Origin of the sequence: Pseudomonas sp. (assembly GCF_030683065.1) — a bacterium.
Classification (GTDB): domain Bacteria; phylum Pseudomonadota; class Gammaproteobacteria; order Pseudomonadales; family Pseudomonadaceae; genus Aquipseudomonas.
The window spans coordinates 1-56825 of sequence record NZ_JAUXMX010000027.1; the positions used below are offsets into that span (position 1 = coordinate 1).

The 56825-nt window shown below is 58.7% G+C and carries 58 protein-coding genes and 1 pseudogene (1 of these 59 running past the window's edge); 12 read left to right on the plus strand and 47 right to left on the minus strand.

Annotated elements, in window-relative coordinates; genetic code table 11:
- Positions 1–102: pseudogene (locus Q8K09_RS06370) on the minus strand (electron transfer flavoprotein subunit beta/FixA family protein); the annotation flags it as partial.
- Between the two features lie 318 nt (positions 103–420).
- Between Q8K09_RS06370 and Q8K09_RS06375 the strand changes: the two are divergent.
- Complete coding sequence (locus Q8K09_RS06375) at positions 421–2085, plus strand: electron transfer flavoprotein-ubiquinone oxidoreductase (protein WP_305254130.1); 1665 nt, start codon at positions 421–423, stop codon at positions 2083–2085.
- A gap of 102 nt (positions 2086–2187) precedes the next feature.
- On the opposite strand, the gene Q8K09_RS06380 is transcribed toward Q8K09_RS06375, so the two are convergent.
- From Q8K09_RS06380 to Q8K09_RS06400, 5 genes are all read right to left on the minus strand, one after another.
- Entirely contained in the window at positions 2188–2751 is a 564-nt protein-coding gene (locus tag Q8K09_RS06380) for a DUF1285 domain-containing protein (protein WP_305254131.1), read from the minus strand.
- Between the two features lie 10 nt (positions 2752–2761).
- Positions 2762–3364 (minus strand): DUF4823 domain-containing protein, encoded by a 603-nt coding sequence (locus Q8K09_RS06385; protein WP_305254132.1) that lies wholly within the window; start codon positions 3362–3364, stop codon positions 2762–2764.
- A 65-nt stretch (positions 3365–3429) separates the two neighbouring features.
- The gene (locus tag Q8K09_RS06390; RefSeq protein ID WP_305254133.1) at positions 3430–4320 is read right to left on the minus strand and encodes a radical SAM protein; all 891 of its coding nucleotides are present in this window, start codon (positions 4318–4320) and stop codon (positions 3430–3432) included.
- 78 nt (positions 4321–4398) lie between these two features.
- A complete protein-coding gene (locus Q8K09_RS06395) occupies positions 4399–5367 on the minus strand; it encodes a GTP 3',8-cyclase MoaA (RefSeq protein ID WP_305254134.1) in 969 nt (322 codons plus the stop codon).
- An 89-nt stretch (positions 5368–5456) separates the two neighbouring features.
- The gene (locus tag Q8K09_RS06400; protein ID WP_305254135.1) at positions 5457–6095 is read right to left on the minus strand and encodes a TetR/AcrR family transcriptional regulator; all 639 of its coding nucleotides are present in this window, start codon (positions 6093–6095) and stop codon (positions 5457–5459) included.
- Between the two features lie 76 nt (positions 6096–6171).
- Between Q8K09_RS06400 and Q8K09_RS06405 the strand changes: the two genes are divergently transcribed.
- A complete protein-coding gene (locus tag Q8K09_RS06405; protein ID WP_305254136.1) occupies positions 6172–7305 on the plus strand; it encodes an aminotransferase class V-fold PLP-dependent enzyme in 1134 nt (377 codons plus the stop codon).
- Between the two features lie 314 nt (positions 7306–7619).
- Here the strand turns inward: Q8K09_RS06405 and Q8K09_RS06410 are convergent, their stop codons facing one another.
- The 13 genes from Q8K09_RS06410 to Q8K09_RS06470 all read right to left on the minus strand — a co-directional run bounded on the left by Q8K09_RS06410 (position 7620) and on the right by Q8K09_RS06470 (position 17940).
- On the minus strand, positions 7620–8402 hold the full coding sequence (locus Q8K09_RS06410; RefSeq protein WP_305254137.1) for a TatD family hydrolase: 783 nt from the start codon (positions 8400–8402) through the stop codon (positions 7620–7622).
- 93 nt (positions 8403–8495) lie between these two features.
- A complete protein-coding gene (locus Q8K09_RS06415) occupies positions 8496–8852 on the minus strand; it encodes a PilZ domain-containing protein (RefSeq protein ID WP_289635133.1) in 357 nt (118 codons plus the stop codon).
- Between the two features lie 35 nt (positions 8853–8887).
- Complete coding sequence (locus tag Q8K09_RS06420; protein WP_305254138.1) at positions 8888–9874, minus strand: DNA polymerase III subunit delta'; 987 nt, start codon at positions 9872–9874, stop codon at positions 8888–8890.
- Positions 9867–10499 carry a dTMP kinase gene (gene tmk / locus Q8K09_RS06425; RefSeq protein ID WP_305254139.1) on the minus strand — a complete coding sequence of 211 codons (633 nt, stop codon included), beginning with the start codon at positions 10497–10499 and terminating at the stop codon, positions 9867–9869. Before tmk ends, Q8K09_RS06420 begins: the two co-directional genes overlap by 8 nt.
- Before the next feature lie 10 nt (positions 10500–10509).
- Positions 10510–11562 carry an endolytic transglycosylase MltG gene (mltG, locus tag Q8K09_RS06430; protein WP_305254140.1) on the minus strand — a complete coding sequence of 351 codons (1053 nt, stop codon included), beginning with the start codon at positions 11560–11562 and terminating at the stop codon, positions 10510–10512.
- 3 nt (positions 11563–11565) lie between these two features.
- Positions 11566–12381, minus strand: a complete 816-nt coding sequence (gene pabC / locus Q8K09_RS06435; protein ID WP_305254141.1) for an aminodeoxychorismate lyase — start codon at positions 12379–12381, stop codon at positions 11566–11568.
- On the minus strand, positions 12381–13625 hold the full coding sequence (gene fabF, locus Q8K09_RS06440) for a beta-ketoacyl-ACP synthase II (RefSeq protein ID WP_305254142.1): 1245 nt from the start codon (positions 13623–13625) through the stop codon (positions 12381–12383). Before fabF ends, pabC begins: the two co-directional genes overlap by 1 nt.
- 291 nt (positions 13626–13916) lie before the next feature.
- Positions 13917–14153 (minus strand): acyl carrier protein, encoded by a 237-nt coding sequence (gene acpP / locus Q8K09_RS06445; RefSeq protein WP_090497298.1) that lies wholly within the window; start codon positions 14151–14153, stop codon positions 13917–13919.
- A gap of 192 nt (positions 14154–14345) precedes the next feature.
- A complete protein-coding gene (gene fabG / locus Q8K09_RS06450) occupies positions 14346–15089 on the minus strand; it encodes a 3-oxoacyl-ACP reductase FabG (protein WP_305254143.1) in 744 nt (247 codons plus the stop codon).
- A gap of 17 nt (positions 15090–15106) precedes the next feature.
- Positions 15107–16042, minus strand: a complete 936-nt coding sequence (gene fabD / locus Q8K09_RS06455; RefSeq protein ID WP_305254144.1) for an ACP S-malonyltransferase — start codon at positions 16040–16042, stop codon at positions 15107–15109.
- Between the two features lie 160 nt (positions 16043–16202).
- Complete coding sequence (gene plsX, locus Q8K09_RS06460) at positions 16203–17213, minus strand: phosphate acyltransferase PlsX (RefSeq protein WP_305254145.1); 1011 nt, start codon at positions 17211–17213, stop codon at positions 16203–16205.
- A gap of 3 nt (positions 17214–17216) precedes the next feature.
- On the minus strand, positions 17217–17399 hold the full coding sequence (rpmF, locus tag Q8K09_RS06465) for a 50S ribosomal protein L32 (RefSeq protein WP_079201670.1): 183 nt from the start codon (positions 17397–17399) through the stop codon (positions 17217–17219).
- A 13-nt stretch (positions 17400–17412) separates the two neighbouring features.
- Complete coding sequence (locus tag Q8K09_RS06470; RefSeq protein ID WP_305254147.1) at positions 17413–17940, minus strand: YceD family protein; 528 nt, start codon at positions 17938–17940, stop codon at positions 17413–17415.
- Positions 17941–18068: 128 nt separating this feature from the next.
- On the opposite strand from Q8K09_RS06470, the gene Q8K09_RS06475 reads away from it, so the two are divergent.
- Positions 18069–18647: a nucleoside triphosphate pyrophosphatase gene (locus tag Q8K09_RS06475; protein ID WP_305254148.1), complete on the plus strand. Its 579-nt coding sequence runs from the start codon at positions 18069–18071 to the stop codon at positions 18645–18647.
- A 54-nt stretch (positions 18648–18701) separates the two neighbouring features.
- On the opposite strand, the gene Q8K09_RS06480 is transcribed toward Q8K09_RS06475, so the two are convergent.
- From Q8K09_RS06480 to rluC, 3 genes are read right to left on the minus strand one after another with little or no spacing between them, the layout of a single operon-like run.
- Complete coding sequence (locus tag Q8K09_RS06480; RefSeq protein ID WP_305254149.1) at positions 18702–19682, minus strand: S49 family peptidase; 981 nt, start codon at positions 19680–19682, stop codon at positions 18702–18704.
- The gene (locus Q8K09_RS06485; RefSeq protein ID WP_305254150.1) at positions 19672–20367 is read right to left on the minus strand and encodes an HAD-IA family hydrolase; all 696 of its coding nucleotides are present in this window, start codon (positions 20365–20367) and stop codon (positions 19672–19674) included. The genes Q8K09_RS06480 and Q8K09_RS06485 overlap by 11 nt, the downstream gene beginning before the upstream one ends.
- Positions 20360–21313 carry a 23S rRNA pseudouridine(955/2504/2580) synthase RluC gene (rluC, locus tag Q8K09_RS06490; RefSeq protein ID WP_305254151.1) on the minus strand — a complete coding sequence of 318 codons (954 nt, stop codon included), beginning with the start codon at positions 21311–21313 and terminating at the stop codon, positions 20360–20362. The genes Q8K09_RS06485 and rluC overlap by 8 nt, the downstream gene beginning before the upstream one ends.
- 580 nt (positions 21314–21893) lie before the next feature.
- On the opposite strand from rluC, the gene rne reads away from it, so the two are divergent.
- Entirely contained in the window at positions 21894–24980 is a 3087-nt protein-coding gene (gene rne / locus Q8K09_RS06495; protein WP_305254152.1) for a ribonuclease E, read from the plus strand.
- A gap of 129 nt (positions 24981–25109) precedes the next feature.
- Here the strand turns inward: rne and murB are convergent, their stop codons facing one another.
- The 8 genes from murB to Q8K09_RS06535 all read right to left on the minus strand — a co-directional run bounded on the left by murB (position 25110) and on the right by Q8K09_RS06535 (position 31977).
- Positions 25110–26129: a UDP-N-acetylmuramate dehydrogenase gene (murB, locus tag Q8K09_RS06500; protein WP_305254153.1), complete on the minus strand. Its 1020-nt coding sequence runs from the start codon at positions 26127–26129 to the stop codon at positions 25110–25112.
- The gene (locus Q8K09_RS06505; RefSeq protein WP_305254154.1) at positions 26126–26590 is read right to left on the minus strand and encodes a low molecular weight protein-tyrosine-phosphatase; all 465 of its coding nucleotides are present in this window, start codon (positions 26588–26590) and stop codon (positions 26126–26128) included. The genes murB and Q8K09_RS06505 overlap by 4 nt, the downstream gene beginning before the upstream one ends.
- A complete protein-coding gene (gene kdsB, locus Q8K09_RS06510; protein WP_305254155.1) occupies positions 26590–27354 on the minus strand; it encodes a 3-deoxy-manno-octulosonate cytidylyltransferase in 765 nt (254 codons plus the stop codon). The genes Q8K09_RS06505 and kdsB overlap by 1 nt, the downstream gene beginning before the upstream one ends.
- Positions 27355–27540: a Trm112 family protein gene (locus tag Q8K09_RS06515; protein WP_079201660.1), complete on the minus strand. Its 186-nt coding sequence runs from the start codon at positions 27538–27540 to the stop codon at positions 27355–27357. It lies immediately after the preceding gene.
- 63 nt (positions 27541–27603) lie between these two features.
- Positions 27604–28608, minus strand: coding sequence for a tetraacyldisaccharide 4'-kinase (lpxK, locus tag Q8K09_RS06520; RefSeq protein WP_305254156.1), 1005 nt, complete (start codon positions 28606–28608; stop codon positions 27604–27606).
- Between the two features lie 13 nt (positions 28609–28621).
- Complete coding sequence (locus tag Q8K09_RS06525) at positions 28622–29050, minus strand: biopolymer transporter ExbD (RefSeq protein ID WP_305254157.1); 429 nt, start codon at positions 29048–29050, stop codon at positions 28622–28624.
- The gene (locus Q8K09_RS06530; RefSeq protein ID WP_305254158.1) at positions 29047–29679 is read right to left on the minus strand and encodes a MotA/TolQ/ExbB proton channel family protein; all 633 of its coding nucleotides are present in this window, start codon (positions 29677–29679) and stop codon (positions 29047–29049) included. The genes Q8K09_RS06525 and Q8K09_RS06530 overlap by 4 nt, the downstream gene beginning before the upstream one ends.
- Before the next feature lie 72 nt (positions 29680–29751).
- Positions 29752–31977, minus strand: coding sequence for a DNA internalization-related competence protein ComEC/Rec2 (locus Q8K09_RS06535; protein ID WP_370869494.1), 2226 nt, complete (start codon positions 31975–31977; stop codon positions 29752–29754).
- 139 nt (positions 31978–32116) lie between these two features.
- On the opposite strand from Q8K09_RS06535, the gene Q8K09_RS06540 reads away from it, so the two are divergent.
- Complete coding sequence (locus Q8K09_RS06540; RefSeq protein ID WP_305254159.1) at positions 32117–32650, plus strand: DUF2062 domain-containing protein; 534 nt, start codon at positions 32117–32119, stop codon at positions 32648–32650.
- A gap of 52 nt (positions 32651–32702) precedes the next feature.
- Here the strand turns inward: Q8K09_RS06540 and Q8K09_RS06545 are convergent, their stop codons facing one another.
- Genes Q8K09_RS06545 through Q8K09_RS06555 form a run of 3 tightly spaced genes read right to left on the minus strand, consistent with a single transcriptional unit; the run spans position 32703 to position 35888 of the window.
- Entirely contained in the window at positions 32703–33947 is a 1245-nt protein-coding gene (locus Q8K09_RS06545; RefSeq protein ID WP_305254160.1) for a lipoprotein-releasing ABC transporter permease subunit, read from the minus strand.
- Complete coding sequence (gene lolD / locus Q8K09_RS06550; protein ID WP_305254217.1) at positions 33947–34630, minus strand: lipoprotein-releasing ABC transporter ATP-binding protein LolD; 684 nt, start codon at positions 34628–34630, stop codon at positions 33947–33949. The genes Q8K09_RS06545 and lolD overlap by 1 nt, the downstream gene beginning before the upstream one ends.
- Positions 34631–34637: 7 nt before the next feature.
- Entirely contained in the window at positions 34638–35888 is a 1251-nt protein-coding gene (locus Q8K09_RS06555) for a lipoprotein-releasing ABC transporter permease subunit (protein WP_305254161.1), read from the minus strand.
- A 95-nt stretch (positions 35889–35983) separates the two neighbouring features.
- On the opposite strand from Q8K09_RS06555, the gene Q8K09_RS06560 reads away from it, so the two are divergent.
- The 3 genes from Q8K09_RS06560 to Q8K09_RS06570 are packed head-to-tail and all read left to right on the plus strand — an operon-like array spanning position 35984 to position 37594.
- Positions 35984–36562, plus strand: coding sequence for a PilZ domain-containing protein (locus tag Q8K09_RS06560; protein ID WP_305254162.1), 579 nt, complete (start codon positions 35984–35986; stop codon positions 36560–36562).
- A 13-nt stretch (positions 36563–36575) separates the two neighbouring features.
- A complete protein-coding gene (locus tag Q8K09_RS06565; protein ID WP_305254163.1) occupies positions 36576–36872 on the plus strand; it encodes a phosphodiesterase in 297 nt (98 codons plus the stop codon).
- Between the two features lie 2 nt (positions 36873–36874).
- Positions 36875–37594: a glycerophosphodiester phosphodiesterase family protein gene (locus Q8K09_RS06570; protein ID WP_305254164.1), complete on the plus strand. Its 720-nt coding sequence runs from the start codon at positions 36875–36877 to the stop codon at positions 37592–37594.
- Between the two features lie 251 nt (positions 37595–37845).
- On the opposite strand, the gene sthA is transcribed toward Q8K09_RS06570, so the two are convergent.
- The 9 genes from sthA to Q8K09_RS06615 all read right to left on the minus strand — a co-directional run bounded on the left by sthA (position 37846) and on the right by Q8K09_RS06615 (position 46475).
- The gene (gene sthA, locus Q8K09_RS06575; protein ID WP_305254165.1) at positions 37846–39240 is read right to left on the minus strand and encodes a Si-specific NAD(P)(+) transhydrogenase; all 1395 of its coding nucleotides are present in this window, start codon (positions 39238–39240) and stop codon (positions 37846–37848) included.
- Positions 39241–39365: 125 nt separating this feature from the next.
- Positions 39366–39596 (minus strand): (Na+)-NQR maturation NqrM, encoded by a 231-nt coding sequence (gene nqrM / locus Q8K09_RS06580; RefSeq protein WP_305254166.1) that lies wholly within the window; start codon positions 39594–39596, stop codon positions 39366–39368.
- Positions 39593–40516: an FAD:protein FMN transferase gene (locus Q8K09_RS06585; RefSeq protein WP_305254218.1), complete on the minus strand. Its 924-nt coding sequence runs from the start codon at positions 40514–40516 to the stop codon at positions 39593–39595. Before Q8K09_RS06585 ends, nqrM begins: the two co-directional genes overlap by 4 nt.
- 104 nt (positions 40517–40620) lie before the next feature.
- Positions 40621–41847: an NADH:ubiquinone reductase (Na(+)-transporting) subunit F gene (nqrF, locus tag Q8K09_RS06590; RefSeq protein ID WP_305254167.1), complete on the minus strand. Its 1227-nt coding sequence runs from the start codon at positions 41845–41847 to the stop codon at positions 40621–40623.
- A 15-nt stretch (positions 41848–41862) separates the two neighbouring features.
- Positions 41863–42471, minus strand: a complete 609-nt coding sequence (nqrE, locus tag Q8K09_RS06595) for an NADH:ubiquinone reductase (Na(+)-transporting) subunit E (RefSeq protein WP_305254168.1) — start codon at positions 42469–42471, stop codon at positions 41863–41865.
- Positions 42471–43145, minus strand: a complete 675-nt coding sequence (locus tag Q8K09_RS06600; RefSeq protein WP_305254169.1) for an NADH:ubiquinone reductase (Na(+)-transporting) subunit D — start codon at positions 43143–43145, stop codon at positions 42471–42473. The genes nqrE and Q8K09_RS06600 overlap by 1 nt, the downstream gene beginning before the upstream one ends.
- Positions 43142–43930 carry a Na(+)-translocating NADH-quinone reductase subunit C gene (locus tag Q8K09_RS06605; RefSeq protein ID WP_305254170.1) on the minus strand — a complete coding sequence of 263 codons (789 nt, stop codon included), beginning with the start codon at positions 43928–43930 and terminating at the stop codon, positions 43142–43144. The genes Q8K09_RS06600 and Q8K09_RS06605 overlap by 4 nt, the downstream gene beginning before the upstream one ends.
- Positions 43923–45134 carry an NADH:ubiquinone reductase (Na(+)-transporting) subunit B gene (locus Q8K09_RS06610; protein WP_305254171.1) on the minus strand — a complete coding sequence of 404 codons (1212 nt, stop codon included), beginning with the start codon at positions 45132–45134 and terminating at the stop codon, positions 43923–43925. The genes Q8K09_RS06605 and Q8K09_RS06610 overlap by 8 nt, the downstream gene beginning before the upstream one ends.
- Positions 45135–45137: 3 nt before the next feature.
- Positions 45138–46475 carry a Na(+)-translocating NADH-quinone reductase subunit A gene (locus Q8K09_RS06615; protein WP_305254172.1) on the minus strand — a complete coding sequence of 446 codons (1338 nt, stop codon included), beginning with the start codon at positions 46473–46475 and terminating at the stop codon, positions 45138–45140.
- Positions 46476–46748: 273 nt separating this feature from the next.
- Here Q8K09_RS06615 and Q8K09_RS06620 point away from each other — a divergent pair, with 273 nt between their 5' ends.
- Positions 46749–47309, plus strand: coding sequence for a chalcone isomerase family protein (locus Q8K09_RS06620; RefSeq protein WP_305254173.1), 561 nt, complete (start codon positions 46749–46751; stop codon positions 47307–47309).
- Between the two features lie 117 nt (positions 47310–47426).
- On the opposite strand, the gene Q8K09_RS06625 is transcribed toward Q8K09_RS06620, so the two are convergent.
- The gene (locus Q8K09_RS06625) at positions 47427–48893 is read right to left on the minus strand and encodes a glyceraldehyde-3-phosphate dehydrogenase (RefSeq protein ID WP_305254219.1); all 1467 of its coding nucleotides are present in this window, start codon (positions 48891–48893) and stop codon (positions 47427–47429) included.
- Between the two features lie 149 nt (positions 48894–49042).
- On the opposite strand from Q8K09_RS06625, the gene mfd reads away from it, so the two are divergent.
- Both mfd and Q8K09_RS06635 read left to right on the plus strand, forming a co-directional pair.
- Positions 49043–52480: a transcription-repair coupling factor gene (mfd, locus tag Q8K09_RS06630; RefSeq protein ID WP_305254220.1), complete on the plus strand. Its 3438-nt coding sequence runs from the start codon at positions 49043–49045 to the stop codon at positions 52478–52480.
- Positions 52481–52492: 12 nt separating this feature from the next.
- Positions 52493–53023, plus strand: a complete 531-nt coding sequence (locus tag Q8K09_RS06635) for a CsiV family protein (RefSeq protein WP_305254174.1) — start codon at positions 52493–52495, stop codon at positions 53021–53023.
- A 152-nt stretch (positions 53024–53175) separates the two neighbouring features.
- Here the strand turns inward: Q8K09_RS06635 and Q8K09_RS06640 are convergent, their stop codons facing one another.
- From Q8K09_RS06640 to Q8K09_RS06655, 4 genes are all read right to left on the minus strand, one after another.
- Positions 53176–53913 carry an S-methyl-5'-thioinosine phosphorylase gene (locus Q8K09_RS06640; RefSeq protein ID WP_305254175.1) on the minus strand — a complete coding sequence of 246 codons (738 nt, stop codon included), beginning with the start codon at positions 53911–53913 and terminating at the stop codon, positions 53176–53178.
- A gap of 10 nt (positions 53914–53923) precedes the next feature.
- Entirely contained in the window at positions 53924–54922 is a 999-nt protein-coding gene (gene nagZ, locus Q8K09_RS06645) for a beta-N-acetylhexosaminidase (RefSeq protein ID WP_305254221.1), read from the minus strand.
- Positions 54923–54947: 25 nt separating this feature from the next.
- Complete coding sequence (locus tag Q8K09_RS06650; RefSeq protein WP_305254176.1) at positions 54948–55469, minus strand: L,D-transpeptidase; 522 nt, start codon at positions 55467–55469, stop codon at positions 54948–54950.
- 100 nt (positions 55470–55569) lie between these two features.
- Positions 55570–56277, minus strand: a complete 708-nt coding sequence (locus Q8K09_RS06655; protein WP_305254177.1) for a TetR/AcrR family transcriptional regulator — start codon at positions 56275–56277, stop codon at positions 55570–55572.
- Between the two features lie 259 nt (positions 56278–56536).
- On the opposite strand from Q8K09_RS06655, the gene lexA reads away from it, so the two are divergent.
- A protein-coding gene (lexA, locus tag Q8K09_RS06660) for a transcriptional repressor LexA (RefSeq protein WP_305254178.1) crosses the window boundary here: on the plus strand, positions 56537–56825 show its 5' portion. The gene runs 320 nt beyond the window's last position; 289 of the gene's 609 nt are visible here — the first part of the coding sequence; its start codon is at positions 56537–56539; its stop codon lies beyond the right edge, outside the window.

Consider the following 56825-nt stretch of genomic DNA (forward strand, 5'->3'; position numbering starts at 1 on the left):
CGACATCTTGACGTTGGCAAGATCAACGCCGCTGTTGTCCGCTTTGACGCGCACTTTAACGTTGTAGTCGACCACTCGTTTGATAGCTACAAGAACCTTCATGGATTCCTCGTTACTCTCCGGTGAATAGGAATGTCGCCAGAAGCGAACATGGCGGGTGATGCAGATTGGCCGGAACCAACCTTCGACCCAGACGGCGAACGCAAAACCGCCCGTATCTTGACCGTACGACCTGACCGGGTCAATACAATGAGTCGGCCAGTCAGCTGCGATGTAGTAGGATTCTAGCAGGACTACAGAATATTCAAACAAACGTTTGTATTGGCCCGCTAGGAGGGTGCAGATATAATGCGCCAGCATCGCCCAGGGAACGAGCCTGATCGCCAAATAAAATTAGAGAGCCTGAGTAGGAGATAGCCTGTGGAACGCGAGTTTATGGAATTCGACGTCGTCATCGTCGGCGCCGGCCCTGCCGGCTTGTCCGCCGCTTGCCGTCTAAAGCAAAAAGCCGTCGAAGCCGGTAAAGAAATCAGCGTCTGCGTGGTCGAAAAAGGCTCCGAAGTAGGCGCGCACATCTTGTCTGGTGCAGTATTCGAACCCCGCGCATTGAATGAACTGTTCCCCGACTGGAAGGAGCTCGGCGCCCCGCTAAACACCCCGGTCAAACGCGACGACATCTACATACTCAAGAATGCCGAGAAAGCCAGCAAGATCCCGGACTTCTTCGTACCCAAGACCATGCACAACCATGGCAACTACATCATATCGCTGGGCAACCTGTGCCGCTGGCTGGCCCAGCAGGCCGAGAACCTGGGCGTGGAAATCTACCCGGGCTTCGCCGCGCAAGAAGCATTGATCGACGACAAGGGCGCGGTCTACGGGATTCTCACCGGCGACCTGGGCGTGGATCGTGAAGGCAACCCCAAAGAGGGGTACTACACACCTGGCATGGAACTGCGCGCCAAGTACACCCTGTTCGCCGAAGGCTGCCGCGGCCATATTGGCAAGCAACTGATCAAGACCTACAACCTCGACAGCGAAGCCGACGCTCAGCATTACGGCATCGGCATCAAGGAAATCTGGGACATTGACCCGGCCAAGCACGAACAAGGTTTGGTCGTGCACACCGCAGGCTGGCCATTGTCACTGAGCGATAGCGAAAATACCGGCGGCTCCTTCCTCTACCACCTGGAGAATAACCAGGTGGTACTCGGCTTGATCGTTGATTTGTCCTACAGCAATCCGCACCTGTCGCCGTTCGATGAATTCCAGCGTTACAAACATCACCCGGTAATTGCTCAGTACCTGGAAGGCGGAAAACGCGTGGCGTATGGTGCACGTGCTATTAGTAAGGGCGGGCTAAATTCGCTGCCGAAAATGGTGTTCAACGGCGGCGCGCTGATCGGCTGTGATCTCGGCACCCTGAATTTCGCAAAAATCAAGGGCAGCCACACCGCGATGAAGTCCGGCATGCTGGCCGCCGATGCAGCAGCCGACGCGCTGTTCGCAGGCAGCGAAGGCGGCGACCAACTGACCGGCTATGTCGACGGATTCAAGGCAAGCTGGCTCTACGAAGAACTATTCTGCAGCCGCAACTTCGGCCCGGCGATCCACAAATTCGGCGTACTCGGTGGCGGCGCCTTCAACTTCCTCGACCAGAATCTGTTTGGCGGCAAGATCCCCTTTACCCTGCACGACACCAAGCCGGATTACGCCTGCCTCAAACCGGCCGCGGAAGCTGCGAAAATCAGCTACCCGAAACCGGACGGCAAACTCAGCTTCGATAAACTGAGCTCGGTATTCCTCTCCAACACCAACCATGAAGAGGAACAACCTTGCCACCTGAAGCTCACCGACCCGAGCATTCCGCTGAGCAAAAACCTGCCGCTGTACGACGAACCGGCGCAACGCTACTGCCCGGCCGGCGTATATGAAATCGTCACCCAGGAAGACGGCGAGAAGAAATTTCAGATCAACGCGCAGAACTGCGTGCACTGTAAGACCTGCGACATCAAGGACCCGGCACAGAACATTACCTGGGTAGCACCAGAAGGTGCCGGCGGACCGAACTACCCCAACATGTAAGACGCGTAAAAAAGGCTCCCTCGGGAGCCTTTTTTTGGCCCATATACTCGGCCGCGCACACCTCGCGGACATGGTCAGCACGTGCGCCCTTGCCAGCGAGCCTTAAGGCTGCGGCCCAATCGGGAAGAACTGCCCACTACTCCACACGCCGAGCCAAGTCTGCCCATCTATCTCGCGCGGCACGGCCAGTTCGATCAGTTGATAGAACACATTGCGGTGAATCAATGCTTCCAGGTTGCTGCGCACATGCACGTAGGGTGCAGGTTCCTGAGTCTGCGCATCCAACTCGACCCGAAGCGGGTGCTCGGCACCGGCAACGGCTTCCTCGTCGACGTTCGTAGTGAACCGCAGTACCTGCGCTTCACCCTCACCATCCACCAGCAGAGTGACCGCAACGAAGGGGGCATCGTCGACCTTGATCCCGACCTTCTCCACCGGGGTGACCAGGAAGTAATCGTCGCCATCGCGGCGAATGATGGTTGAGAACAACTTGACCATCGGCTTGCGGCCAATCGGTGTGCCCATGTAATACCAGCTGCCGTCACGGGCGATGCGCATGTCGATGTCACCGCAAAAGTCCGGATTCCACAGGTGTACGGGCGGCAAGCCCTTCTCACTCTTGGGAATCTGTGCCAGCAGGTCGCCGGCTTTACCTGGGTCGGTCATGCAAATTTCCTTAGCGGCCCAGTCCAATCAGGCTGCGGGCATAATCGCGCAGCGGCGGACCGAGCAAGTCTTCTGGTTTGGCATCATAGAATGTCAGGAAGCCGCCGCGACTGCGAATCCGCGTGCTATCGACCAGATAGCGGGTATTGGTCTCAATCAGCATCAGCTGAATGACGCTGCGGTCGGTACCAAGCCGGTCCAGCACCTGCTGATCTGCCCACTCATCCCCGGTACCGATACGGTCATCGGCATAGGCAAAGCGGCTGTAGAGCAGATAATGCGCACCGGCCCCACGCGCCTGAGCCATGGCATCCTCCAGACCAGCTGGACTGCGTGCTCGGCGGACCATGGGGAAATACTCGACGAAGCCCTTGAACGCCTCCTCAGCCACCACATTGGGTCGAGGATAAGCCACACCTGGGGGAACAAAGTGTCCTTGAGCGATGTAGATGAACGAGTCCTGCTGCAGACGCCGCGAGGCCATGCGCTCGGTTCGCCCATGATCGAGAAAACCGGCATCGCGCAATTGATAGGTAGCGCCATCAGCCAGGTCGCTGACCTTCATGCAGCCACCCAAGACCATCAGCGCCAGGATTGATATCAGACTGCGCATTACTCTCCTCCCGTTGCCGGTGACGGAATACCGGCGGACAGACCAATAATGCAGGTTCCACGCCATCACAGGCCGCGTTGCCACTCCTGACGTAACCCGGCGCCTTGCGGCTGCTCGATGGCTGCGCGCACCTGCGCCAGCAGACGTGCCTTGTCCGCACCCAAGTTGCCCTTCAGCACCAGATAGTTTGAAGCATGGTCGCTGCGAAACACCGTGTCACGCAGCTCTAGCCCCCGCAACAGGCGCTCAACCTCGATGAACAGCTGCTGTTGAGTCAACGGCTGATAATCGGCAAACGCCTGGCGAAAGCGTGCCTCACCCTGAGGAAAGCTCACCACCAGGGTCGACAGGAACTCCGGCTGCGCGGCGTTCATCAGTCGCGCCGAGTTATCGGCATGCTGCTCACTGAGCGTGACGCCACCAAGGCCATTGAGGATCATCACCGAGCGAGTAATCCCCGCCTGCCCCAGCTTATCCAGGGCGCTCAGGCTCGACTCGAAGGTTTCACCCTTGTTGATCCGTGCCAGCACCTCGTCGTCGCCCGACTCGCAGCCCACATAGGCCATGCGCAATCCGGCATCAGCCAGTTCCTTCAGCTCGTCGACCGATTTTTTACGCAGATTGCGTGGCAGGCAGTAGCCCGAAACCCGCTGCACGCTGGGCATGTACTCACGAATGGCCGACAAGATGACCAACAAGCGCCGCGTCGGCAGCACCAGGGCATCGCCATCGGCAAGAAACACCCGCTGCACGATCAGCTGCTCGCCAGCGCGGCGAATTTCGTCCAGCACCTGCGACTCATCGCGGGCGCGAAATTTCTTCTGTTCCTGGGTATACATTTCGCAGAAGGTACAGTTGTTCCAGGAACAACCATTAGTCACTGGCAGAATAAGCGAGTGAGCCTCGCTTGGCGGGCGGAATACCGGTTCGATATAGGCAATCGGGAAATCAGACATGGCTTTTAGCGTCAGGCCTCAAGCCAGGCGGCCTCGGACAATCGATAGGAGTCGCCTTACTTTTACGGCTTGCGGCTTTCATCCTCCAATAATTTTCATGACGGTCACACCCCCGGAAAAGGCAACCTCCTGCTTGTCGCCCAATGCCTTGACCAACAAGCCCTGCAAGGCAGGCAACGCCTGATGACGAGGCTTATCGAGCAGATCGCCGACATAGTGACGATTACTCGACGACAGACAGCCATGCAGCCAACCGGTCGAAGACAGACGCAAACGCGAGCAAGCACGACAGAACGGTACACTTTCATTGGCAATCACACCAAAAAAGCCTTGTCCCGGAATCTCGTAACGCAGCGCGGTGGCATCCACCGGCGCATCAGCCTGGGTGAAACCGTAATGCTCGCCAATCATGGCCAGCAGTTCGGGCATCCCCACGAACTGGCGGAGGAAACTGTTGGCATCGCGCGCCAAATGACCCATGCGCATCAATTCGATAAAGCGCAATTCGAAACCGCGCTCAAGACAATACTCCAACAACGGCAAAATCTGGTCGAGGTTCTGCCCACGCAAGGGCACCATATTGAGTTTGATTTGCATGCCGGCGGCATGCGCCTCGTCCAGGCCGGCCAAGACAGTGGGCAGATCGCCGCCGCGGGCAATGGTTCGAAATGCTACGGGATCAAGGGTATCCAGGGATATGTTGAGGCGGCGGATGCCGCTTTCCAGCAGCAGTGGCAGTTTGCGCGTGAGCAACTGACCATTGCTGGTCAAGCTGATATCAGCCAGCCCCAACGGGCTAACGCCGCGTAAAAACGCATCCAGTTTCGGACTTACCAACGGCTCGCCGCCGGTAATACGCAAACGTTCGATACCTGCGGCTTCAATCAGGTAGCCGACACCGCGCACCATGGAATCAGCGGACAGCTCGTCTTGCGCCGCAACCAGGCGCTTGCCGTCGGGTACGCAGTAGGTACAGGCGTAGTTGCAAGCAGCGGTCAGACTTATTCGCAGATTGCGAAAACGTCGACCTTGGCGATCAACAATCATGGGGGACTCCGGCTAACATTACCCGGAGTATATCGTCGCAATCGACTACGACACATGCACTGTATGCGCTATCAACAGGCCGAATACCGTCAGCTAGCCGGCGCGTCGGTATCACGCTTGCGCTTATTGCCCATGCGCACACCGATATCCATGAGGAACTGGAAGAATCCTTCTTGATCTTCCAGCACATTGCTCCAGAAAGGCGAGTGATACAGCGCCACAGCACCATGCACCAGCGCCCAGGCCGCGCAATAATGGAAGTATGGCGGGACGTCTTCAAGCTTGCCTTCGGCGATGCGACCCTTGATCAGCTGAGTCAGACGCTCGAAATTGGAGGCGCGAATCTTGTGTAACTCCTCAACCATTTCCGGCACCTGATTGCCCTTGACTACCTTTTCTTCCAGGCGATCAAACAAGCGGTAGCGTTGCGGATCACGCATGCGGAACTCGAAATAGGCGCGCGAAAGCGCTTCCTTGTCGCGGTCGATGTCGGCCGAATGCAGCAACTCATTCAAATCGCGCTCGTAGTCGAGCATCAAGCGCAGGTAAATCTCTGCCTTGGACTTGAAGTGCTTGTAGATCGTGCCTTTGCCAATACCGACGGCGTCAGCGATCATTTCGACAGTAACGCTGTCCTCGCCCTGCTCAAGGAACAGTTTCAGCGCGGTGTCGAGAATTTCCTGTTCGCGGCGGCGAAACTCACGGACCTTACGGGGTTCATTCTGCATAAGAAAGACTAAGAGGCCGAAAATCGAAGCCAGGTATTATGCCTAACTAGCGCAAAATTGCACGGATCATCCGATCATGTACCGCATTCATGACGAGTTTCGACAACTTCCCGGCCTCTGCTACCTGAACCACGCCGCAGTCTCGCCCTGGCCACATCGCGTGCTACTGGCAGTGCGACGCTTTGCCGAACAGAACACCCGGGTGGGGGCACGTGACTATGCAGACTGGCTGCTGGTCGAGCACAGCCTTCGCGAACGCCTTACGCGCCTGCTCAACGCACCCAACAGTGACGATATAGCACTGGTCAAAAGTACCTCGCAGGCGCTGTCTATCGTGGCATTCGGCCTGGACTGGCATGCCGGCGACCAGGTGGTGATCAGCGACGAGGAGTTCCCCTCCAACCGCGTGGTTTGGGAGGCGCTCGAACCGCAGGGCGTCGAGGTGATCACGGTTAATTTGCACAGCGGTAACCCCGAGACCGACCTGCTCAACGCCTGCGGCCCACGAACCCGCCTGCTGTCGATCAGCGCCGTGCAATACGCCAGCGGCCTGCGCCTGGACCTACAGCGGCTCGGCCACGGCTGCCAGCAACTCGGCGTATTGTTTTGTGTCGATGCGATCCAGCAACTTGGCGCCCTGCCCTTCGATACCCAGGCCTGCCAGTGCGCTTTTGCCATGGCCGACGGGCATAAATGGCTACTCGGTCCAGAAGGGCTTGGCGTCTTCTATTGCCGCAGTGATCTGCGCGCGCAGCTTGAGCTGCACGAATATGGCTGGCATATGCTCGAACACCATGGTGATTATCTGCGCCAGGACTGGCAGCCTGCGCACTCGGCCAGGCGCTTCGAGTGCGGCAGCCCGAACATGCTCGGCACCATGGCACTCGAGGCCAGCCTGTCACTCCTGGAGGAAGTCGGCATGGTAGAGGTCGGTAAAGCCGTGCAGGAGCGCGTGCAATGGCTGCTCGACGGCTTGGCCAGCATGTCCGGCATCACACTGCACAGCCCAATTGATCCAGATCGTCGCGCCGGCATCGTCACGTTCAGCCTCGCCGGTTGGGATAATCAGTCACTGTTCCAGCGCCTTAGATCCGAACAGGTGATCTGCGCGCAACGCGGCGCCGGCATTCGCCTGTCCCCACATTTTTACAGCGAGGCACAGGTAATAGAGAAAACCCTAGGCCTGCTGCACCAGCTGGCAACAGGGTGAGGACTCAGCAGCCGGCCAGGTATTCCAAATTTGTTTAAAAAACGAGACCAATGAGCCTGGACGTTCAGTAAACTTCGCCAATACTCATCAGTACTGGCGTGCGGCATATCCCCCAAGTGTCCCGCCGGGCAAGGTGTCGTGGACCGCGTGCCTTGATTTACTCCTAATGGTCTTAACCCGGACTCCCCCCCAGAGCCCGGGTTTTTTTTGCCTCAACGATTATCCACCACGAACGGGTTGCGGCGGTTAGCGCCCTGCTGGTCGGTGAGCGCAGTAGACTGGCCGCGCTCGCTCGCGATCAGTCAGCACAGACCTCAGACAACCCGTGCAAGCGGGAACAAGCGCTTGAAATTGGCACTGGTCTGATCGGCCAACTGCTCGAAGCTCACACCCCGCAACAGCGCCAGATACTCAGCTACGTCGCGCACATATTCCGGCAGATTAGGCTTGCCGCGGTGCGGCACTGGCGCCAAATAAGGTGAGTCGGTTTCGACTAACAAGCGATCAACCGGCACCTGGCGGGCGACCTCACGAAGCGCATCGGCATTGCGGAAGGTGACGATGCCCGACAGGGATATATAGAAGCCTAGATCCAGTGCCGCCTTGGCCATCGCCCAGTCTTCAGTAAAGCAGTGCAGCACCCCGGCCTGCGGCAAAGCAGCCTCGCGCAGCAAGGCAAGAGTATCGGCACGCGCCTCCCGGGTATGCACGATCACGGGCTTCCCAGTGATCGTGGCTGCCTGCAGGTGCAGACGGAAAGCCTGCTGCTGCAGCTCTGCGGCTTGCGGCTCATAGTGATAATCCAGCCCGGTCTCCCCTATGGCCACCACCCGAGGGTGATTCAGCTCCGCCAGCAACCAGTCAAGAGCTGGCGCCGCGCCCGGCTGCAGATCAAGCGGATGAACCCCGACCGAGCAATCGACATCGGCGTAACGCTCAGCCAAGCCTTTGACCGCCGCTGCATTATCGGCACTGACCCCGATACAAAGAAAATGACCGACACCACGTGCCCGCGCCGCATCCAGCGCAGCATCGAGGGAGCCGCCATGAGCAGAAAGATCGAGACGATCAAGGTGACAGTGAGAATCGATAAGCATGAGACGCCTCAAGCGAAAGGCCGCGCGCCACAAGCAAAAGTCCGAAGCGCAGCAGCTTACTTGTGGCTTGGAGCTTGAGACCTGCGGTCGCGGTTACATGGTGTGGGTTGGCCGATCCGACTTCAGTGCACCCGCAAGGTAAGTCTCGATCTTGTTACGCGCAGTGTTGTCGCCGTCATTGAATTGCACGCCGACACCGGCGGCGCGATTGCCCTGTGCCCCCTTAGGCGTGATCCACGCAACCTTGCCGGCAACCGGGATCTTTTCCGGCTCATCCATCAGGTTGAGCAGCATGAACACTTCATCACCAAGCTTGTAGCTCTTGTTGGTCGGGATAAACAGCCCGCCATTTTTGATAAAGGGCATGTAAGCGGCATAGAGCACGGACTTGTCTTTGATAGTCAGAGACAGGATTCCGTTACGCGGGCCCAAATTAGGTGGCAAGCTCATGCGGCGTTCCTGGTTTTATTACTCGATAGCCGATTCTAGCCCGGTCCGGGCAAGCTTGCCCACTGCACCAACAAGGCTTCGAGCAGCAAAACACGGTTAAGGTTGGCTTTACCCATAACTTTCTGTCGCTGTGCCAGCAACCAATCCTGCATCCTCAGAACTTTCGGCTGCGGTGTTTTTTCGGCCAGGTATTGCACGACCTTGCGCATATCGGCTTGCCCCAGACCGACCTCGTCACGGGTCAGTTGATAACGCAGGATCAACTGCGCCCAGTCGCAGAACCAGTCGAACAGCAACTGCAAGGATACGGCATTCCAGCTTTCTGCCAGCTGGCTCGGTGCAATCTGCTGCTTAAGTAGCTTCTTGACCCCTTCGGCTATCAGGGCCCGCTGCTGCCGCACCCCCTGGACATGCATGCGCGCGGCGACCAAAGGCGAACCCGCTGCCAAACAGAGCAATTCCTCGCGTTCATCATCCGTACACTCCGGCAGCGCCTGTGCCAACCAGGCCTGGCTCATCGCCTGACTCGGCAGTGGGCAGACCTGCTGCACACAGCGGCTCCTCACCGTCGGCAGCAAGCGACTGGGCTGGTGACTGATCAACAACAAAACCGTATCGCCGGAAGGCTCTTCCAGGCTTTTCAGCAAGGCGTTGGCCGCGTTCAGATTCATCGCTTCGGCCGGCTCGACCAACACCACTTTACGCCCGGCCAGTTGAGCGGTTTGCACCACGAAACCGACCAAATCACGCACCTGGTCGACCTTGATCGCCTTGTCGACTTCTTCCGGCTGCAGAATGTAGTTGTCCGGATGGGTGCCAGCAGACAGCAAATGGCAAGACTTGCATTGGCCACAGGCGTCCAGGCCTAGCGGCCGCTGGCAGAGCAAACGCGCCATCAGGCGCTCGGCGAGTGCGCGTTTGCCAATACCGGCCGGCCCATGCAACAGGTAGGCATGAGCATGCTGCGTGCGCCCCGCCAACTGCTGCCAGAGAGGTGCCTGCCAGGGATAGGCATCAGCCACGGCATAGCTCCACAATCTGCAGCAGCATGTCATCCAGATCGTGCTGCACCTGACTGAGGGACTGCGCAGCATTCAATATCCGATACCGCTGAGGCTCTTCACTGGCACGACGCAGATAGGTCTGGCGCACCGCATCAAAAAAACTCCGCCCCTCTTGTTCAAATCGGTCCAGGCGACCACGTGCCGCAGCACGGGCCAGACCGACCTCAACCGGCAAATCAAACACCAGGGTCAAATCCGGACGCAGATCGCCCTGCACGAAGCTTTCCAGCACAGCAATGCGGGCCTCCGACAAACCGCGGCCACCACCCTGGTAGGCATAGGTCGCATCGGTAAAACGGTCGCAGAGCACGACACAGCCGCGGGCTAACGCGGGACGAATTACTTGAGCCAGGTGCTGGGCACGGGCAGCGAACACCAGCAATAACTCGGTATCAGCCGCCATCAGCTCATCACTCGGCGCCAACAACAGCTCGCGGATACGCTCAGCCAGCGGAGTACCACCTGGCTCCCGAGTCAGCAGCACCTCTATACCTTGTGCCCGCAGGCGCTCGGCGAGGAACTCACGGTTAGTACTTTTGCCAGCGCCTTCGGGGCCTTCCAGCGTGATAAACAAACCGCTCACAGGCTGTCCTTTATTGATTGTTCGACTGCACGGGTGCAGGGCTTGAACGGTAATCCTCACGGCGCGTGAGCTGGTACTGGCGCACCGCGCGATTGTGCGCCTCGAGGTTATTGGAGAACACATGACTGCCATCGCCGCGAGCGACGAAATACAAGCTCTTGCCCGCCACCGGATGCAGGGCAGCATTGATCGCTTCCCGACCGACCATGGCGATCGGCGTCGGCGGCATGCCATCAATTACATAGGTGTTGTAGGCCGTCGGCTCACGCAGGTTGGCGCGCGTCAACTTGCCGTTATAGCGCTCACCCATGCCATAGATCACTGTTGGGTCGGTTTGCAGGCGCATGCCGATGCGCAGACGACGAATGAATACACCGGCAATCTCACCGCGCTCCTCGGGTACACCGGTTTCTTTTTCGATAATTGAGGCCATGATCAAGGCGTCGTAAGGCTCCTTATAAGGCAGCCCCTCATCACGACCTTGCCACTCCTCTGCCAATACCTGTTCTAGGCGAACATAGGCTTGCTTGAGTAGATCGAGGTCGCTCATGCCACGCACGAAACGGTAGGTGTCAGGGAAGAAGCGCCCTTCAGGATTGATTCCTGAGTAGCCAAGGCGCGCCATTAACTGGGCATCGCTCAGCTCGGTCAAGGTCAGCTCAAGCTTGCTTTGACGCTCCAGCGCCGCACGAACCTGGCGAAAACTCCAGCCCTCGACCAAGGTCAGGCTGTACTGCACCACCTCACCACGCTGCCACAACCCCAGCATATCGCGCACGCTGAGTTCTGGAGTGAGGCGATACTCGCCACTGTGCAGAGGCTGCCCTTTGATATTGAAGCGCCAGTAAAGCCGCAGCCACAGGGCATCTTGCAAAACACCGTCAGCCTGCAAGCGATTGAGCACGCCACCGGGGGTTGCACCAGCAGGCACCTCAAGCAGAAGCTCCTCGCGCAGTTGCAACGGCTGCTCAAGCGCCGAGTGTTGCTGCCAGGCGACAAAGGCCACCAGCAAACCAGCAATTAATACACTGCTCTCAAGCAGTAACAACAATTTACGTATCACGAATCAGCTGTCCAGTAGATCGCAGGCTATGGCTTGCAGTTTACGGGTCAACGGGCCGACCGACCACTGATGCCGCTGCAGAGCGCGTACAGGCCAGATGCCGTAAAGACTATTGCAGAGAAAAACCTCATCGGCCTGCAGCAGTCCATCAAGACCAATATCACGCACCTCACAACGCACACCATAACTCTCAGCCTGCGCCAACAGTTCGGCACGCATCACTCCGGCTACACCACAACGAAAAAGATCGGGTGTAAACAGCACCCCATCCCTGCATAGAAACAGATTGCTGTAGACACCCTCGACCACCCGACCAGAGGTATCAAGCATCAAACCCTCGGCATGCTCTGCGTCCTGCCATTCGGCGCGCGCAAGCACCTGCTCGAGTCGATTCAGATGTTTCATTCCAGCCAAAAGTGGTTGCTCGGCCAGTCGTGTAGCACAGGGAAATAAACGTACGCCCAGTTCTGCGTTGCAGACTGGATAAGCTGGTTTGGTACCGCCTTGTAGAATTCGTCGCGGCGCCACAGCCTTCGGCGGCGCGTAACCGCGCACGCCGTCACCGCGAGTCACAATCAACTTGGCGACGCCATCACCCAGCTCACGACTAAACGCCAGCAGCTCTGCGCGCACCACCGTCAGGTCAAGATCGATAAGCAAGCGCGCGCAACCCGCCCCAAGCCGAGCCATGTGCCGCTCCAGCAATACAGGAATGCCCGCATTGACGGCGATGGTCTCAAACAGCCCATCGCCGTAAGCCAGACCGCGATCCTTGACAGAGAGCAACTCCATCGGCCGACCGTCGATCCAACTCAACATCAGTCGGCGTACCGGCGGAACACCAGAGAACCGTTGGTGCCGCCAAAGCCAAAGGAGTTGGACAGTACAACATCAATAGGCATCGCTTTGGCTTGGTGAGCCACAAAGTCGAGATCACAACCCTCACCAGGCTCGTCCAGATTGATGGTTGGTGGCGCCACTTGCTCACGAATGGCCAAGATACTGAAGATAGCCTCAACCGCACCAGCCGCACCCAGCAGGTGCCCGGTCATCGACTTGGTCGAGCTGACGGCAAGTTTGTTGGCATGGTCGCCGAACACCGACTTGATAGCTGCAACCTCAGCCTTGTCCCCCGCCAACGTCGAGGTACCGTGGGCATTTATGTACTGCACCTGATCGGTATTCAATCCAGCGTCGCGCATGGCATTGGCAATACAACGTGCGGCACCGGCACCGTCTTCGGGCGGTGACGTCATGTGATAAGCGTCGCCACTCATGCCAAAACCAATCAACTCGGCATAGATAGTCGCGCCGCGCGCCTTGGCATGCTCCAACTCCTCAAGGACCAGTGCACCAGCACCATCCGACAGCACGAAGCCATCACGACCCTTGTCCCACGGACGACTGGCACTGGTCGGATCATCATTGCGTGTCGACAGTGCCCGCGCCGCTGCAAAACCACCGATGCCCAGACCACATGCTGCCATCTCGGCACCGCCGGCGACCATTACATCGGCTTCACCGTAGGCAATATTACGCGCAGCCATACCGATGCAGTGTGTGCCGGTGGTGCAGGCAGTGGCGATCGCATAATTCGGTCCCTGCAGCCCCAAATGGATCGACAGGAAGCCAGAAATCATATTGATGATCGAACCAGGCACGAAGAACGGCGAAATGCGCCGCGGCCCCAACTCATGCAGTAACTTGCAGTTGTTTTCGATATTGGTCAAACCACCAATACCCGAGCCCAGGGCTACGCCGATGCGCTCGCGGTTAGCATCGGTCACTTCCAGCCCGGAATCGCGCACAGCCTGAAAGCTCGCGGCCAGGCCGTATTGAATAAATAGATCGAGCTTGCGCGCCTCTTTGGCGGACAAATACTCCTCGACATTGAACCCTTTGACCGAACCACCAAAGCGGGTGGTGTAGGCGCCAAGATCCATGTGCTCGATGGGTGCGATGCCACTGCGTCCGGCTAAAATGCCCTGCCAGCTGCTCGGCACATCGTTACCCAGCGGCGACAGCATGCCCATACCGGTAACCACGACGCGTCTACGCGACACAGCAATCTCCTCTTATTCGGTTATTCAACACCTATCGTCCCCCGCATCCTGACAGCAGATAACGAGCGAAGAACAGGCAAGAGACTACACCGTGTGGTGTAGCAACAGCCAAACGCTGGCCCGCAGAGCGAGCGCAGCAAGTGAGTCGGCCCGCAATACAGCGAACGAGCCCTACCTCACGTCAATGCTTGTCATACAAACCGCACAACAGCTTTCAACACCCCTTCAAAGAAAAACCGCACGCCCGATAAGGGCTGTGCGGCTTTTCCAGGTCAGGAACCGACGATCAGCTTATTGCGCGTGCGCAGTAACGTAATCGATCGCTTCTTGAACAGTGGTGATCTTCTCAGCTTGCTCATCCGGGATTTCAGTCTCGAATTCTTCTTCGAGAGCCATCACCAGCTCAACAGTGTCAAGGGAGTCGGCACCCAAGTCTTCAACGAAGGAAGCGCTATTGGTTACTTCGTCTTCTTTGACGCCAAGTTGCTCGGCAACGATTTTCTTGACGCGTTCTTCGATGGTGCTCATACCGTGTTTTCACTCCTATTGGACAAATCCGGGCAGCTGTCTGCGGCCAAGTGTATATAAAGGGTTTTCAGCATTTCAAGCAAAATGCCAGGTTGCCCCAGAACACTTCAACGATCCACCTAAACCCTACTGCAGCTTTATAACGGATTTTAGACAGCGTTTATGACAGTTTTCTGAAGGCCTGAGTCACATTCAGCTCATATACATTCCGCCGTTCACAGGGATAGTAGCCCCTGTGACGTAGGCTGCGCCATCGGAAGCGAGGAAAGCGACCACTTTCGCGATCTCTTCAGCTTGCCCCAAACGACCCAGCGGAATCTGTGTCAGCAATGCATCACGCTGTGCTTCCGGCAGCTCGCGGGTCATATCAGTATCGATAAACCCAGGCGCGACCGCATTGACCGTAATCGACCGCGAACCGACTTCACGCGCCAACGCACGACCGAAACCTTCCAGCCCAGCCTTGGACGCAGCATAGTTCACTTGCCCGGCATTGCCCATGGCACCAACAACCGAACCAATGTTGATGATGCGCCCGAAGCGCGCCTTGGTCATGCCGCGCAGCACTGCCTTGGACAACCGATACAGGCTGTTCAGGTTAGTGTTGATGACATCAAACCACTCATCATCTTTCATCCGCAACATCAGATTATCGCGTGTGATGCCTGCGTTATTGACCAGGATCAAAGGCTGACCAAGGTGTTGCTGAATGTGCTGAATAGTCGTGGCAACCGATTCATTGCTGCTGACATCCAGCACCAGACCAGCACCTTCGACGCCATGTTCTTTCAGGTATTCGGCGATGTGCTCGGCACCAGACGGCGAAGTCGCTGTTCCGATCACAATGGCGCCTTGACGCCCCAACTCCAGGGCAATGGCTTGACCAATGCCGCGGCTCGCGCCGGTTACCAGAGCAACCTTACCTTGCAGGCTCATAACAACCTCTCCTAAATTCAGGCCAAGGCCGCGCGTGCGGCGGCAAAGGCGTCTGGGGTGTCCAGATTATACGTATTGATACCTTTAACGCAGCGCTTGTTCAGCCCCGACAGTACCCTGCCCGGACCGCACTCGACCAGATCGGTCACGCCTCGCTCAGACATGCAAACGATCGACTCAACCCAGCGTACCGGACTGTAAAGCTGCGCCAACAGATCGGCCTTGAGTGTCTCGAGATCCGCAACCACGCTGGCACTGACATTCTGCACCAGCGGAATCTGTGGCGTTTGCCAGGCAACGGCCGCAACCGCCTCTGCGAAACGTTCGGCAGCCGGGCGCATCAGCGCGCAGTGCGACGGCACGCTGACCGGCAGTGACATCGCACGCTTGGCACCACGGGCCTTGCATGCCTCGACAGCGCGCGCCACGGCAGCAGCCGAACCTGCGATCACCACTTGCCCTGGCGCATTGAAATTCACCGCACTCACTACGTCACCTTGTGCCGCATCGGCACAGGCAGCCAGCACGTCCGCGTCGTCCAGCCCTAGGATAGCCGCCATGCCACCCTGGCCTGCCGGAACAGCCTGCTGCATCAACTGACCACGCAACTCCACCAACTTAACTGCCTCAGCGAATGCCAGGCCGCCCGCAGCAACCAGCGCCGAGTATTCACCCAGGCTGTGCCCAGCAACGAACGCAGGCTGCAGGCCACCCTCAGCGCGCCACAGGCGCCACAAGGCGGTGGATGCCGCAAGGATCGCCGGCTGTGTCTTGTCGGTTTGATTGAGTTGTTCTTCAGGCCCCTGCTGGCTCAAGGCCCAGAGGTCGTAGCCAAGCGCTTCGGAAGCCTCGGCAAATGTATCGATAACAACTGGCTGAGCGCCGTGTCCAGCCAACATTGTCAGCGACTGCGAGCCTTGCCCTGGAAAGACGAATGCGAGGGATGCAGACATGTAAACGAGCCTCTATGGTCTTATCGTCAAAAAATTTGCACCCGGCAGAGCCCGGCACAACAAACTGACAGTTGGATGGCGGGCCGCACGACGCGGTCACATTAGCAGACCACGTAATCGTCGGCACCCCGACAAGCCCACTAAACGCATCAACATCAACTCAGAGCAACATATCCTCAAGACGACCGTGCAGGCGCTGCGGCAAATCATCTTCAATTTCCCGAAGCGCGCGACGAATGGCGCTCTTGAAACCGTCCACCCCCGCCGAACCGTGACTCTTGACCACAATACCCTGCAGACCGAGCAAGCTCGCACCATTGTGCTGCGCGGGCGCCAACTCGCTACGCAAGCGGCGCAATACCGGCATCGCCACTAAACCCGCAAGCCGCGAAAGAACATTACGCCTGAACAACAGCTCGACGCGCCGGGCGATCATAGTCGCCAGACCTTCACTGGACTTGAGCAGGATATTGCCGACAAAACCGTCACACACCACTACATCGGCGTCACCACGGTAAAGCCCGTCACCCTCGACAAAACCGATGTAATTCAAACCATGAGCCTGTTGCAACAGGCTCGCAGCAAGCTTGACCTGCTGATTACCCTTGACCACTTCAGTACCGACATTGAGCAGCGCGACCCGCGGCCGCACAACCCCCAACGCCTCAGCCGCCACCGCACCCATCACTGCAAACTGGTAGAGCTGCTCGGCACTGCAGTCGACATTGGCCCCCAAATCGAGCACGTGGCAGCAGCCGGCCTGAGTCGGCACAGCCGCTACCATGGCCGGGCGATCGATCCCCGGCAACGTTTTCAGCACATGACGCGACAACGCCATCAAGGCCCCGGTATTACCCGCACTGACACATGCCTGAACACGCCCATCACGCAGTAACTCTAGCGCCACACGCATCGACGAATCCGACTTGCCACGCAGCGCTTGCGCAGGGCGCTCATCCATGGCGACCACTTCGCCGGCGTGCTCGACACACAGACGTGAACGGTCCACGCCAGGACTGAGGGCGATCAATTCTTCAATGAGAGGGGCTTGGCCGACTAGGACCAGGTGCAACGAGGGGTATTCAGCCAAGCACGCAATGCTGGCCTGAACAATGCTGTGGGGACCGAAGTCCCCACCCATTGCATCTATCGCGATGATCGGAGCAGACAAGGATTACTCGTCAGCGCCCTTATCGATCACTTTGCGACCACGATAAACACCTTCCGGCGATACGTGGTGGCGCAGATGGATTTCACCGGTGCTTTTTTCAACGGACAGCGTGCTAGCATCGAGAGCATCGTGCGAACGGCGCATGTCACGGGCGGAACGGGATTTTTTGTTCTGCTGAACAGCCATAATTAATTAACTCCTAAACGTTTGGGTCACGCTTTAACTGCGCCAATACACTGAACGGGTTGGACCGCGTTACCTCGTCCTTGCTCGGTTCGGGCTCTTCGAGGCCGTCCGGCTGCTGGCAATCTTTAGGGTCATGAACCGGGACAATGGGCAAGGCGAGCAACAACTCCTCCTCGACCAGCGCCAGCAGATCCAATGGATCTTCACCCAACTCCAGCGCGTCATAGCCTTTCGGCACGGACTGGGTATTTGCACCTTCTTTCACCACAGCGTAATCACACGCGCTGTTGATCTGCAGGGCAACCAGTTCCAGACAACGCTGGCAAACCATCTTGACCTCAACCTCGAGCTCACTATGGAAAACCACAGCATTACGCTCATCACGCTCGAAGAAAAACTTCACACGAACCGCGCCTTGGTTATCGGCAAGCGGGTCGCAGAGTCGCGCCAAATCGACTAGCGGTACCACGCCTTCAAGCGTGGCACCACGATCAGCCAATTTTCGCGGATCAACATGAGGTGGAATCGGTGCATTTAACATAGGCGCCGCATTCTATGGATGCACCCCGCCCCTGTCAAAGGATATTCAGCGTGCCCAGCACCATCAGCCTGTCCAGCACCAAGAGTGCAGTCTAGAATTGCCCACCTATTAAAAGGAGACGCATATATATGCCACCACTGGTGCTCGCATCCAGCTCACCCTACCGCCGAGAACTATTGACCCGCTTGCGCCTGCCCTTTGCTTGGTGCGCGCCCGAGATCAACGAAACCGCTCGACCCGACGAAGACGCCCGAGCACTGGTGCGCCGCCTGGCAGAAGAAAAAGCTCGCGCACTGACCTCCAAATACCCGCAACACCTGATCATTGGCTCCGACCAGGTCGCGCTACTTGACGGCCAAATTCTCGGCAAACCCGAAACGCATGAACGCGCTCACGCGCAGCTACTCGCCGCAAGCGGCAACAGCGTCACCTTCTTAACCGGCCTGGCTCTGCTCGACAGCCAAAGCAACCACTGCCAGACCGACTGCATCACTTTCACCGTACATTTTCGCCAGCTGAGCGACGCACAAATCACCCGCTACCTGGAGGCTGAGCAGCCCTACGACTGCGCCGGCAGCTTCAAGGCTGAAGGCCTGGGCGTCAGCCTGTTTCGCAGCACTGAAGGCACTGACGCCACCAGCCTGATCGGCCTACCCCTGATCCGCCTGGTAGACATGCTTCACGCGAGCGGCATCGACATCCCATAATCCACAAACAGAAAAGCCCGGTCGATAACCGGGCTTACCTGCAAACACGTTCAACTAGCGCAGGGCTGGCCCCTGAAAGCCCATCCACAAGGCCACATTCTCGGCGACACTAGCGCCAAGGCGCTTGGCAAAGCGATCGAGCGGCGACTCCTTGACAGTGAAATCGACCAACTCCTTTTCGCCGATCACGTCACGCGCCACATAGCTGGTATTCCCCAGCGCGTCGATCAAGCCAAGCTGCAGCGCCTGCTCACCCGACCACACCAGACCTGAGAACAATTCCGGGTGCTCCGCCGACTTCAGCCGGTCACCGCGCCCCCGCTTGACACTATCAATGAACTGCCTGTGCGTGGTCTCAAGGACACCCTGCCAAAACAGCGCTTCATCTTCCCTGGGCGGCTGAAACGGGTCGAGAAATGCCTTGTGCTCGCCTGCGGTGTACACCCGACGATCAACGCCCAGCTTCTCCATGACCCCGACAAAGCCGAAACCGGCCGCCGTCACACCAATCGACCCGACCAGACTGGCCTTGTCGGCGTAAATCTGATCGGCAGCACTGGCAATGTAATAGGCTCCAGAGGCGCCAAGATCGGTGATAACCGCATACAGCTTGATCGCCGGATATTCGGCGCGCAGGCGCAGGATTTCATCATAGATATAACCAGACTGCACCGGACTGCCACCCGGGCTATTGATCCGCAGGATCACACCCTTGGTATTGGCGTCCTCGAATGCGGCGCGCAGGCTGCCAACTATATTGTCGGCACTGGCCATCTCCTTATCGGCGATCATTCCGCGCACCTCAATCAGCGCGGTATGACTCGCACCGCTCTTGACGCTCTCCGTCAGATTAAACAGTGGCGCAAATAGCGCCAGCGCGGCAAAAAGGTATAAAAAGGTCAGCGACTTGAAGAAAATCCCCCAGCGCCGCGCTCGACGCTGCTCCTGGACACCTGCCAGCAAGGTTTTTTCCAGCAACTTCCAGCTCTTTCCATCGCCATCGCCCACAGCCGGAGCCTTCCATTCATCTGACATTTTCATCCACCTTAATCAGTTGCCCACTTGCACGCCGAACGAGCCAGGCATGCAACTCCATGAAATGTTCTATCGCCAGTGCCGGCTCATACTCGCGCAGCACAGCCAAGGACTGAGCCCCGTAGCCAACAGCCACCGAGTCCACCCCTGCGTGCCGAGCCATCTGCAAATCGAACGACGAGTCGCCCACCATCAAGGCCCGCTTAGCAGAAACGCCACAATGGTCGAGGATCTCAGCCAGCATCAGCGGGTCGGGCTTGCTTGCGGTTTCGTCGGCACAGCGCGTGACATCGAAGTAATCCAGCCAGCCACGCCCTGCCAGCACACGCTGCAAGCCATGGCGGGTTTTGCCTGTGGCCACCGCCAGACGGTAACCCTGCGCCCGAAACATCTCTAACGCATCAGCCACACCCGGGAACAGCGCCGAGGGCTGAGCCTCAAGCGCCAAGTAACGCTCGCTGTAACAATGACGAAAGCGCTCGACAAGAGCCGTCCCAGCTAGCTCGGGATGCAGGATAGCTATCGCTTCCGGCAAACCAAGGCCAATAATCCCCTTGACCTGCGCATCAGAGCAGCGAGCCAGCGCACAGAAATCCGCAGCCCAGTGCATCGACTCGACGATACGACCGATGGAATCAACCAACGTACCATCCCAATCGAAGATCAACAGCTCGTAATCAGGCACTCAAACGCTCCAGCGTGTGCGCCCACGTGGCATCGACTGGCGCCTCCAGCTTGAGCTCGCCACCACCCGGCAGCGGCACAACCAACGCATAGGCGTGCAAGAACAAACGCTTGCCACCTAATTCACGAATCTCGCGACTGAACTCGTCATCCCCGTACTTGCTGTCGCCGGCAATGCAATGCCCTGCGTACTGGGCATGCACGCGAATCTGGTGGGTGCGCCCAGTCACCGGCTTGGCCTCGACCAGGGTGGCGAACTCACCGAAGCGGCGCAATACGCGGAACAGCGTCAGCGCCTCCTTGCCCTCATCGTTGACCTCAACCATACGCTCACCAGAACGCAGATTGCTCTTCTGCAAAGGCGCATTGACCCGCTTCTTGGCGGTTGCCCAATGCCCGCGCACCAGCGCCATGTAGCGCTTATCGACGCCATCACCACGCAGCGCCTCATGCAGATGCCGCAGCATGCTGCGCTTCTTGGCGATCATCAGAAGCCCGGATGTATCTCGATCGAGACGATGAACCAGCTCAATCTCCTTAGCGTCCGGACGCAACTGACGAAACGCCTCTATCACACCGTAGTTAAGACCGCTGCCACCATGCACGGCAATACCAGCCGGCTTGTTAAGCACGATCAAGGCCTTGTCTTCAAAGACGATTGCCGCCTCCAGCCGCGCAAGCAGCCCCTGCGCCAAGGGCGCGGGCTCATCGCGCTCAGCCAGACGCAACGGCGGAACGCGAATGATATCGCCCGCCTGCAGTTTGTACTCCGGCTTGATGCGCCCCTTGTTCACGCGCACCTCGCCTTTGCGCAAGATGCGGTAAATCAACGTTTTGGGCACACCCTTTAACTGAGTGCGAAGAAAGTTATCAATGCGCTGACCGGCAAGTTCAGGCGCAACCTCAAGCAGCTGAACGCCGGAGGTCGTAGAAGTAGGAATTGTCATCGCGCAATCATAACAATTTTTTATGGAATTGAAGCACTTAATCATTACTGCTATAGTCGCGAACGCCGCCAAAAGCGGTCTGGTTTGCGGATGATCGCCAATACTGCCATCCCCAGCCGACGCAATTCATTTGGGACGTAAGGCCGTCCGACGGGTTATACACACACAGAAAGGCCGCAAAGGTCGTGCATAACTCGGAAATAAAGCCTTAAGCCATGATGCGCAGTCGCCCCCACTGGGCGTTTGCGGTAACTGCCAACCCGCTGCGGATTTTATGCGCGCGGCACCCGATTTTCAGTGATACGTGTAGGGTGGAGATGTACAACCGTCGGTCTGCGTAGCAATTAGCTTTATCGAAGACGCTTTATCTCGTCCGCTACCGGCAGTTGATTCCTCCTCCTGACTAATGCTTTCTGTCACAACAGCGAGCAGGAGATGTCTGTCGCGACCCAGCCCAACTGGCTGACTGTCGCTTGACAATGAAACGATTTACGACCGTTTCTGACGCGCCTGACACCGACCCTGAAAGTCGTGTGTGCCGAACGCCGCTTCCGCCAGCACCGGAAACCGACGGTACAACATGAAAAGAATGCTGATTAACGCAACTCAACCCGAAGAGTTGCGCGTTGCTCTGGTCGATGGCCAGCGCTTGTATGACCTCGACATAGAGTCGGGCGCACGCGAACAGAAAAAGTCCAACATCTATAAAGGCCGCATTACTCGCGTAGAACCTAGCCTGGAAGCCGCGTTTGTCGACTTCGGCTCCGAGCGCCACGGCTTCCTCCCCCTCAAAGAAATTTCTCGCGAATACTTCAGCAAGGCTACCGAAGGCCGCGTCAACATCAAAGACGTGCTCAAGGAAGGCCAGGAAGTCATCGTTCAGGTCGAGAAAGAAGAGCGTGGCAACAAGGGCGCAGCCCTGACAACCTTTATCAGCCTGGCCGGTCGTTACCTGGTATTGATGCCGAACAACCCACGTGCCGGTGGCATCTCGCGCCGCATCGAAGGCGAAGAGCGCAACGAACTGCGTGAAGCGCTGAACGGCCTGGTCGCTCCTAGCGATATGGGTTTGATCGTGCGCACTGCAGGCCTGGGCCGCTCTAGCGAAGAAATGCAGTGGGACCTCGATTACCTGCTGCAACTCTGGACCGCCATCAAAGAAGCCTCGCTGGACCGCGCTGCGCCCTTCCTGATCTACCAGGAAAGCAACGTAATCATCCGCGCCATCCGCGATTACCTGCGCCAGGACATCGGCGAAGTTCTGGTGGACAGCATCGAAGCGCAGCAGGAAGCCCTGAGCTTTATCAATCAGGTGATGCCGCAGTACGCCAGCAAGATCAAGTTGTATGAAGACAGCGTGCCGCTGTTCAACCGCTTCCAGATCGAAAGCCAGATCGAAACAGCCTTCCAGCGCGAAGTGAAACTGCCGTCCGGTGGCTCGATCGTTATTGATCCGACCGAAGCATTGGTGTCGATCGACATCAACTCGGCGCGCGCCACTAAAGGCAGCGACATCGAAGAAACCGCCCTGCAAACCAACCTGGAAGCGGCTGAAGAGATCGCCCGCCAGTTGCGCCTGCGTGATATCGGCGGCCTGATCGTGATCGATTTCATCGACATGACCCCAGCGAAGAACCAGCGCGCCGTGGAAGAAAAAGTCCGCGAAAGCCTGGAAGCCGACCGCGCTCGCGTGCAAGTGGGTCGTATCTCGCGCTTTGGCCTGTTGGAAATGTCGCGCCAGCGTCTGCGTCCATCACTGGGCGAAAGCAGCGGTATCGTCTGCCCACGCTGCAACGGTCAAGGCATCATTCGTGACGTCGAGTCGCTGTCGCTGGCGATCCTGCGCCTGATCGAAGAAGAAGCCCTCAAAGACCGCACCGCCGAAGTCCGTGCGCAAGTGCCAATTCCAGTTGCCGCCTTCCTGCTCAACGAGAAGCGCAACTCGATCACCAAGATCGAACTGCGTAGCCGTGCACGCATTGTCATCCTGCCAAACGATCACCTGGAAACGCCGCATTTCGAAGTGCAGCGCATCCGCGATGACAGCCCGGAAGCACAGTCCACCCAGTCCAGCTATGAAATGGCTGCCACTGAAGTGGAAGAAGTTCAACCGGCTGCCGCTACCCGCACCCTGGTGCGTCAGGAAGCCGCGATCAAAGCCGCACCACAACGCACCGCACCGACGCCAGTGGCCGAGGTCAGCGAGCCAGTGGCACCGGTCGCCGCCAGCCAACCGAGCCTGTTCAAGGGCCTGGTAAAATCGCTGGTCAGCCTGTTTGCCGGCAAAGAAGAAGAAGAAGTTAAACCTGCGGTAGTCGAGAAGAAAGCCAGCGAACGCCCACAGCGCGGCGATGAACGCCGTAACGGTCGCCAGCAAAGCCGCAGCCGTGGCGGTCGCCGCGACGAAGAGCGCAAGCCACGTGAAGAGCGCGCTCCGCGCGAAGAACGGGCACCGCGCGAAGAGCGCCAGCCACGTGTAGCACGTGAAGAATCGCAACCACGTGAAGAGCGTCAGCCACGCGAAGTCGTTGAGGTTCGCGAGCCGCAGGAAGTTCGCCAGTCGCGCCCACCGCGCGAAGGTCAGGACAACCGCCGCGATCGCAAACCACGCGAAGAACGACCAGCACGCGAACTGCGCGAGCCGCTTGATGCCACGCAAACAGTGCAAGTAGCACAACCAGCGGAAAGCAGCACCGAGAGCAGCACCGCAGACGTGCGTGCCGAGCGCCCGCAGCGCGAGCCACGCCAACCACGCGCCCCCCGTGAAGAGCGTCAACCGCGCCCTGAAACAGCGGCTATCGTTGATGAAGAAGTGCTCGGCAGCGAAGAACCGCAGCAAGACGATGAAGCAGAAGGCACAGACGGTGAGCGTCCACGCCGTCGCTCGCGCGGTCAACGCCGCCGTAGCAATCGTCGCGAGCGTCAAAGTGACGCCAACGGCAATGTGATCGAAGGCACTGAAGAAAGCGCCGAACCCCAGGCTGATACCACCGCAGCACTGACCGTAGGCGCAACCGTTGCCGCTGTGAGCGCTGAACTGGCCAGCCCAGAACCCGTCGTGACCGAACAACCTGCCGAGGAAGCTCCGGTTCAACCTGCTGCCGAACCAGAGCTGCCAGTTGCCGAGCAACCGGTCGTGGCAAGCACTGAAACGGCTGAAGCTGCAAACGCAGCCCCTGCCGAAGTCAGTGCGCCGCAGGTTGTCGACGCCGCCCCTGAGGTCAGCACCGAAGCAGTCACTCCCGCAGCAAGCGAAGAGCCCGCCGAAGCAACGGTCGAAGCAACGGTCGAAACAGCCGCCGAGATCGTTATCAGCGAGCCTGAGCCGGCTGCACCTGCAATCACCGTGACCGAGACCGTGAGCGAAGAGAACGTAAGCATCGTAGCAAGCGCCACAGGTCGCGCGCCGAACGATCCGCGCGAAGTGCGTCGCCGCCAACGTGAAGCCGAGCGCCTGGCGCGCGAAGCTGCCGAGGCTACACCCGCTGCCCCGCAAGCCGAAGCAGTAGAAGCAGTAGAAGCACCTGCTGAAACCGAGCCTACGGCGCAAACTGCAGCCAGCGCTGAAGCAACCAGCGAGCCGGAGCGCACGCCGACCGACGCAGTAGATGCAGACACTGAAACTGAAAAGAACCAGGATGAGCACGCGGACAAGCCGCACGCCTGAGACTATTCAGCGCAATAAAAAAGGGGATGCTTCGGCATCCCCTTTTTTATGCTTCTGCCCATGCTGTGCGGCCAGCCCCAACGGCGTCATCCGCGACGAACATAACCATCCCGTGGCAACGAAAAAGGCTTAAAGAACGTTAGGCTCGATTTCCAGATCAACCGCAAACCGCTGGAAGATATCCGCTTGGATGCGCTGCGCGAGCGCCAGCAGTTGTTGCCCGGTGGCCTGACCATAATTGACCAACACCAGCGCTTGCAGCCGATGCACCCCGGCATCACCCTCACGAAAGCCCTTCCAGCCAGCGCGCTCGATCAACCAGCCAGCGGCCAGCTTGACCCGACCATCGGCCTGCGGATAAGCCACCAGATCGGCATGCTCGGCAGTCAGGCGCTGGGCCAGCTCAGCTGAAACCATGGGGTTCTTGAAAAAGCTGCCAGCATTGCCCAGCACCGCCGGATCCGGCAGTTTCTCGCTGCGGATTGCGCAGATCGCCTGACTGATATCGACAGCCGTCGGCTCAGCTACACCCTGCTCCGCCAGACGCTGACGCAGCGGACCATAGTCAAGATGCAACATGGCCGTGCGGTGCAGGGCAAAGCGTACGCGCAGGATCACCCAGCGCCCCGCTTCACGCTTGAACAGACTGTCGCGATAGGCAAAGCCACAGTCGGCCAGGGAAAATTCGTGCAGCTCGCCGCTATGACGATCCAGGGCAATCAAGCCGGCGAACAGATCTTTCAACTCAACACCGTAGGCGCCGATATTCTGCACCGGCGCAGCACCGACCGTGCCCGGGATCAGGCTGAGGTTTTCCAACCCCACCAAGCCATGCTGCAACGTCCACTGCACGAAGGGGTGCCACGGCTCGCCGGCCTCGGCCTCAACCAGCACCTGGTCGCCGTCATCCTGCAGCACACGAATGCCGCGACTGGCCATGCGCAGCACCAACGCCTCGACATCGGCGGTCAGCAGCATATTGCTGCCACCACCGAGCAACAGCACAGGCAACTGCTGCTGCTGTGCATAAACCAACGCCTCACGCACTTGATCGTCGTCGTGCACCTCGGCAAATGCAAGCGCCGCAACATCCACCGCGAAGCTGTTATAGGCCTTGAGCGAAACCCGCGGCCGAACACTAAGACTCATAGTCGCCCCCGCACTTCGCGTAGCAAACCATCGCAGGCCTGCTCGATCAGATCCAGCACCTGTTCGAAACCTTCCTCGCCGCCATAATAAGGATCCGGCACTTCATCGAGCGCCAGGGCATAACGGCGCAGGAAAAGATCCAGCTCAGCCCCAGCGTTGCCAGGACGCATGCGCCGCAGGTGCTGCAGATTGCTGTTATCCATAGCCAGAATCAGGTCGAAACGACTGAAGTCACTGGCGCAAACCTGACGCCCGCGCAGGACGGAAAGATCATAGCCACGCAACAGGGCTGCTTGCCGAGTGCGGCTGTCTGGCGGCTTGCCCACATGCCAATCACCAGTACCGGCGGAATCGACCTCGACGCCCTCCTGCAATCCCAGTTCGAGCAACTTGTGCCGCAGCACCGCTTCGGCGGTGGGCGAGCGGCAAATATTACCCAGACACACAAACAAGACCCGCATCAAGCCCCCAGCAGTCGGCGCACGCGCTCTAGATCTTCCTGAGTATCGACCCCGGCCGGCGGCGCCTGCAGGGCATCGGCAACATGAATGCGCACGCCGTGCCAGAGTGCACGCAGCTGCTCCAGGCACTCGGTATCTTCGAGCCAGCAAGGCCCCCAGGCCACGAAGTCATGGAGGAACTGCGCGCGGTAAGCATAAATGCCGATATGTCGGCGGTAGGGTACGTTGGCCGGCAACTGCTCACGGCTGACAGCCAAGGCATCACGTGCCCAGGGCAGCGGCGCACGACTGAAGGTCAGCGCCAGGCCATTGCGGTCGCTAACCACCTTGACCACGTTGGGATTGAACAGTGCAGCCAGATCGTCGATCGGCTCAGCAAGGGTAGCGATAGCTGCCTGCGGATTGGCCGCCAGGTTGGCCGCCACCTGGTCGATAATTGCTGGCGGAATCAGCGGCTCGTCACCCTGCACATTGACCACGATGGCATCTGGGGCCAAACCCAGCGCGGCGGCCACTTCGGCCAGACGATCAGTGCCCGAGTTATGGTCAACACGGGTCAACAGCACTTCGGCACCAAAAGCGTGGCAGGCCTCGACGATACGGGCGTCGTCGGTCGCTACTACAACTTGCCGCGCGCTGCTTTTACATGCCTGCTCCCAGACATGCTGGATCATCGGTTTGCCGGCGATGTCCTGCAACGGCTTACCGGGCAAGCGGCTTGAGGCGTAACGCGCCGGAATCACTACGGTAAAGGCGCTATTCATTTACTTATCCAGGCGCTCGTCAACGTTGAGGGTACGGGCTTCGCTTTCCAGCATCACCGGGATGCCGTCGCGCACCGGAAAAGCCAGGCCATCGGCCTTGCAGATCAGCTCGGATTTATCGGCAGCGAGCTTGAGCGGGCCCTTGCACAGCGGGCAAGCCAAGATATCGAGTAATTTCGGGTCCATGGGAGATCCTTACTGTGGTGCGGCTGCACTGAATGGGACAGTGACCGCAAAATGGCGATGGGCTTAGCGAGCGCGAGTCAGCAGAACGGTCAGTTGCGCATCGAACCAGGTAATGAAGGCGGCCGATGGCTCGGCATCCACCACCAAGTACCACCAGTCATCGGCGGCAAAGGCCCGGCATTTGACCGCATCCTTTTCCGTCATGACCACAGGCAACGCCGGGCTGAAATCCAGCAGTTCTGCGCTGAACTGCGCGTGGTCGGCAAAAGCATGGGCAATCGGTTGCCAGTGTAGCGTTTCAAGCGTGGTGAAGAAACGCTGCGGGTTGCCGATACCGGCGACTGCGTGCAAGCGCTGCTGTGGCGGAAAATGAGTCAATGGACGCTGCTCACCACTGCGCAGGTTGACCAAGGCCCGCGGACGCAAGCCAAACGCGTAACCATCCTGCGGATCGCTGCTGGCACCGTTGTAGAGCAGCGCATCAACACTCACCAGGCGCTCGACCGGTTCTCGCAGCGGTCCGGCAGGCAGGCAACGACCATTGCCCAGACCGCGCGCCGCATCAATCAGCACCAGCTCCAGATCACGGGCCAAGCGGTAATGCTGCAAGCCATCGTCACTAAGAATCAGATCCAGCGGCTCTGCAGCCAGCAAGGCAGCTACCGCACGCCCGCGATCCGGATCGATCATCAAGGGTACAGCGCTGCGCTGGACGATCAGTAGCGGCTCGTCGCCGGCAACGTTGGGACTATGATCGGCTCGCACACGCCAGGGTACTTGTGGCGGCTTAGCGCCGTAGCCGCGACTGACTACGCCGACCCTGAGCCCACGCTGACGGCAATGCTCGATCAGCCAGAGAATCAACGGGGTCTTGCCAGTGCCGCCAACGGTGATGTTACCCACCACCACCACGGGCACGGGCGCGCGATAAATAACACCTTCGCCTGCAAGAAAACGTGCCCGCTTGCGCTGCACGACCATACGGTAGAGCCGCTCGAGCGGCCGTAACAGCGTTAGCGCCGGATGCCCCGCGTACCAGGCGGCCAACAGGCGCTCAGACAAGCTCATTGGAGTGCAACCATCAAGGCGCGACCTGTGCCTCGACCGTGGTGATGCGCAAGTGGGAGAACCCCAGCTTTCCAGCAGCATCCATGGCCGTGATCACTGCCTGATGCGGGGTCTTGCCATCAGCACTGATGGTAAGCGGCAGACTGTTATCGCCCTCCGATTCCTTTTGCAACGCAGCCATCAAACCATTCAGATCACTTTTCAGCAGCTGCTTACCATTCAGTGAGTAGCTACCGTCAACAGCGATCAATACCTCTAACAATTTGAGCTCGGTCTGCTCCGGCGGCGTGCCACTGACAGCCTCGGGCAGATCGACCTTGAGCTGAGTCTCACGGGTGAAGGTAGTGGTGACCACGAAAAACAGTAGCAGGATGAATACTACGTCGATCAACGAAGCCAGGTTGATCTCGACATTCTCCCGCGGTTTGCGCCGGAATTTCACGCCTTGCCCTCAGCAAAATCGACGTCACGATCACCCTGCACCACTTCCACCAGCTTGATCGCCTCCTGCTCCATACCGACCACCAGCTCATCGACCCGGCGCTGCAGGTAGCGATGAAAGAACAAAGCAGGAATGGCCACCATCAAACCGGCAGCAGTGGTAATCAATGCCTTGGAAATACCTGCAGCGAGCAGGGCCGCATTAGCCATGCCCGAGCCCATAAAGGAACTGAATATCTCGATCATGCCCAGCACGGTGCCTAGCAAACCGAGCAGCGGTGCGATACCGGCAATGGTGCCCAGGGCATTAAGGTAGCGTTCCAAGTCGTGAACAACCCGTGCGGCCGCTTCCTGGATACACTCTTTCATGATCTCGCGACCATGCTTGGAGTTGGCCAGCCCGGCCGCCAGAATTTGCCCCAGGGGCGAGTTGGCACGCAGCTCCTTGAGCTTCTGGTTGTTGAGCTTTTTATCCTTGATCCAGCGCCACACTTGACCGAGCAGGTGTGGCGGCGTGATGCGACTAGGCCGCAGCGTCCAGAGACGCTCGGCAATAATGCCGACTGCTACGATAGAGCAGAGCATGATCGGCAGCATTATCCAGCCGCCAGCTTTAACCAGTTCCCACACGGTGGTAAATCCCCTTTGGAAAAGTGGCGCCACTCTAGCATAGGGGCGGCATGGCGCCGACCGCTGCGGTTCTCATTTTTCTCGCCAAAAGCGTGCTCGCTCGCGCAACCCTTTACCTTGGGCAAAGGCACCCAAGCGAATATGCACGGCGCCATGCTCGACCGTGTCATACAGCCGCGCGGAAAGCGCCTCGTAACGTGCAACCACTGCGGCATCCGGGTGACCGAATGCGTTGTGCTGACCGCGGGAAATAAGGGCCGCGCGCGGGGCAACGGCATCCAGCAAGGCCTGCGAGGATGAGCTGCGACTGCCATGGTGCGGCGCAAGCAGCCAGTGCGCGCGAACGTCCAGACCACTGTCGAGCAGTGCGCGCTCAGCGGTGCTGTCAATATCACCCGTCAACAGCAGACGTTCGCCAGCCGCCTCGACCAGCAGGACACACGAGGCTTGATTGCCATCCGTTGCCCCCGCCCAGCGCCAGGCAGTGAAACGCACGCCGTCCCACTGCCAGCTGCGCCCTGACTCACAATCCTCGGCGCGGAGCATCACTGGCAGTTCTGTCGCCTCGCCACTGACCACCTGCTTGACCGGCATGCCGCGCTGGATCGCCAGTGCACCGCCAGCGTGATCATTATCGGCATGGCTGATCAGCAGCATATCCAGCTGAGCCACCCCCAACCCACGCAGCGACGGCAACACCACACGCTCGCCCATGTCGAAATCGCCGAAGCGTGGCCCTGCGTCATACAACAGCGCGTGCTCACGAGTTCGCAGTAAAACCGCCAGACCCTGCCCCACATCCAGCATCCACACCTCAGCCTGGCCATGGGCCGGTCGCTGCGTCTCGGTGTAAAACAGTGGCAACAGAAAAACCAAACCCAGGCCGCGCAACGGCACACCGGCCGGCAGCAGCAACAGCAATGTGCCTAGCGCCACCATCAGCCACGCCCATAACGGTAATGTCTCGGGCAACCAAGCCGGCAGCCAGGTGGCAATCTGCACCAGCAGCAAAAAAAGCAGCTTGAGCAAACCACCCGCTAGCCATAACAGCGCCTCCCCCAACCATGGCAGAGGCAAGAGCAAGGTGCCCAGTAACGCTAACGGCACCACGGCCAGACCGACCCAGGGCACGGCAAACAGATTGGCCAACGGACCGCTGGCACTGACTGGCAACCCCAGGGCCAGCAACAGTGGCAGCAGCCCGACAGCCATCGCCCACTGCGCCCGCCCCAGCGTCTGCCACCATGGCCAGGCGCCCAGCCGGCCACTGAAAATCAGGATCAGCAACAGCACGGCGCCAAAAGACAGCCAGAAGCCTGGCTGCAGGCTGGCCAGGGGCTCCAGCAGCAAGACCACCACCAGCGCGATCAACAGCGGCAAGAAAACCCCTAAATGGCGAAAACGCCAACGCCACAACAGCACCAGGCCGACCATCACGCAAGCACGCCGCACCGGCACCTCGAAACCTGCCAGCAGGCCGTAGCCGAGCGCTCCGGCAAACGCAAGACCGCAGGCCCAGGGCAACCACGGCAATTGCCGCGGCCACCAGCCCCAGCGGGCCAGCCCTGCAACCAGGCTGTACAACAAACCTGCCAGCAGCCCGACATGCTGACCGGAAATCACCAGCAAGTGAACCGTGCCGGTGTCTTGCAGCACCCGCCAATCAGCCGTCGAAAGACCGGAGCCATCACCCAACACCAGGGCTGCCAATGCGCCCTCGCGACCATGCGCATCGACGGCGAGCAAGCGCTGGCGCAACACATCGCGCCAACTGCCTGGCCCACTGGCGGGGCTGAGCAACTGGCCACTCTTGACCGTACCGGTAGCGCCAATGCGCTGCGCCAGCAACCAGGCTTCATAGTCGAATGACTGAGGATTGACCAGGCCATGTGGTCGCTTTAAACGCACGGCCAGACGCCAGGTTTCCCCAGCCCGCAACTCGGGGCCGCCATACCAGGCCAGGCGTATTAGCTGCGGCAACTCGGCACGCCGCGACCGGGCCTGGTGCACTTGAAACCTGACGACGCCATCGCGCACGTCAGGCAGCCCGACCACCTGCCCTTGCAACCATAAGGTACGACCATCGAGCTCCGCTGCCAGCCTGTCGTCCAGGGCAGCCTGCGCCGAAATGCCTGCCCAGCTGAGGCCAAATAAAAAAAACGCCACGGGATAGCTGCGAAATGGCAGCAACATCACCCCCAAGACGGGCAGTAGCCATAACAACCAGGCGGGGGGCAAAACCGGCAAGAACCGCAGCAGGAGCAAGCCCGCCACCAGCGCCAACATCCCTGTGCGCATAACCACTCACTCCTTGAGATCCGATTCCATGGACCTGACTCGACCAGCAACCTTCACTTATTTGCTGTGACAAAGTGTGAACGCTGCCCATTCCAAATCCGTGCATAATGTGCGCGTTTAAGTCTGCCAGAGAGCCACGATGCCGCGTCGTTTATTCAAGCGCTACATGCCTCACCCAGACCGCATCAAGGCCAACAAATCTCTGCGCTTTCTTGGCGCACTGATTCATGACCCCAACCTCTGGCACCTCAACCGCCACTCGGTGTCACGTGCAGTAGCCATCGGCCTGTTCTGGGCAATGATCCCCATGCCAATGCAAATGGTTGCCGCTGCATTGGTCGCCATCCCCGCACGCGCTAACCTGCCGATATCCGTAGGACTAGTCTGGCTAACCAATCCGATCACCATGCCTCCGGTGTTCTATTGCAGCTACAAGCTCGGCGCCTGGATGACCGACACACCAGCCATGCGCATGCCCGATGAGATCACCCTGAGCTGGGTCGGCCACATGTTGCAGACCCACTGGCAACCCCTGCTGCTTGGCTCCGTGGTTCTCGGCTTACTCTTGGCAGGACTGGGTTATCTGGTTACCAACACCTACTGGCACTGGTGGGTCAGGCGCAGCTGGCGCAAGCGCCAGGAACAACGCCGCATCAACAAGAGCAATGATTGAAAGCAAAAAGCCGTTACTCACGTAACGGCTTTTTGCTTTCAGAGAGACTAGCTCATTCGTAGCGCAACGCTTCTGCTGGCTGAATGCCGGATGCACGCCAGGATGGATAAAGGGTCGCGAGAAAGCTCAGGGTAAAGGCCGCGCCGCAGATCAGCAGCACATCGGAGAACAGCAATTCAGACGGTAGATTGCTGATGAAGTAGACATCCGAACTGAGTACCTGCTGGCCGCTAAGGCGCTCGATCCAGCCAACCAACTGACTGACATTCAACGCCGCTACGATGCCAAGTACAGCTCCAATCAGCGTGCCCACCAGCCCAATCACCGTGCCCTGCACCATGAAGATGCCCATGATCTGCCCAGGGGTCGCCCCCAAGGTACGCAAGATGGCGATATCCGCGCTCTTGTCGGCGACGACCATGATCAAGGTGGCAATGATATTGAATGCGGCGACTGCCACAATCAGCAGCAACAGCAGGCCAATCATGGTCTTTTCCATTTTCATGGCACTGAACAGGCTGCCCTGGGTCAACGTCCAGTCGCTGGCTTGATAGCCCTCGCCCAACTCGCTGACGATGGCAGCAGACACCTGCGGCGCCTGATACAAATCTTGCAACTTCAAGCGAACACCCGGCACTTGGCCCGGCTGCAAGCGCTGGATATGGGCCGCATCGGCGACATGCAACAAGGCCAGCGAGCCATCCAGCTCGGCGCCAACCTTGAATACTCCGACTACATTCACCGCCTGCATACGCGGCGTAATACCACCGGGGACCGAACTGGCCTCGGGCACGATCAACGCCAAACGGTCACCGATCTGTAGCTGAAAGCGCCGGGCAGTAATTTCGCCGATTACCACACCGAACTCACCCGCCTGCAGATCATTCAAACGACCCTGGGTCATGTTATCGGCGATGATCGACACCTGCGCTTCCAGCGCGGGGTCGACGCCCTGTAACTGAATAGGCTGCATCGCTCCGCGATAGGACAACATGCCCTCCAGCTCGGCAAAGGGTACCGCGGCCAACACCTGCGGATTGCGCTTGGCAGCGGCAGCCACCGCACGCCAGTCATCCAGCGGCTGAACCCCGGAGATTGCTGCATGCGGCACCATCCCAAGGATCCGCGAGCTCATCTCCTTTTGAAAACCATTCATCACCGACAACACCACGATCATCGCCAGCACACCCAGGGCGAGACCAATCATCGAGGTCAGGGAAATAAAGGAAATGAAATGGTTGCGCCGTTTGGCCCGGGTATAACGCAGGCCTATGTACACACTCAAGGGGCGAAACATCAGACGGCCACCAACTTGCCGTTTTCCAGACGCAGGATACGATCCATCTGCTGCGCCAGCTCCATGTCGTGGGTCACTACCAGGAAAGCGGTGCGCGATGCACTGCTCAACTCGCGCATCAAATCCTCAATGCCCTGGGCTGTGTGATTATCGAGGTTACCCGTAGGCTCATCGAGCAACACCAGCCCGGGCCGATTGACCAAAGCACGGGCAATGGCTACGCGCTGGCGCTCACCACCGGACAACTCCGACGGCTTGTGCGCCAGTCGATGGCCAAGACCGACCCGACCGAGCAACTCGGTAGCCCGCTGACGCGCCTCGGCAATCGGCGTACGCCCGATCAGCAGCGGCATGCAGACGTTCTCCAGCGCAGTGAACTCAGGTAGCAAGTGATGGAACTGATAGACGAAGCCAAGCGAGCGATTACGCAGCAAGCCACGCTCCTTTTCACTTAACGCCGAGAGCTCCTCGCCGGCCAGCCAGACACTGCCGGTGCTTGGCGTATCAAGGCCACCGAGCATATTCAACAAGGTGCTCTTGCCCGAGCCCGAGCTGCCGACAATCGCCACCCGCTCACCAGGGTGCAACTCCAGCTGCAAGCCCTCAAGCACCACCACCGACTGCGGGCCTTCCTCATAACTTTTGCCCAGGTTGCGACAACTCAACACAGCACTTTCTTGCATAACCTGATTACTCATAACGCAGAGCCTCCGCAGGCTGGGTACGCGCCGCGCGCCAGGCCGGATAAAGGGTGGCGAAAAAACTTAAAACCAGCGCAGCGGCGCAGACCAGCAGCACATCCGCGAGCAGCAGTTGCGATGGTAGATAATCGATGAAATAAACGTCTGCATTGAGAAAGCGCATACCCAGTGCACGCTCCAGCACAGCGATACCGGCACTGATATTGAGTGCCGCGAAGACACCCAACAACGCCCCGATAAGAGTGCCAACCACCCCGATCACCGTGCCCTGGACCATGAAGATGGCCATGATTTGCCCGGGCGTCGCGCCGAGGGTGCGCAGGATGGCGATGTCGCCTTTCTTGTCCGTCACCACCATGACCAGCGTCGAAATGATATTGAACGCGGCGACCGCGACTATCAGCAACAGCAGCAGGCCGATCATGGCTTTTTCCATACGGATCGCCTGGTACAGATTGCCGTGGGTGCGGGTCCAGTCACGGGCGTAATATTCATGCTCACCCAGGGTCTGCGCCAATTCCCAGGCTGTGCGCGGGGCCTGAAACAGATCGGCGAACTTCAAGCGAATGCCCTGTACCTGGTCTGCCTGGCGACGTTGTAGGCGCGCCAGATCCTGGACGTGGGTCATCGCCACGAACCCGTCGATCTCCCCGGCACCCACATGGAAAATCCCCACCACGGTAAAGCGCTTGAGGCGCGGGAACATGCCCGCAGGCGTTACGGTGACCTCAGGCGCGACGAAGGTAATCTTGTCGCCCAGGGTTACACCCAGCTTGGCGGCAGCCTTGTCACCAATAACGATACCAAAGGCCCCGGGCTGCAGATCTTGCAAACTGCCTTGCTGAAAGAAATCGCCAATGATCGAGACCTTGACTTCCTCGAACGGATCGACGGCATTGATCAACACCTTCTGCACCTTGCCCTCGTGGGTAAGCAAGCCCTGCATCTGGCTGAACGGCGCAACGGCCAACACCTGCGGGTTCTCCAGCGCCTTGTCGGCGAGGCTGCGCCAATCATCGATAGGGCTGGCGGACTCGACAGTGGCATGGGGAACCATGCCCAACACGCGCGTACGCATCTCATGGTCGAAGCCATTCATCACCGACAACACCACGATCATCACGAGCACACCAAGTGCCAGCCCGATCATCGACGTCAGGGAAATAAAAGACACGAAGTGATTACGACGTTTGGCGCGCGTGTAACGCGTACCTATAAATACGAACAGAGGTCTGAACATGTCGGGAGCTGATTCGAGGGAAAGAGGAACGTCCTTGTGGCGGGGCTTGGCAAGCGGCCTTACACTCTGACCACTACTGCTGCCATGGGTTCGCCATGTCGATTCAAGATGAAGATGACCGCCGGGAATACTATCGTATCGACGATACGATCGCACTGGAATTCACCCCACTGTCAGGCACTGAGGCGCTGGCCAGTGACGAGCTGCGTGACAGCTCGCCGCTGTTTAATCTGCTCAGTGAGTTGCACCTGCTGGACTTCGAGTCGCAGCACCTGTTGCGCCATATAAGCGAGCGTGACCGCTCCCTGGCCAACTACCTCAAGGTGATCAACAAGCGCATCGACCTGCTTGGGCAGGCTGTCGCCCAGAGCCTGTTGCGCGACATCGGCACACCACGGCGCGTCTGCTTGTCGGAGGGCGGCGTGAGTTTTAGTAGTAGCCAAAACCTCGCCATCGATACCCATCTGGCGATCAAGATAGTGCTGATGCCGCAGGCTCTTGGCTTACTGTTGCGAGCCAAGGTAATTCACTGCCAGGCACTCGCCGACCAACAGTTCGAGATCGGCACCGAGTTCGAGGCCTTGACCGACGCACAGCGCCAGTTACTGGCCCGGCATATCCTCCAGCGGCAAGCCCTGGAGCGCCGCCAGGCTCGCGAACAGCCCCAGCATTAGTCACGAGAGCCCTATGCCATACATATTTCTAGCATTGATCTTATGCCTACCGTTCGGTGCTGGCGCCGAAACCCTGCAGATACCCCTCGGCCAGCAAGGTGCAGCGGCCACTCAACTGCCCCAGCGTGGTGAATCGCAGCGCTCGGTGCTGGAGCGCTTTGGCTTGGCAGATGAAGAACATCGTGCAGTAGGTAACCCACCGATTAGCCGCTGGGATTACCGCGAGTTCAGCGTGTACTTTGAATACGACCACGTAATCAACAGCGTGCGCCATCATCATCCCCGCACCAGCGCCCCTGCGCAGGAGTAACTGTGACCCATATCTACGGCCACCGCGGCGCCAAAGGCGAAGCTCCGGAAAACACCCTTATCAGCTTCCAGCAATGCCTTAAGCATGGCGTACGCCGCTGCGAGCTGGACCTGCACCAGTCTCGCGATGGTGAACTGATGGTGATTCATGACCCAACCCTGAAGCGCACCACCGGCCATCGCGGCAAAGTGATCGAGCACGACGCTGCGGCACTGACCCGCTATGACGCTCGCGAAGGTGGCCCAGGCTGGATCAGCCCTTGCCCGATCCCGCGGCTGGCCGAACTGTTTGAAGAGTGCGACTTCGAGCATTGGCAACTGGAAGTCAAAAGCGCCTCCAAAGTCCGCGCCGCACAGATGGTCGAGGCAATTGCCGCGCTGACCGCACGTTATGACCTGACCGACAAAGTCACCGTCACCTCAAGCTCGCGCGAGGTGCTCGGCGCCTTAAAGCGTCTGACACCGCAGCTTGCCCGCGGCCTGGTGGCAGAATACGCCTGGCTCGACCCGCTTAAAGTAGCCCAGCGCTATGACTGCAGCCTGCTGGCGTTGAACTGGACCCTGTGTACCCCGGAACGCCTGCTGAAAGCGCAGAAAGCCGGCCTGCATGTCTCGGTCTGGACAGTCAACGACCCGGCACTGATGCGCCGACTCGCCGATTTCGGCGTGGACAGCCTGATTACCGACTTCCCTGGCCTGGCCGTCTCCACGTTGCAGCAATAAGTTGGGGCCGAGCAGCGCCTAACAGGCAAAAACCGCCGAAGGTTGCACGTGCATTTTTCAGCGCAGGGCTTTGGCGCGAAATCCAACCTCTCAGAACCCACAGCAAAAGCCCAGACAAAAGAAAACCGGCCACCCTGCGCCGGTTTTCTTATTGCTACCTGGTCAAAAACTCTCCCGGTTAGGCCAGCGCCACGCCAGAGAGTCGCTGAACGGATCTTCCCCGACCGGCTCAGGCCACCGATCGGAGCCGGTCAAAAAAGCCGGTTGAGACCATCGAACGCCGCCACCCGATAGGCTTCGGCCATGGTCGGGTAGTTGAAGGTGGTGTTGACGAAGTACTTGATGCTGTTGGCTTCGCCCTTCTGGTTCATGATCGCCTGGCCGATATGCACAATCTCCGAAGCCTGATAGCCGAAGCAGTGCACACCCAGCACTTCGAGCGTTTCACGATGGAACAGAATTTTCAACATGCCCACCGGCTCATTGGAAATCTGCGCCCGCGCCATGCTCTTGAAGAATGCCTTACCCACTTCATAAGGGATCTTGGCCTGAGTCAGCTCGCGCTCGTTCTTGCCGATCGAGCTGATCTCCGGAATGGTGTAAATACCGGTCGGAACATCATCGACAAAACGCCAACTGCCATTCTCGATGATATTACCAGCCGCCGAACGACCCTGGTCATAGGCGGCACTGGCCAGGCTCGGCCAACCAATCACGTCGCCTGCAGCGAAGATATTCGACACTTCGGTACGGTAGCTGTGGTCGACCTCGATCTGCCCGCGGCTGTTCACCTTGATGCCGATATTTTCCAGGCCCAACATATCGGTGTTACCGGTACGACCATTGCACCAGAGCAAGGCATCTGCCTTGATCTTCTTGCCCGACTTGAGATGCAAAATCACCCCATTGTCGATGCCTTCAATGCTTTCGTACTCTTCGTTATGGCGAATCAGCACGTTGGTATTACGCAGGTGGTAACTGAGCGCATCGGAAATCTCGGCATCGAGAAAACTCAGCAATTGATCCCGGTTGTCGATCAGGTCGACCAGCACGCCAAGGCCGCTGAAGATCGACGCATACTCGCAACCGATGACCCCTGCGCCGTAGATGATCAACCGTCGCGGTGTATGGCTGAGGGTCAGAATGGTATCGCTGTCATATACCCGCGGATGATGAAAATCGACATCGATCGGGCGATAAGGGCGCGAGCCAGTCGCGATAACGATCTGCTTGGCCACCAGTGTTTCCACAACGCCATTGGCGCAGACCACTTCAATGGTTTGCTCATCGGCAAAGCTGCCCGTACCGAAGAACAAATCGATGCGATTGCGCGCGTAATAACCGGTGCGTGAAGTCACCTGCTTGGTGATTACCCGCTCGGCGCTTTTCAACACATCGGGAAAGGAGAACCAGCGCGGCTCACCAATCTGACGAAACATCGGATTGGTATTGAACTGCATGATCTGGCGCACCGAATGGCGCAAGGCCTTGGACGGAATGGTGCCCAGGTGCGTGCAGTTGCCGCCGACTTCGCGACGGCTGTCGACCACCGCCACTTTACGCCCGGCCTTGGCCGCGTTCATTGCCGCGCCTTCACCAGCAGGGCCTGAACCAAGCACCACTACATCGTAGTTGTAGACCGCCATGTTTACTCCTTCAGATCATACCGGAGCACTTATACCGTGCTCTCGGCAGGGCCAGAACTGCATCGAGGCAGCCTGGCAATCGATACGTGATTCGCTAGCCTGACATGCAGGCCTGCGAATGGCGATTAGCGCTTGGTCGCGTCGTAGGCCAGTGCCTTGAAGCCAGACTCTGCCGGCGCACTGTTGACCTCTTCGCACTTCTCACGGCTACCGCCGCAAATAGAGCACTCTTTCTCGATGCCCAGATTGGCAATGCCACCACAGGAACCGGCAATCGGTTTACGCCCCATGATCACGCCAACAGCCATCAATGACACCACCAACAGCATGGTAAAAAATACGATTAACCAAATCATTGCTCTTCTCCTGCAGCGAATAGCTGCTCGAATGCGGCGGTAGTGCGTGTGACGAAGGCTTCGCCCTCACGCGTCACGAAAAAAGCCGCAATTCCAGCCTGCTCAGCATAGGCCAGGCCTTGCTCCGGCCCCAGCACCATCAATAATGTAGACAAGCCGTCGGCCCGAAGAGTCGATAAATCCGCGACTGTCACCGCTGCCAATGTGTGGGTAATGGGCGCGCCGGTTTTGGGATCAAGCGTATGTGAGTAACGCACGCCGTTTTCCTCGAAATAATTACGGTAATCACCCGAGGTAGAAATACCGTAACCGTCCAATTGCAAAATCTTCTGCGCGACCCGCTGGTCATCGCGCGGCGCCTCAATGGCGATACGCCATGGTTGCCCGTCCGGCTTCTTGCCGGCAGCCTTTAGCTCCCCGGTGACATCCACCAGATAACTGCCAACGCCCATGTCAGCCAGGCGGCTGACGATTCTTTCGACCGCATAACCTGCAGCAATACTGTTGAGATCCAGTTGCAGATCGACGTCCTTGCACAACTGCTGACCATCGATACGCAAATGGCTATGACCGCTACGCTGACGCGCCTCGGCCAGTTGCTCGGCGCTCGGCACACGTTCAATTCGCGCCTGCGGACCGAAACCCCACAAATTGAGCAACGGTTCAAGTGTCAGGTCGAAAGCACCATCGCTTTCCCGAGCCAACTCCTGCCCCATGCCCACAACCTCGAGCATACCTGCAGGCACCGTCATGCAGCTGCCCGCTGGCGCCCGATTAAACAGCGAGATAATCGAGTCGTCACGGTAGGTGGACATCTGCTGGTCGACTTCAGCAAGAATCAACTCGGTTTCGGCCTTGAGAGTGAGCGCATCGGCAGCACCCTCGCCAGTGACATATTTGACCGAATAGGTGCTGCCCATGGTGGGGCCGCCGAACTCTTCGACCTTCTCAGAATGCAAACAGCCCGTTAGGGCTGCCGCAAGAGCGACAGCGATAACGGGCTGGAGAACCAATGACCTCACGCTTAACCGCCGAAGTCGTCGAGCAGGATGTTCTCCTCCTCCACACCCAGGTCAATCAGCATCTTGATCACTGCCGCGTTCATCATCGGCGGGCCGCACATGTAGAACTCGCAATCTTCCGGAGCCGGGTGGTCCTTCAGGTAGTTCTCATACAGCACGTTATGGATGAAGCCTTTCATGCCGCTCCAGTTGTCTTCCGGCAGCGGATCGGATAGCGCCAAGTGCCACTTGAAGTTGGGGTTTTCCGCCTGCAGCTGGTCGTAATCTTCAACGTAGAAGGCTTCACGCATCGAGCGGGCGCCGTACCAGAAGCTGATCTTGCGCGGCGACTTGAGCCGCTTGAGCTGATCGAAGATGTGCGAACGCATCGGCGCCATGCCAGCACCGCCACCAATAAACACCATCTCGGCTTCGGTCTCTTTGGCGAAGAACTCACCAAACGGACCGTACACGTCGATCTTATCGCCCGGCTTGAGGCTGAACACATAAGAAGACATCTTGCCCGGTGGCAAATCGTCCTTGCCCGGTGGCGGCGAAGCAATACGAATATTGAACTTCACCAGACCGACTTCTTCCGGGTAGTTGGCCATGGAGTAGGCACGAATCGTGGTCTCTTCGACCTTCGACACGTACTTCCATTGGTTGAACTTATCCCAGTCGCCGCGATATTCCTCTTGGATATCGAAGTCTTTGTAGTGCACCTCATGCGGCGGGCATTCCAACTGCACATAGCCACCCGCACGGAAGTCAACGCTCTCGCCTTCCGGCAGCTTCAGCGTCAGCTCCTTGATGAAAGTGGCCACGTTCGGGTTGGACAACACCGTACATTCCCACTTCTTCACACCGAAAACTTCTTCCGGCACCTCGATCTTCATATTCTGCTTGACCGGAGTCTGGCAGGACAGACGCCAGCCAGCCTTGGCTTCGCGACGGGTGAAGGCAGCTTCTTCGGTCGGCAGCATTTCGCCACCGCCACTTTCCACGACACACTTGCACTGCGCGCAAGTACCACCGCCACCACAGGCCGATGACAAGAAAATGTTGTTAGCGGCCAGCGTCTGCAGCAGCTTACCGCCAGCAGGCACCACAATGGTTTTTTCGCCATTGATCTCGATACTCACGTCACCGCTGGAAACCAGCTTGGCGCGCGCAGCGATAATAATCAGCACCAACGCCAGCACAATGCCGGTGAACATGCCGATCGCGATAAAAATCTCGAAATTGATCATCTATTCATCCCTTCCTTACAACTGCACGCCGGAGAAAGACATGAAGCCCAAAGACATCAGACCGATAGTGATAAAGGTGATGCCCAGGCCCTGAAGGCCAGCTGGAACGTCGCTGTACTTGAGCTTCTCGCGGATACCCGCCAGAGCGGCAATCGCCAGCGCCCAGGAGACACCGGCACCGACACCGTAGACAGTACTTTCCGCCAAGTTGTAGTCGCGCTCGACCATGAACAGCGAGCCGCCCATGATGGCGCAGTTCACAGTGATCAACGGCAGGAACACACCGAGCGCGTTGTACAGCGAGGGCACGTACTTATCCAAGGTCATCTCGAGGATCTGCACGATCGCCGCGATCACCCCGATAAAGGTCAACAAGCCGAGGAAGCTCAGGTCGACCTGCGGATACCCGGCCCACGCCAGCGCACCATCTTTAAGCAGATTGGTGTAGATCAGGTTATTCACCGGCATGGTGATACCCAACACCACAATCACGGCGATACCGAGACCTATGGCTGTTTCGACCTTTTTCGAGATCGCAATAAAGGTGCACATGCCAAGGAAGAACGCCAACGCCATGTTCTCAACGAACACCGCACGGACGAACAGGCTGATGTAGTGTTCCATTAGTAGGCCTCCTTAGTGGATACCTGAGGCGCCATCTTGAAGACCGTCTTCTCGACCTGGTCTTTTTTCCAGGCGCGTATGCCCCAGATAAACAGGCCTATCAGGAAGAATGCAGAAGGCGGCAGCAGCAGCATGCCATTGGGCTGGTACCAACCACCGTCGTTGATCACCGGAATGATCTCGTAGCCCAACAATTTGCCGGCACCGAACAGCTCGCGAATGAAGCCCAGAGCAATCAACATGGCGCTGTAACCCAGACCGTTACCAATACCGTCGAAGAACGACAGCACCGGCGGGTTCTGCATGGCAAAGGCTTCCGCGCGGCCCATCACGATGCAGTTGGTGATGATCAGTCCGACAAACACCGACAGCTGCTTGGACAGACTGAAGGCATAAGCCTTGAGCAATTGATCGACCACGATAACCAGAGAAGCGATGATTACCATCTGCACAATCATGCGGATCGAGCCCGGAATCTGGCTGCGAATCATCGAGATAAACAGGTTAGAAAACCCGGTTACCAAGGTCAGCGCTGCAGACATAACCAGCGCTGTCTGCAAATTGGTCGTTACGGCCAGGGCGGAACAGATCCCGAGAATCTGCAGGCCAATGGGGTTGTTGTTGAAGATCGGATCCAACAGTACTTGTTTGATCGTGGGTTGCGACATGATCAAGCCTCCCCTGCGCGCAGGTTAGCAATAAACGGACCGAAGCCATTCTGGCCAAGCCAGAACTTCAGCAGGTTGTCCACCCCATTACTGGTCAGGGTAGCGCCCGCCAGACCATCAACCTGATGCACGGCCTTCGGGCTCTGCGCATCGACACCACCCTTGACGATTTGCACGGCTAGTTTGCCGTCCTCATCGAACAGGGTTTTGCCTGGCCATTGGCCTTTCCACTTCGGATTGTCGACTTCACCACCCAGACCTGGCGTTTCGCCATGCTGATAGAAGCCCATGCCAACCACAGTATTGAGGTCACCCTTTACCGCGATAAAGCCATGCAGGGTCGACCACAGACCATAACCACGCACCGGCAGAATCAGGGTATCGACCTGCCCGTCCTTCTCCACCACATAAACAGTGCTGAAGTTTTCCTGGCGCTTGATCCCGGCGATGTCATCACGACTCTTGAGCACCGAGGACAACTTCGGGTCTTTCGAGGCTTTCAGCGGATCAAAGGTCACTGGATCCTTGGCATCAGAAAACTTGCCACTCTCCAGATCGACCAGCTTGGCACTGATGGTGCCTTTGAACATGTCCTTGACTTGCGCACTCGACATATTCGGGGCGCCCAACCCGGCAATTGCCAGGATGCTGCGCTGTTTGTCCAGCAGACGGTTGTCGATTTGGGTCGGCTTGAGCGCCACAGCGGCGCCGGCAACGAACACCGAGCACACCAGGCAAACCAGCAGGGCCACCGTCAGCGTGCGGGCGGTGGATTCTTTTTGACTAGACATTACGTGCCAGCCTCCGCTTGATATTGGCTTGAACGACGAAGTGGTCGACCAGCGGTGCGAACAGATTGGCGAACAGAATCGCCAGCATCATGCCTTCAGGGAACGCCGGGTTGACCACGCGGATCAACACCACCATCACACCGATCAATGCACCGAAAATCCACTTGCCGGTGTTGGTCATGGACGAAGACACCGGATCGGTGGCCATGAAGAACATGCCGAAAGCAAAACCACCCACCACCATGTGCCAATACCACGGCATGGCGAACATTGGATTGGTTGTCGAACCCAATAGATTGAACAGCAGGCTGAGTCCGACCATGCCCAGCATCACGCCAGAGACGATGCGCCAGGAAGCAATCTTGGTGATCAACAGCACACCGCCACCAATCAGGATCGCCAGGGTGCTGGTCTCACCAAGGGAGCCGTGAATGGTGCCCACAAAGGCGTTCATCCAGGTGATGCCGTTACCCAGTACATTGTCGATGCCGCCGGCAGCTGCCAGGCTCAGCGAGGTTGCCCCTGCATAACCGTCAACCGCAGTCCAGACTGCATCACCCGACATCTGCGCCGGGTAGGCGAAGAACAGGAAGGCACGACCGGTCAGGGCCGGGTTGAGGAAGTTCTTGCCGGTACCGCCAAACACTTCCTTGCCGATCACCACACCGAAGCTGATGCCCAGCGCGACCTGCCACAGCGGAATGCTTGGCGGCAGGATCAGGGCAAACAGCACCGAAGTGACGAAGAAACCTTCGTTGACTTCATGCTTGCGGATCGAAGCGAACAATACTTCCCAGAAGCCGCCGACGATGAACGTCACCGCATAGACAGGCAGGAAGTAGGCAGCACCCTGGATGAAGTTATCCCACAGGCTGTTCGAGTCAAAACCGGCCAGCGAGCCAATCAAGGCGAAGCGCCAGCCCTCCTGGGCCGCCAGCAGCTCGGGGCTATTGGCGAAAATCAGGTTGGCCTGGTAACCGGTGTTCCACATACCGAAGAACATGGCCGGGAAGGTACACAACCAAACGGTGATCATCATGCGCTTGAGGTCGATACCATCACGCACGTGAGCCGTGGTCTTGGTCACGCTACCTGGGCGATAGAAAAAGGTGTCGATGGCTTCGTACAAGGCATAAAACTTCTCGTACTTGCCGCCCTTCTCAAAGTTGTGCTCGATTTTATCGAGGAATGCGCGAACGCCCATGAGTTAACCCTCCTTCTCGATGCGCGCGAGGTTATCGCGCAGGATCGGGCCGTATTCATATTTGCCGGCACAGACATAGGTGCACAGCGCCAGGTCTTCTTCGTCGAGTTCAAGACAGCCAAGTTTCTGAGCCATCTCGGTGTCACCGACGATCAGGTAGCGCAACAGTTGCGTCGGCAAGATATCCAGCGGCATCACAGTTTCGTAATTGCCGACCGGCACCATGGCGCGCGGACTGCCATTGGTCGTGGTGGAGAAGGCGAACTTCTTCGCCGCCGCCAGCTTGGAAACGAACACATTGAGCACCGAATGCTTGTTCACCCCAGCCCGCAGGTAGTGCAGCATCTCGCGATCATTGCCTTCTGCCAGGCACGAAACCTGCAAATGGTAACGGCCCAAATAGGCGAAGGCGCCCTTGGCGGTACGCCCGCCAAGCACCGAGCCGGAAACCACGCGGTTATTACCAGGCTGCAACTGACCGGCGCACAGCTCGTCCAGACTGGCACCCAGACGGGTACGCAGCAGACGCGGCTGCTCGACGACAGGACCGGCGAGAGCGACTACACGCTCGACCCACAATTGCCCGGTAGCGAACAATTTACCGACGGCAATCACGTCCTGGTAGTTGATCGACCAGACACTCTTGCGAGCACTGACCGGATCGAGGAAATGGATATGAGTGCCCGGCAATCCAGCCGGATGCGGACCGGCAAATGCCTCGGTCTGCACCTTGTTCAACTGCTCACCCGGCAGGCTGCTGCCATCGGCCTTGCACAGGAAGACCTTGGCCAGATTGCTCAGCACCTTGAGACCGTTTTCGAAATCAGCGGCATACTCACCGATGATCACCGCCGGATCAGCCGCCAGGGGCTGGGTGTCCATGGCTGCGACGAAAATCGAGCTGGGCTGCGCATCTACCGCAGGTACCTTGCTGTACGGACGAGTGCGCAACGCAGTCCAGAGACCGGACTGCTGCAAGTTCTCGCGAACCTGCGCATCACTCAACCCATCCAGCTGCGCCAGCGGGTAGCTGGCAAAGGTCACTTGCTCATCGCCGTCCAGATCGATAACCAGCGACTGCAGCACGCGCCTCTCACCACGGTGAATCGCACTGACCACCCCGGCGCCTGGCGCCGTATATTCAACGCCTGGCGACCTCTTATCGGAGAACAGCACCTGGCCGAGCTTGACTCGATCACCGACCTGCACCTGCATCGTCGGCTTCATGTCGTGATAATCGAAGCCGACGATGGCGACACTGCGCACAGGCCTTGCAGCCTCAATACGCTGCGCCGGCGCGCCTGTTATGGGCAAATCAAGCCCATGTTTCAATTTGATCATAGGTTTGCCTAACCACTGATTTATAAGCTTTTTTTAGAATACGGGCGGCATCTGGATGCTTAATAGCCATACCCACACCAATAGTGCTACTGGGGCGGGTAGTGATGCCGAGCGCGGATAAAATATCCGCTTGATTATAAAGACGCGCCCCTCCGCTGACCACCCAAGCGCTTGCTTTTTTTGGGCATCCCGTAACAGGGTGCAACAGTCCGAACTTGACTCAAATAGTTACCCAGGTGAAATGGCAGTAACCCTGCAGCCCGGAATCACAGCATGCGCAAACTACTGCTATTAACCACACTGCTCCTGCTCAGCACCGCCCTGCTCGCCAGCACTGATGAACGCTTGCGCCAGGCGAACTTCGCCGCCCAGGCGACAGTGGAGCGAACCACCCTGGAGCGCAAGAACCAAACCGTTCTGCGCTACTTATGGGCAGACGTCTACGCCGCCGCTCTTTATGCAGAACCCAGCGTCAGCCCAGCCCAGGCACTTGACCAGCAACGCAGCAAGCGCCTGGAACTCTTCTATTTCCGCAAAATTCAGCGCGATGACGTCATCGAAGCAGCCTGGACCACGCTAAAAAAGCAACATGACCCCGCCACACTTGAGCGCCTGCGCAGTGACGTGGATGCCTTGCACGCCAGCTTCCTGGACATAAACCCAGGCGATCGCTACGCGCTCAACTACAACGCCGATAGCGGCCTGAGCCTGGAACGCAACGGCGAAACCTCCTTCACCAGCAATAACCCGGAACTGGCCAGCGCCTATCTGGGCATCTGGCTGGCACCCAAGGGGTTGTCGGATAAATTACGCAGCAGCTTACTCAGCAACTAATCAGACTGCCGAGAGACCAACCAGGTTTGCCGGCCATGCATTAAAACAGCCGCCAACCCGCAAAGCCGGATAAAAAAACGGGAGCCGAAGCTCCCGTTATTCAATTGCTGCTAGTGCTTAGCGTGGAAAAGCCGGCGGATTGACGCCGACCATGTCTTCCATTACGCGAACCACCTGACAGCTATAGCCGAACTCGTTGTCATACCAGACGTAGAGGACAACGCGGTTGTCATTGCAGATGGTCGCCTCGGCATCCACCACGCCTGCGTGACGCGAGCCAACGAAGTCGGTGGAGACCACTTCCTGGGAATTGACGAAGTCGATCTGCTTATGCAAATCCGAGTGCAGCGCCATGTGGCGCAGGTACTCGTTCATTTCTTCGCGGGTTGCTGGCTTTTCCAGATTCAGATTGAGAATGGCCATGGACACGTTCGGCGTCGGCACACGAATGGCATTACCCGTCAGCTTGCCCTTGAGTACCGGCAGCGCCTTGGCAGCGGCAGTGGCCGCACCCGTCTCGGTGATTACCATGTTCAGTGCGGCGCTACGACCACGACGACTGCCCTTATGGAAGTTGTCGATCAGGTTCTGGTCGTTGGTGTACGAGTGCACGGTTTCGACGTGACCATTGATGATGCCGTACTTGTCATTCACTACCTTCAGCACCGGCACAATGGCGTTGGTGGTACAGGAGGCAGCAGAAACAATCTTGTCGTCAGCGGAGATGTCGCCATGGTTGATGCCATGCACGATGTTCTTCAGCTCGCCCTTGCCAGGCGCTGTCAGCACCACACGGTCAATGCCCGGACAGGCTAGATGCTGGCTCAAGCCTTCTGCATCACGCCACACACCGGTGTTATCCACCAGCAGCGCGTTATCGATACCGTACTGGGTGTAATCCACATCGCCTGGCGACTTGGCGTAAATCACCTGGATCAGGTTGCCATTGGCGGTGATGGTGTTGTTTTCCTCATCGATCACGATGGTGCCGTCGAACGGACCATGCACCGAATCGCGACGCAACAAACTGGCACGCTTCTCAAGATCGTTTTCAGCACCCTTGCGCACAACAATAGCGCGCAGACGCAGGCCATCACCGCCACCGGTCTTCTCGATCAGGATGCGCGCCAGCAGACGGCCAATCCGACCAAAACCATAGAGCACCACATCGGTGCCCTTGCGTGCCGCGACATTCTGCTGACCGGCTACCGGCTCCAGCTCGTCACGCACGAACTGCTCAATGCTGCGGCCATTGGCCTCTTCCAGGTACTTGGCCATCATCCGGCCCAAGTCCACTGACGCAGAACCCAGCTTGAGCTCGCTCATGGTCTTGAGCATCGGGAACGTGCCATGCACCGACAGCTCGGCATCGCCGTCCAGGCGATGGCGCGCGTAGCGATGGGCTTTGAGAATCTGAATGACCGAACGGTTGATCAGGCTACGACCGTAGATCGACGTGACAACGTTGTTGTTGCGGTAGAGCTGACCAATCAATGGAATCATCGCTTCTGCGAGGGCTTCACGATCAATCCACTCACCGAGACACTGGTCGGGCTTCTGATTCACGGGCAGTACCTTCCATATGTAGGGGCTGAAAAAAGGGGCTACATTATGCCGGCCAAGGCATTCGTCGGCAATCTGCAACGGACGAAACACTGACAGCAACACGCGCGGATAGATACAATCGGGGGCCATGCCGCCAAGCCCGTGAGCCGCCCGTGCCTGTACCGCCCGTGTCCGTACTGCGTCTACCGTCCCTGCCCGCCACCGCCGGGAAACAGCACTGGGGCAATCTGCCTGGTGCCGCATTGAGCCTGGCGATTGCCGAAGCCGCCAGTGCTGCCAAGCGCTTTACTCTGCTGCTGACTGCCGACAGTCAGAATGCCGAGCGCCTGCAGCAAGAACTGAGTTTCTTCGCGCCGGAGTTACCGGTGCTGCATTTCCCTGACTGGGAAACCCTGCCCTACGATCTGTTTTCGCCGCATCAAGACATCATTTCCCAGCGAATTTCAGCACTCTATCGCCTGCCCGAGCTGAAACATGGTGTATTGGTAGTGCCAATCACCACCGCCCTACATCGCCTGGCGCCCAAGCGTTTTCTGCTCGGCAGCAGCCTGGTCATGCACGTTGGCCAGCAACTCGACGTCAACCAGATGCGCGGCAACCTGGAGGCGGCAGGCTATCGCTGTGTAGATACGGTGTACGAGCACGGCGAGTTCGCCGTACGCGGCGCGCTGATCGATCTGTTCCCGATGGGCAGTAGCCAGCCGTACCGCATCGACCTGTTCGATGATGAAATCGAAACCCTGCGCACCTTCGACCCGGAAACCCAACGTTCGATCGACAAAGTCCAATCGATCAAGCTGCTGCCGGCCCGCGAATTCCCGCTGGAGAAAAAAGCCGTTAGCGATTTTCGCGGGCGCTTTCGTGATCGCTTCGATGTCGACTTCCGCCGCTGCCCGATCTACCAGGACCTCTCCACTGGCATTACCCCAGCGGGCATCGAGTATTACCTGCCACTGTTTTTCGAAGAAACCGCGACCCTGTTCGACTATTTGCCGCAGGACACCCAGGTATTTTCCCTCCCGGGCGTGGAAAAAGCCGCCGAGCAATTCTGGAGCGATGCACGCAATCGCTACGACGAGCGCCGGGTCGACCCCGAGCGTCCTTTGCTCCCGCCAGCCGACATTTTCCTGCCGGTAGATGATTGCTTCGCCCGCCTGAAAGAGTGGCCACGAGTCGTCATCAGCCAGCAGGACATCGAGCCGGGCGTCGGCCGCCAGCGCTTCGACGCGCAACCCCTGCCTGACTTGGCGATCCAGGCCAAGGCCGGCGAGCCCCTTGCCGCTCTGCGCAGCTTTATCGAAGAATATCCGGGCCGCGTGCTGTTCTGCGCAGAGTCCGCCGGGCGCCGTGAAGTGCTCCTGGAGCTACTCGCGCGCCTCAAACTCAAGCCTAGGGAAGTGGCCAGCTGGCCAGAATTCACCGCCAGCAAGGAGCGCCTGGGCATCACTATTGCCCCGCTCGACGACGGCCTACTGCTCGACGACCTGGCACTGATTGCCGAGAGCCCACTATTCGGCCAACGGGTCATGCAGCGCCGCCGCCGCGAGAAATCACGCGACGGCGGTGACAACGTCATCAAGAACCTCGCCGAGCTGCGCGAGGGCGCGCCCGTGGTGCACATCGATCACGGCGTCGGTCGTTACCTGGGTCTGGAGACCATGGAGTTTGACGGCCAGGCGGCCGAATTCCTCGCCCTGATGTATGCCGAGGAAGCCAAGCTCTACGTGCCAGTGGCCAGCCTGCACCTGATCGCCCGCTACACCGGCAGCGACGACGCACTGGCCCCACTGCACCGCCTCGGCTCGGAAATCTGGCAGAAAGCCAAGCGCAAGGCCGCCGAACAAGTGCGCGATGTCGCAGCCGAACTGCTCGATATCTACGCCCGCCGCGCCGCTCGTGAGGGCTATGCGTTTGCTGATCCGCAACTCGATTATGAGACCTTCAGCGCAGGCTTTCCTTTCGAAGAAACGCCTGACCAGCAAACCGCCATCGACGCGGTGCGCGATGACATGCTCGCACCAAGGCCGATGGATCGCCTGATCTGCGGCGACGTCGGCTTCGGCAAGACCGAAGTGGCCATGCGCGCCGCTTTTATCGCCGTGCATAGCGGTCGCCAGGTGGCCGTACTGGTGCCAACCACCCTACTCGCCCAACAGCACTACAACAGCTTTCGCGACCGCTTTGCCGACTGGCCGGTGAATGTCGAGGTGATGAGCCGATTCAAGAGCACCAAGGAAGTCGCGAGCGCCGTACAGCAACTGAGTGAGGGTAAGGTCGATATCGTCATCGGCACCCACAAGTTGCTGCAGGGTGACGTCCAGTTCAAAGACTTGGGCCTGGTGATCATCGATGAGGAACACCGTTTCGGTGTGCGCCAAAAGGAGCAGCTCAAGGCCTTGCGCAGCGAAGTGGATATTCTCACCCTCACCGCCACGCCTATCCCACGCACCCTGAACATGGCCGTGGCCGGCATGCGCGACCTGTCGATCATCGCCACGCCGCCGGCGCGCCGCCTGTCGGTGCGCACCTTCGTGATGGAGCAGAACAACCCGACCATCAAGGAAGCGCTGCTGCGCGAGTTGCTCCGCGGCGGGCAGGTCTACTACCTGCACAACGACGTCAAGACCATCGAGAAATGCGCCGCCGACCTGGCCGAGCTGGTTCCCGAAGCGCGCATCGGCATTGGCCACGGGCAGATGCGCGAGCGCGAACTGGAACAGGTGATGGGCGACTTCTACCACAAGCGTTTCAACGTACTGATCGCCTCGACCATCATTGAAACCGGTATCGACGTGCCCAGCGCCAACACCATCATCATCGAGCGCGCCGACAAGTTCGGCCTGGCGCAGCTGCACCAATTGCGCGGCCGCGTCGGGCGCAGCCACCACCAGGCTTATGCCTATCTGCTGACCCCACCACGCAAGCAGATGACCGATGACGCGCAGAAACGCCTGGAAGCCATCTCCGGCGCCCAGGATCTCGGCGCTGGCTTCCTGCTGGCTACCCACGATCTGGAAATCCGCGGTGCTGGCGAACTGCTCGGCGACGGCCAGAGCGGACAGATCCAGGCAGTCGGTTTTACCCTGTATATGGAAATGCTCGAGCGCGCAGTTAAATCCATCCGCAAGGGCGAACAACCCAACCTCGATCAACCCTTGGGCGGTGGCCCCGAGATCAACCTGCGAGTAGCCGCACTGATCCCGGAAGACTACCTGCCAGACGTGCACGCACGGCTGATCCTCTACAAACGCATCGCTTCGGCTGCCGACGAGGATGGCTTGAAAGAGCTGCAAGTGGAAATGATCGACCGCTTCGGCCTGCTGCCTGAACCAAGCAAGAACCTGGTGCGCCTGACCCTCCTGAAACTGCAGGCGGAGAAACTCGGCATCAAGAAGGTCGACGCGGGCCCACAAGGCGGGCGCATCGAGTTCGCCGCTGACACCTGCGTCGACCCAATGACCCTGATCAAACTGATCCAGGGCGCGCCTGCTCGCTACAAATTCGAGGGTGCCACACTGTTCAAATTCCAGGTACCGATGGAGCGCCCGGAAAATCGATTCGATACCGTGGAAGCGCTCTTCGCGCGACTCACCCCCTCTACTTAAAGGACTGACACCATGCGCGCACTTCGCTCGCTCTCACTTGTCTTGCTGTCGCTACTGGGCAGCGCAACAGCCTTTGCCGAGGCGATGTTCCAGGTTGAAGTGATCGTTTTCAGGCAAACAACCCAGCAGCTTCCGGCCGCCCGCACCGCGCCTGACGACTGGGCGCAAGGGGCATTGCCGATCGACTCAAGTCAGGAACGTACCGCCGCGCTGAATAGCGAAGCTAACAAACTCAATCCTGCCAACGGCTATACCGTGCTACTGCACAAAGCCTGGACGCAAAGCATCGGCACCAGCCCCGCGAGCGTGGCACTGAGCACCGGAGTGGAACAGTTTGGCCACTTCCCGGTTGAAGGCACCCTGGACCTGAAGCAGGATCGCCTCATCGACCTGAGTGCCAATCTGTGGGTCAACCAGTTCGATACCAACGGCTCGCTCAACAGCAGCGAACTGATCAAACACAGCGTGCGCCTGCAAAGCGGCGAACTGACCTACCTTGATCACGGCAGCTTTGGCCTGCTGGTGCGCATCAGCCCACTTTAAACAGAGCGCCCGGCGCCTTGCCTGCAACAATAAAGGGTCGCTATCGCGACCCTTTATATTGGCTATGCACCCATTGCCTGTTGTGAGGCGATAAGTCGTAGGCAGGTGCTAGCTAAGCCTGCCTCGCTGGGCTTCGTCGCCAGCCGCTATGTTTAGCCGGCCAGCACACGCGCCAGGACAGCCTTGACCCGGCCCATGCCGTCATCAAGCGCGCGCTCAATTGCGGCCATGGTGATCAATGTATTGGACTTACCTGCAGCGGGATTAACCACCAACGCCAGGCAGGCATAAGGCAACGCCAGCTCACGCGCCAGCACTGCCTCGGGCATGCCGGTCATGCCGACGATATCGCAACCGTCCCGCTCCATCCGGGCGATCTCGGCAACCGTCTCCAGACGCGGCCCCTGGGTGCAGCCATAAACGCCCTGGGCGCTAAAGGCGCAGCCTTCAGCAGCCAGTGCCCCGGCCAGCTTTTCCCGCAGCTCGGCATCGTATGGATGGCTGAAGTCAACGTGGGTGACATGCTCCAGCTCTCCCTCATAAAAGGTGTGCTCGCGCCCCGAGGTGTAGTCGATGATCTGATGCGGCAGGCAGAAATGTCCGGTGCCCATGACCGCCTGGATACCCCCAACTGCATTCACTGCAATAATCGCCTTGGCGCCTGAGTGCTTGAGCGCCCAGAGGTTGGCGCGATAATTCACCTGATGCGGCGGAATCCGATGGGGATGACCGTGACGGGCGAGGAACAACACCTGACGCCCCGCATACTCACCCCGTAACAGCGGAGCGGAGGGCGCTCCGTAGGGCGTATCAACATGCAACGCAGCATTGATGGTCAACCCATCAAGCTGGGTCAGGCCAGTACCGCCGATGATGGCGTAGACAGTCATCAAACTCTCCTCAATCGATTAATTGCGCGGCGCGTAATGCACCCACTGCTTCCAGCCATCGCGGACTCTGCCGGTATTCGGTTCCCGGAAAATCCTGGCGACGCATGCGCGCCAAACCTGGCGGTGTAACAACCTGCAAGCGCTGCAATGCGCTCAGCGCCAACTCCGCAGCAGCGCGATCATTGCAGACCAGCCCCATATCGCAGCCCGCGCTTAGCGCCGCCTCGATACGACAAGCCGCATCGCCCACCACATGGGCTCCGGCCATCGACAAGTCATCGCTAAAGATCACGCCGGAAAACTGCAACTCACCACGCAGAATATCCTGTAACCAGCGGCGCGAAAAACCCGCCGGCTGATCATCGACCTGCGGGTAAATCACGTGCGCAGGCATCACCGCAGCCAACTGCCGACTCAATTGCGCAAACGGCTGCAGATCGCTGGCGCGGATCTGCTCCAGGCTGCGCTCATCCACAGGAATCGCTACATGGGAGTCGGCCTCGGCCCAGCCATGCCCGGGAAAGTGCTTACCGGTCGCGGCCATACCTGCCGCACTCATGCCGCGAATAAAGGCGCCAGCCAGGCGGGTGGCACGCTGCGCATCCGCCTCGAAAGCCCGACTACCGACCACCGCACTGCGCTGGTAATCGAGATCCAGCACCGGCGCAAAACTCATATCAAGCCCCACCGCCAACACTTCGGTGGCCATCAACCAGCCGCAATGCTCGGCCAAGACGTCGGCATTGGCGTTATCGGCAATCGCCCGCATCGCCGGCAACCGCAAAAACCCCTGGCGTAGACGCTGCACCCGGCCACCCTCCTGGTCCACGGCCAGGAGCAAATCGGGGCGTACCGCACGAATTGCCGCCGCCAGCTCGCGCACCTGACGCGGGTGCTCGACATTGCGCCCGAACAGGATCAAACCAGCCACTTCGGGCTGGCGAATAATCTGCCGATCCTCGGCGGTCAGCCAAGTGCCGGCGATATCCAGCATCAATGAGCCTTGCATCGGTGAACTCACAAATAATCCTTAACTAAAGTGACTCCGCCGCCCAGAGCGGGCATGCAGCCTCGTCGATCTGCACAGCACATTGAACAGGAACCCGCGGAAACAGCGCCAGTAGATCGGCATTACGCAACCGTACACAGCCATGCGAGCGCGGTATGCCCATGGGCTCAGTGTCCGGTGTGCCGTGCAGGTAGATATAGCGGCGGAAGGTGTCGACCTCTCGCAGTCGATTACGTCCCGGCTCACAGCCGCTGAGCCAGATAATCCGCGTAAGAATCCAGTCGCGGGCGGGAAACTGCGCAGCCAGGTCTGGCGACCAGACCTCGCCTGTCCAGCGACGACCGCGCAATACCGCCCCCAGGGGCAAGCCTTCGCCAATCTTCGCCCGCACACGATGCAAACCACGCGGGGTACAGCCGGAGCCATTCAGCTCGCCGGGGCCATTGAGTGCGGTGGAAACTGACAGACGCAAAACCAGCTGCCCGTCGGCAAAACCGTACAGGCACTGATCAGCGAGGGAAATATGCAGGAGGTCGAGAGTGCGCATAGGGCGCTAGCTTAGCGGATCGGACTCGCCAAGCCCACTAGGGCCTGTTGCCGTTTCGTTCGCGGCTCGCGACAAAACAGCAACAGACCCTGGCATGGCATCAAACCTTGGCCGCTATGCCGGCATTCTTGACGCGCGGCTTGAGCTGAGCAGCGGCCAGACCCTCATCGGTCACACCGCTTTCCGAACGCATACCAGCCGCCAGGAATGGCACCATCATGCGCATGACCTGCTCGATCGAGGTGTTCACCCCAAAATCGGTCTCGGCCATAGCACGCAACGCCTTGATTCCAGACATGCTGAAAGCCGCTGCGCCGAGCATGAAATGCACGCGCCAGAACAACTCCAGCGGAGGGATACGTGGCGCGGCCTCATGCACCAGAAGCATGTAACGGCGGAACACCTTGCCGTACACCTCTTCCAGATACTTGCGCAGGTGGCCCTGACTCTGACTGAACGCCAACCCCAGCAGGCGCATGAATATCGATAAATCGTTACCACTACGCGGTTTCACCACCAGCGCCTGATCCACCAGCAACTCGAGCAACTCCTCAAGGCTGACTTTCACCTCTTGCTTCGCCTGACGACGGTCCAGCTCACGCTCGAGGCTGCTGCAGAAAGGACCAAGAAAACGCGAGAAGACTGCCTGAATCAGCGCTTTTTTTGAACCAAAGTGATAGTTCACCGCTGCCAGATTGACTCCAGCCTTACTGGTGATCAGCCGCAATGACGTTTCCGCAAAGCCTTTCTCCGCGAACAACTGCTCCGCCGCATCGAGAATGCGTTCAACGGTTTCCGACTGGGCCATGACTACTCACCTGACAAACACTTGTTTGAAACATACGTTTCGACTGGCCTTCTTGTCAAGTCGCGCAAGCCACTTTCTGGCTCTACGGTCACGCATCGACAACAAACGGGGCCTGGGTCTGCGTCTACTACCCACCCCATTGCACGCAGTGGGCATGAAACCGCAAGCCGCGAATGTAGCCGGCAAGAAAAAAGGAAGATTGCCAACCCCTTATCACTGTATATAATCCCAGTCACTGTACAAAAAGACAGAGCCAACCATGCTGAAACTGACGCCACGCCAAGCTGAAATCCTCACATTCATCAAGCACTGCCTTGATGACAACGGCTACCCGCCAACCCGCGCGGAAATCGCCCAGGCACTTGGCTTCAAGTCTCCCAATGCCGCAGAGGAACACCTCAAGGCGCTAGCCCGCAAAGGCGCCATCGAAATGACCCCCGGTGCCTCTCGAGGCATTCGCATACCTGGTTACGAACCCAACAACACGGAAGAAGGCTTACCCGTTATCGGTCGCGTCGCAGCCGGCGCGCCTATTCTAGCGCAACAGA

What these genes read in the sequence shown, in the direction of transcription:
- Q8K09_RS06380 (WP_305254131.1), bottom strand. Translation starts at nt 2,751, where the DNA reads ATGACCGACCCAGGTAAAGCCGGCGACCTGCTGGCACAGATTCCCAAG.
- Q8K09_RS06385 (WP_305254132.1), bottom strand. Translation starts at nt 3,364, where the DNA reads ATGCGCAGTCTGATATCAATCCTGGCGCTGATGGTCTTGGGTGGCTGC.
- Q8K09_RS06390 (WP_305254133.1), bottom strand. Translation starts at nt 4,320, where the DNA reads ATGTCTGATTTCCCGATTGCCTATATCGAACCGGTATTCCGCCCGCCA.
- Q8K09_RS06395 (WP_305254134.1), bottom strand. Translation starts at nt 5,367, where the DNA reads ATGATTGTTGATCGCCAAGGTCGACGTTTTCGCAATCTGCGAATAAGT.
- Q8K09_RS06400 (WP_305254135.1), bottom strand. Translation starts at nt 6,095, where the DNA reads ATGCAGAATGAACCCCGTAAGGTCCGTGAGTTTCGCCGCCGCGAACAG.
- Q8K09_RS06405 (WP_305254136.1), top strand. Translation starts at nt 6,172, where the DNA reads ATGTACCGCATTCATGACGAGTTTCGACAACTTCCCGGCCTCTGCTAC.
- Q8K09_RS06410 (WP_305254137.1), bottom strand. Translation starts at nt 8,402, where the DNA reads ATGCTTATCGATTCTCACTGTCACCTTGATCGTCTCGATCTTTCTGCT.
- Q8K09_RS06415 (WP_289635133.1), bottom strand. Translation starts at nt 8,852, where the DNA reads ATGAGCTTGCCACCTAATTTGGGCCCGCGTAACGGAATCCTGTCTCTG.
- pabC (WP_305254141.1), bottom strand. Translation starts at nt 12,381, where the DNA reads ATGTTGAGTTGGATCGACGGTCGGCCGATGGAGTTGCTCTCTGTCAAG.
- acpP (WP_090497298.1), bottom strand. Translation starts at nt 14,153, where the DNA reads ATGAGCACCATCGAAGAACGCGTCAAGAAAATCGTTGCCGAGCAACTT.
- fabG (WP_305254143.1), bottom strand. Translation starts at nt 15,089, where the DNA reads ATGAGCCTGCAAGGTAAGGTTGCTCTGGTAACCGGCGCGAGCCGCGGC.
- fabD (WP_305254144.1), bottom strand. Translation starts at nt 16,042, where the DNA reads ATGTCTGCATCCCTCGCATTCGTCTTTCCAGGGCAAGGCTCGCAGTCG.
- rpmF (WP_079201670.1), bottom strand. Translation starts at nt 17,399, where the DNA reads ATGGCTGTTCAGCAGAACAAAAAATCCCGTTCCGCCCGTGACATGCGC.
- Q8K09_RS06470 (WP_305254147.1), bottom strand. Translation starts at nt 17,940, where the DNA reads ATGTTAAATGCACCGATTCCACCTCATGTTGATCCGCGAAAATTGGCT.
- Q8K09_RS06475 (WP_305254148.1), top strand. Translation starts at nt 18,069, where the DNA reads ATGCCACCACTGGTGCTCGCATCCAGCTCACCCTACCGCCGAGAACTA.
- Q8K09_RS06480 (WP_305254149.1), bottom strand. Translation starts at nt 19,682, where the DNA reads ATGTCAGATGAATGGAAGGCTCCGGCTGTGGGCGATGGCGATGGAAAG.
- rluC (WP_305254151.1), bottom strand. Translation starts at nt 21,313, where the DNA reads ATGACAATTCCTACTTCTACGACCTCCGGCGTTCAGCTGCTTGAGGTT.
- rne (WP_305254152.1), top strand. Translation starts at nt 21,894, where the DNA reads ATGAAAAGAATGCTGATTAACGCAACTCAACCCGAAGAGTTGCGCGTT.
- murB (WP_305254153.1), bottom strand. Translation starts at nt 26,129, where the DNA reads ATGAGTCTTAGTGTTCGGCCGCGGGTTTCGCTCAAGGCCTATAACAGC.
- Q8K09_RS06505 (WP_305254154.1), bottom strand. Translation starts at nt 26,590, where the DNA reads ATGCGGGTCTTGTTTGTGTGTCTGGGTAATATTTGCCGCTCGCCCACC.
- kdsB (WP_305254155.1), bottom strand. Translation starts at nt 27,354, where the DNA reads ATGAATAGCGCCTTTACCGTAGTGATTCCGGCGCGTTACGCCTCAAGC.
- Q8K09_RS06515 (WP_079201660.1), bottom strand. Translation starts at nt 27,540, where the DNA reads ATGGACCCGAAATTACTCGATATCTTGGCTTGCCCGCTGTGCAAGGGC.
- lpxK (WP_305254156.1), bottom strand. Translation starts at nt 28,608, where the DNA reads ATGAGCTTGTCTGAGCGCCTGTTGGCCGCCTGGTACGCGGGGCATCCG.
- Q8K09_RS06535 (WP_370869494.1), bottom strand. Translation starts at nt 31,977, where the DNA reads ATGCGCACAGGGATGTTGGCGCTGGTGGCGGGCTTGCTCCTGCTGCGG.
- Q8K09_RS06540 (WP_305254159.1), top strand. Translation starts at nt 32,117, where the DNA reads ATGCCGCGTCGTTTATTCAAGCGCTACATGCCTCACCCAGACCGCATC.
- Q8K09_RS06545 (WP_305254160.1), bottom strand. Translation starts at nt 33,947, where the DNA reads ATGTTTCGCCCCTTGAGTGTGTACATAGGCCTGCGTTATACCCGGGCC.
- lolD (WP_305254217.1), bottom strand. Translation starts at nt 34,630, where the DNA reads ATGCAAGAAAGTGCTGTGTTGAGTTGTCGCAACCTGGGCAAAAGTTAT.
- Q8K09_RS06555 (WP_305254161.1), bottom strand. Translation starts at nt 35,888, where the DNA reads ATGTTCAGACCTCTGTTCGTATTTATAGGTACGCGTTACACGCGCGCC.
- Q8K09_RS06560 (WP_305254162.1), top strand. Translation starts at nt 35,984, where the DNA reads ATGTCGATTCAAGATGAAGATGACCGCCGGGAATACTATCGTATCGAC.
- Q8K09_RS06565 (WP_305254163.1), top strand. Translation starts at nt 36,576, where the DNA reads ATGCCATACATATTTCTAGCATTGATCTTATGCCTACCGTTCGGTGCT.
- sthA (WP_305254165.1), bottom strand. Translation starts at nt 39,240, where the DNA reads ATGGCGGTCTACAACTACGATGTAGTGGTGCTTGGTTCAGGCCCTGCT.
- nqrM (WP_305254166.1), bottom strand. Translation starts at nt 39,596, where the DNA reads ATGATTTGGTTAATCGTATTTTTTACCATGCTGTTGGTGGTGTCATTG.
- Q8K09_RS06585 (WP_305254218.1), bottom strand. Translation starts at nt 40,516, where the DNA reads ATGGGCAGCACCTATTCGGTCAAATATGTCACTGGCGAGGGTGCTGCC.
- nqrF (WP_305254167.1), bottom strand. Translation starts at nt 41,847, where the DNA reads ATGATCAATTTCGAGATTTTTATCGCGATCGGCATGTTCACCGGCATT.
- nqrE (WP_305254168.1), bottom strand. Translation starts at nt 42,471, where the DNA reads ATGGAACACTACATCAGCCTGTTCGTCCGTGCGGTGTTCGTTGAGAAC.
- Q8K09_RS06605 (WP_305254170.1), bottom strand. Translation starts at nt 43,930, where the DNA reads ATGTCTAGTCAAAAAGAATCCACCGCCCGCACGCTGACGGTGGCCCTG.
- Q8K09_RS06610 (WP_305254171.1), bottom strand. Translation starts at nt 45,134, where the DNA reads ATGGGCGTTCGCGCATTCCTCGATAAAATCGAGCACAACTTTGAGAAG.
- Q8K09_RS06615 (WP_305254172.1), bottom strand. Translation starts at nt 46,475, where the DNA reads ATGATCAAATTGAAACATGGGCTTGATTTGCCCATAACAGGCGCGCCG.
- Q8K09_RS06620 (WP_305254173.1), top strand. Translation starts at nt 46,749, where the DNA reads ATGCGCAAACTACTGCTATTAACCACACTGCTCCTGCTCAGCACCGCC.
- Q8K09_RS06635 (WP_305254174.1), top strand. Translation starts at nt 52,493, where the DNA reads ATGCGCGCACTTCGCTCGCTCTCACTTGTCTTGCTGTCGCTACTGGGC.
- Q8K09_RS06640 (WP_305254175.1), bottom strand. Translation starts at nt 53,913, where the DNA reads ATGACTGTCTACGCCATCATCGGCGGTACTGGCCTGACCCAGCTTGAT.
- nagZ (WP_305254221.1), bottom strand. Translation starts at nt 54,922, where the DNA reads ATGCAAGGCTCATTGATGCTGGATATCGCCGGCACTTGGCTGACCGCC.
- Q8K09_RS06650 (WP_305254176.1), bottom strand. Translation starts at nt 55,469, where the DNA reads ATGCGCACTCTCGACCTCCTGCATATTTCCCTCGCTGATCAGTGCCTG.
- Q8K09_RS06655 (WP_305254177.1), bottom strand. Translation starts at nt 56,277, where the DNA reads ATGGCCCAGTCGGAAACCGTTGAACGCATTCTCGATGCGGCGGAGCAG.